The organism is Candidatus Nitrotoga sp. M5 (assembly GCF_927904885.1).
Classification (GTDB): domain Bacteria; phylum Pseudomonadota; class Gammaproteobacteria; order Burkholderiales; family Gallionellaceae; genus Nitrotoga.
This window is the reverse complement of sequence record NZ_CAKMNW010000064.1, coordinates 1-56606: the sequence shown is the minus strand read 5'-3', so window position 1 is coordinate 56606 and position 56606 is coordinate 1. Positions and strand designations below refer to the sequence as shown.

56 protein-coding genes and 1 pseudogene are annotated in these 56606 nt (G+C 46.4%); 34 read left to right on the top strand and 23 right to left on the bottom strand.

The genetic code is table 11. The annotated features are described in order from the left end of the window. Window positions 1–114: 114 nt before the first annotated feature. The 4 genes from MJ770_RS11895 to MJ770_RS11880 form a co-directional block, all read right to left on the bottom strand. Window positions 115–1038 carry an ion transporter gene (locus MJ770_RS11895; protein WP_239254474.1) on the bottom strand — a complete coding sequence of 308 codons (924 nt, stop codon included), beginning with the start codon at window positions 1036–1038 and terminating at the stop codon, window positions 115–117. A gap of 269 nt (window positions 1039–1307) precedes the next feature. Then, on the bottom strand, window positions 1308–1640 hold the full coding sequence (locus tag MJ770_RS11890; protein WP_239254473.1) for a rhodanese-like domain-containing protein: 333 nt from the start codon (window positions 1638–1640) through the stop codon (window positions 1308–1310). 152 nt (window positions 1641–1792) lie between these two features. Next, window positions 1793–2953: an A/G-specific adenine glycosylase gene (gene mutY / locus MJ770_RS11885; RefSeq protein ID WP_320412231.1), complete on the bottom strand. Its 1161-nt coding sequence runs from the start codon at window positions 2951–2953 to the stop codon at window positions 1793–1795. A gap of 4 nt (window positions 2954–2957) precedes the next feature. Then, on the bottom strand, window positions 2958–5186 hold the full coding sequence (locus tag MJ770_RS11880; RefSeq protein ID WP_239254472.1) for an AsmA family protein: 2229 nt from the start codon (window positions 5184–5186) through the stop codon (window positions 2958–2960). Window positions 5187–5611: 425 nt separating this feature from the next. Between MJ770_RS11880 and MJ770_RS11875 the strand changes: the two genes are divergently transcribed. The 3 genes from MJ770_RS11875 (at window position 5612) to MJ770_RS11865 (ending at window position 7525) form a co-directional block, all read left to right on the top strand. Then, window positions 5612–6250 carry a DUF4439 domain-containing protein gene (locus MJ770_RS11875; RefSeq protein ID WP_239254471.1) on the top strand — a complete coding sequence of 213 codons (639 nt, stop codon included), beginning with the start codon at window positions 5612–5614 and terminating at the stop codon, window positions 6248–6250. A gap of 17 nt (window positions 6251–6267) precedes the next feature. Next, on the top strand, window positions 6268–6633 hold the full coding sequence (locus tag MJ770_RS11870; RefSeq protein ID WP_239254470.1) for a plastocyanin/azurin family copper-binding protein: 366 nt from the start codon (window positions 6268–6270) through the stop codon (window positions 6631–6633). Window positions 6634–6886: 253 nt separating this feature from the next. After that, on the top strand, window positions 6887–7525 hold the full coding sequence (locus tag MJ770_RS11865) for a helix-turn-helix transcriptional regulator (RefSeq protein WP_239254469.1): 639 nt from the start codon (window positions 6887–6889) through the stop codon (window positions 7523–7525). A 154-nt stretch (window positions 7526–7679) separates the two neighbouring features. Here MJ770_RS11865 and MJ770_RS11860 read toward each other — a convergent pair whose 3' ends face one another. The 7 genes from MJ770_RS11860 to rpsT all read right to left on the bottom strand — a co-directional run bounded on the left by MJ770_RS11860 (window position 7680) and on the right by rpsT (window position 13767). Beyond that, entirely contained in the window at window positions 7680–8168 is a 489-nt protein-coding gene (locus MJ770_RS11860) for a YajQ family cyclic di-GMP-binding protein (RefSeq protein WP_239254468.1), read from the bottom strand. A gap of 275 nt (window positions 8169–8443) precedes the next feature. After that, complete coding sequence (ppnP, locus tag MJ770_RS11855; protein WP_239254467.1) at window positions 8444–8758, bottom strand: pyrimidine/purine nucleoside phosphorylase; 315 nt, start codon at window positions 8756–8758, stop codon at window positions 8444–8446. 74 nt (window positions 8759–8832) lie between these two features. Beyond that, on the bottom strand, window positions 8833–10053 hold the full coding sequence (locus MJ770_RS11850) for an argininosuccinate synthase (protein ID WP_239254465.1): 1221 nt from the start codon (window positions 10051–10053) through the stop codon (window positions 8833–8835). 69 nt (window positions 10054–10122) lie between these two features. Continuing rightward, on the bottom strand, window positions 10123–11043 hold the full coding sequence (argF, locus tag MJ770_RS11845) for an ornithine carbamoyltransferase (RefSeq protein ID WP_239254463.1): 921 nt from the start codon (window positions 11041–11043) through the stop codon (window positions 10123–10125). Window position 11044: 1 nt separating this feature from the next. Beyond that, the gene (locus MJ770_RS11840) at window positions 11045–12223 is read right to left on the bottom strand and encodes an aspartate aminotransferase family protein (protein ID WP_239254454.1); all 1179 of its coding nucleotides are present in this window, start codon (window positions 12221–12223) and stop codon (window positions 11045–11047) included. 409 nt (window positions 12224–12632) lie between these two features. After that, window positions 12633–13142 carry a DUF1993 domain-containing protein gene (locus tag MJ770_RS11835; RefSeq protein WP_239254452.1) on the bottom strand — a complete coding sequence of 170 codons (510 nt, stop codon included), beginning with the start codon at window positions 13140–13142 and terminating at the stop codon, window positions 12633–12635. Between the two features lie 361 nt (window positions 13143–13503). After that, window positions 13504–13767: a 30S ribosomal protein S20 gene (gene rpsT / locus MJ770_RS11830; RefSeq protein ID WP_239254450.1), complete on the bottom strand. Its 264-nt coding sequence runs from the start codon at window positions 13765–13767 to the stop codon at window positions 13504–13506. Between the two features lie 232 nt (window positions 13768–13999). Here rpsT and hisC point away from each other — a divergent pair, with 232 nt between their 5' ends. From hisC to tatC, 11 genes are all read left to right on the top strand, one after another. After that, window positions 14000–15094, top strand: a complete 1095-nt coding sequence (hisC, locus tag MJ770_RS11825; RefSeq protein ID WP_239254448.1) for a histidinol-phosphate transaminase — start codon at window positions 14000–14002, stop codon at window positions 15092–15094. Between the two features lie 20 nt (window positions 15095–15114). Further along, window positions 15115–15702: an imidazoleglycerol-phosphate dehydratase HisB gene (gene hisB / locus MJ770_RS11820; RefSeq protein WP_239254446.1), complete on the top strand. Its 588-nt coding sequence runs from the start codon at window positions 15115–15117 to the stop codon at window positions 15700–15702. A 108-nt stretch (window positions 15703–15810) separates the two neighbouring features. Next, window positions 15811–16446 carry an imidazole glycerol phosphate synthase subunit HisH gene (hisH, locus tag MJ770_RS11815; RefSeq protein ID WP_239254444.1) on the top strand — a complete coding sequence of 212 codons (636 nt, stop codon included), beginning with the start codon at window positions 15811–15813 and terminating at the stop codon, window positions 16444–16446. 34 nt (window positions 16447–16480) lie between these two features. Then, window positions 16481–17239 (top strand): 1-(5-phosphoribosyl)-5-[(5-phosphoribosylamino)methylideneamino]imidazole-4-carboxamide isomerase, encoded by a 759-nt coding sequence (gene hisA, locus MJ770_RS11810; protein WP_239254442.1) that lies wholly within the window; start codon window positions 16481–16483, stop codon window positions 17237–17239. A 41-nt stretch (window positions 17240–17280) separates the two neighbouring features. Then, a complete protein-coding gene (hisF, locus tag MJ770_RS11805; RefSeq protein WP_239254440.1) occupies window positions 17281–18039 on the top strand; it encodes an imidazole glycerol phosphate synthase subunit HisF in 759 nt (252 codons plus the stop codon). Continuing rightward, window positions 18036–18431: a phosphoribosyl-AMP cyclohydrolase gene (gene hisI / locus MJ770_RS11800; RefSeq protein ID WP_239254432.1), complete on the top strand. Its 396-nt coding sequence runs from the start codon at window positions 18036–18038 to the stop codon at window positions 18429–18431. Before hisF ends, hisI begins: the two co-directional genes overlap by 4 nt. A gap of 3 nt (window positions 18432–18434) precedes the next feature. Then, complete coding sequence (locus MJ770_RS11795; protein WP_239254425.1) at window positions 18435–18764, top strand: phosphoribosyl-ATP diphosphatase; 330 nt, start codon at window positions 18435–18437, stop codon at window positions 18762–18764. Window positions 18765–18863: 99 nt separating this feature from the next. Next, window positions 18864–19208: a histidine triad nucleotide-binding protein gene (locus MJ770_RS11790; RefSeq protein ID WP_239254423.1), complete on the top strand. Its 345-nt coding sequence runs from the start codon at window positions 18864–18866 to the stop codon at window positions 19206–19208. Between the two features lie 29 nt (window positions 19209–19237). Then, complete coding sequence (tatA, locus tag MJ770_RS11785; RefSeq protein WP_239254421.1) at window positions 19238–19471, top strand: Sec-independent protein translocase subunit TatA; 234 nt, start codon at window positions 19238–19240, stop codon at window positions 19469–19471. Between the two features lie 15 nt (window positions 19472–19486). Next, window positions 19487–20554, top strand: a complete 1068-nt coding sequence (gene tatB / locus MJ770_RS11780) for a Sec-independent protein translocase protein TatB (protein WP_239254419.1) — start codon at window positions 19487–19489, stop codon at window positions 20552–20554. After that, window positions 20554–21294, top strand: a complete 741-nt coding sequence (gene tatC / locus MJ770_RS11775; protein WP_239254416.1) for a twin-arginine translocase subunit TatC — start codon at window positions 20554–20556, stop codon at window positions 21292–21294. The genes tatB and tatC overlap by 1 nt, the downstream gene beginning before the upstream one ends. A 94-nt stretch (window positions 21295–21388) precedes the next feature. Here the strand turns inward: tatC and tnpA are convergent. Then, window positions 21389–21761 (bottom strand): annotated as a pseudogene (gene tnpA / locus MJ770_RS11770) (IS200/IS605 family transposase). Between the two features lie 393 nt (window positions 21762–22154). Then, a complete protein-coding gene (locus MJ770_RS11765; RefSeq protein ID WP_239254413.1) occupies window positions 22155–23315 on the bottom strand; it encodes a trypsin-like peptidase domain-containing protein in 1161 nt (386 codons plus the stop codon). 360 nt (window positions 23316–23675) lie between these two features. Here MJ770_RS11765 and MJ770_RS11760 point away from each other — a divergent pair, with 360 nt between their 5' ends. Beyond that, on the top strand, window positions 23676–24422 hold the full coding sequence (locus MJ770_RS11760) for a Nif3-like dinuclear metal center hexameric protein (RefSeq protein WP_239254411.1): 747 nt from the start codon (window positions 23676–23678) through the stop codon (window positions 24420–24422). Between the two features lie 9 nt (window positions 24423–24431). Here the strand turns inward: MJ770_RS11760 and MJ770_RS11755 are convergent, their stop codons facing one another. Next, entirely contained in the window at window positions 24432–25064 is a 633-nt protein-coding gene (locus MJ770_RS11755; RefSeq protein ID WP_239254407.1) for a hypothetical protein, read from the bottom strand. A gap of 451 nt (window positions 25065–25515) precedes the next feature. On the opposite strand from MJ770_RS11755, the gene MJ770_RS11750 reads away from it, so the two are divergent. Further along, window positions 25516–27636 carry a RelA/SpoT family protein gene (locus MJ770_RS11750; protein WP_239254406.1) on the top strand — a complete coding sequence of 707 codons (2121 nt, stop codon included), beginning with the start codon at window positions 25516–25518 and terminating at the stop codon, window positions 27634–27636. Between the two features lie 507 nt (window positions 27637–28143). Here the strand turns inward: MJ770_RS11750 and queA are convergent. The 3 genes from queA to MJ770_RS11735 all read right to left on the bottom strand — a co-directional run bounded on the left by queA (window position 28144) and on the right by MJ770_RS11735 (window position 30872). Further along, a complete protein-coding gene (gene queA / locus MJ770_RS11745) occupies window positions 28144–29160 on the bottom strand; it encodes a tRNA preQ1(34) S-adenosylmethionine ribosyltransferase-isomerase QueA (RefSeq protein WP_239254405.1) in 1017 nt (338 codons plus the stop codon). 19 nt (window positions 29161–29179) lie between these two features. After that, window positions 29180–29911, bottom strand: a complete 732-nt coding sequence (locus tag MJ770_RS11740; RefSeq protein ID WP_239254404.1) for a pseudouridine synthase — start codon at window positions 29909–29911, stop codon at window positions 29180–29182. 250 nt (window positions 29912–30161) lie between these two features. Further along, window positions 30162–30872 (bottom strand): HAD-IA family hydrolase, encoded by a 711-nt coding sequence (locus tag MJ770_RS11735; RefSeq protein ID WP_239254402.1) that lies wholly within the window; start codon window positions 30870–30872, stop codon window positions 30162–30164. Window positions 30873–31015: 143 nt separating this feature from the next. Here MJ770_RS11735 and lnt point away from each other — a divergent pair, with 143 nt between their 5' ends. The 16 genes from lnt to fur all read left to right on the top strand — a co-directional run bounded on the left by lnt (window position 31016) and on the right by fur (window position 47480). Continuing rightward, the gene (gene lnt, locus MJ770_RS11730; RefSeq protein ID WP_239254400.1) at window positions 31016–32548 is read left to right on the top strand and encodes an apolipoprotein N-acyltransferase; all 1533 of its coding nucleotides are present in this window, start codon (window positions 31016–31018) and stop codon (window positions 32546–32548) included. 2 nt (window positions 32549–32550) lie between these two features. Continuing rightward, entirely contained in the window at window positions 32551–32823 is a 273-nt protein-coding gene (locus tag MJ770_RS11725; RefSeq protein WP_239254398.1) for a GIY-YIG nuclease family protein, read from the top strand. A 125-nt stretch (window positions 32824–32948) separates the two neighbouring features. Then, window positions 32949–33473, top strand: a complete 525-nt coding sequence (locus MJ770_RS11720; RefSeq protein ID WP_239254396.1) for a YceD family protein — start codon at window positions 32949–32951, stop codon at window positions 33471–33473. A 33-nt stretch (window positions 33474–33506) separates the two neighbouring features. Continuing rightward, entirely contained in the window at window positions 33507–33686 is a 180-nt protein-coding gene (rpmF, locus tag MJ770_RS11715) for a 50S ribosomal protein L32 (RefSeq protein ID WP_239237455.1), read from the top strand. Window positions 33687–33782: 96 nt separating this feature from the next. Then, window positions 33783–34820 carry a phosphate acyltransferase PlsX gene (plsX, locus tag MJ770_RS11710; protein ID WP_239254394.1) on the top strand — a complete coding sequence of 346 codons (1038 nt, stop codon included), beginning with the start codon at window positions 33783–33785 and terminating at the stop codon, window positions 34818–34820. Next, window positions 34778–35776 carry a beta-ketoacyl-ACP synthase III gene (locus tag MJ770_RS11705; RefSeq protein WP_305855814.1) on the top strand — a complete coding sequence of 333 codons (999 nt, stop codon included), beginning with the start codon at window positions 34778–34780 and terminating at the stop codon, window positions 35774–35776. The genes plsX and MJ770_RS11705 overlap by 43 nt, the downstream gene beginning before the upstream one ends. Window positions 35777–35944: 168 nt before the next feature. Then, window positions 35945–36901 (top strand): ACP S-malonyltransferase, encoded by a 957-nt coding sequence (gene fabD, locus MJ770_RS11700; protein ID WP_256448830.1) that lies wholly within the window; start codon window positions 35945–35947, stop codon window positions 36899–36901. Further along, a complete protein-coding gene (fabG, locus tag MJ770_RS11695) occupies window positions 36898–37641 on the top strand; it encodes a 3-oxoacyl-ACP reductase FabG (protein WP_239254385.1) in 744 nt (247 codons plus the stop codon). Before fabD ends, fabG begins: the two co-directional genes overlap by 4 nt. Before the next feature lie 284 nt (window positions 37642–37925). Beyond that, the gene (locus MJ770_RS11690; protein WP_239254384.1) at window positions 37926–38567 is read left to right on the top strand and encodes a CerR family C-terminal domain-containing protein; all 642 of its coding nucleotides are present in this window, start codon (window positions 37926–37928) and stop codon (window positions 38565–38567) included. 106 nt (window positions 38568–38673) lie between these two features. Beyond that, on the top strand, window positions 38674–39831 hold the full coding sequence (locus MJ770_RS11685) for an efflux RND transporter periplasmic adaptor subunit (RefSeq protein WP_239254383.1): 1158 nt from the start codon (window positions 38674–38676) through the stop codon (window positions 39829–39831). 1 nt (window position 39832) lies between these two features. Further along, window positions 39833–42958, top strand: coding sequence for an efflux RND transporter permease subunit (locus MJ770_RS11680; RefSeq protein ID WP_239254382.1), 3126 nt, complete (start codon window positions 39833–39835; stop codon window positions 42956–42958). Between the two features lie 27 nt (window positions 42959–42985). Further along, complete coding sequence (locus MJ770_RS11675) at window positions 42986–44467, top strand: efflux transporter outer membrane subunit (RefSeq protein WP_239254381.1); 1482 nt, start codon at window positions 42986–42988, stop codon at window positions 44465–44467. Between the two features lie 399 nt (window positions 44468–44866). Beyond that, window positions 44867–45658: an energy transducer TonB gene (locus tag MJ770_RS11670; protein WP_239254380.1), complete on the top strand. Its 792-nt coding sequence runs from the start codon at window positions 44867–44869 to the stop codon at window positions 45656–45658. 13 nt (window positions 45659–45671) lie between these two features. Then, a complete protein-coding gene (locus tag MJ770_RS11665; protein WP_239254379.1) occupies window positions 45672–46400 on the top strand; it encodes a MotA/TolQ/ExbB proton channel family protein in 729 nt (242 codons plus the stop codon). Further along, a complete protein-coding gene (locus tag MJ770_RS11660) occupies window positions 46400–46816 on the top strand; it encodes an ExbD/TolR family protein (protein ID WP_239254377.1) in 417 nt (138 codons plus the stop codon). Before MJ770_RS11665 ends, MJ770_RS11660 begins: the two co-directional genes overlap by 1 nt. A gap of 238 nt (window positions 46817–47054) precedes the next feature. Next, window positions 47055–47480: a ferric iron uptake transcriptional regulator gene (gene fur, locus MJ770_RS11655; protein WP_239254375.1), complete on the top strand. Its 426-nt coding sequence runs from the start codon at window positions 47055–47057 to the stop codon at window positions 47478–47480. Between the two features lie 286 nt (window positions 47481–47766). On the opposite strand, the gene MJ770_RS11650 is transcribed toward fur, so the two are convergent. From MJ770_RS11650 to MJ770_RS11635, 4 genes are all read right to left on the bottom strand, one after another. Further along, on the bottom strand, window positions 47767–48849 hold the full coding sequence (locus MJ770_RS11650) for an ABC transporter ATP-binding protein (RefSeq protein WP_239254365.1): 1083 nt from the start codon (window positions 48847–48849) through the stop codon (window positions 47767–47769). A 161-nt stretch (window positions 48850–49010) separates the two neighbouring features. Then, window positions 49011–50657: an ABC transporter permease gene (locus MJ770_RS11645; protein WP_445083157.1), complete on the bottom strand. Its 1647-nt coding sequence runs from the start codon at window positions 50655–50657 to the stop codon at window positions 49011–49013. 8 nt (window positions 50658–50665) lie between these two features. Continuing rightward, the gene (locus tag MJ770_RS11640) at window positions 50666–51637 is read right to left on the bottom strand and encodes an extracellular solute-binding protein (RefSeq protein WP_239254475.1); all 972 of its coding nucleotides are present in this window, start codon (window positions 51635–51637) and stop codon (window positions 50666–50668) included. Window positions 51638–51897: 260 nt separating this feature from the next. Further along, window positions 51898–52137, bottom strand: a complete 240-nt coding sequence (locus tag MJ770_RS11635) for a hypothetical protein (protein ID WP_239254363.1) — start codon at window positions 52135–52137, stop codon at window positions 51898–51900. A gap of 312 nt (window positions 52138–52449) precedes the next feature. Between MJ770_RS11635 and MJ770_RS11630 the strand changes: the two genes are divergently transcribed. After that, window positions 52450–53217: a class I SAM-dependent methyltransferase gene (locus MJ770_RS11630; RefSeq protein ID WP_239254361.1), complete on the top strand. Its 768-nt coding sequence runs from the start codon at window positions 52450–52452 to the stop codon at window positions 53215–53217. A 21-nt stretch (window positions 53218–53238) separates the two neighbouring features. Continuing rightward, window positions 53239–54021 carry a class I SAM-dependent methyltransferase gene (locus MJ770_RS11625; RefSeq protein WP_239254359.1) on the top strand — a complete coding sequence of 261 codons (783 nt, stop codon included), beginning with the start codon at window positions 53239–53241 and terminating at the stop codon, window positions 54019–54021. A gap of 454 nt (window positions 54022–54475) precedes the next feature. On the opposite strand, the gene MJ770_RS11620 is transcribed toward MJ770_RS11625, so the two are convergent. Further along, window positions 54476–54922, bottom strand: a complete 447-nt coding sequence (locus tag MJ770_RS11620) for an RrF2 family transcriptional regulator (RefSeq protein WP_239254357.1) — start codon at window positions 54920–54922, stop codon at window positions 54476–54478. 900 nt (window positions 54923–55822) lie between these two features. Then, window positions 55823–56278 (bottom strand): tetratricopeptide repeat protein, encoded by a 456-nt coding sequence (locus MJ770_RS11615; protein ID WP_239254355.1) that lies wholly within the window; start codon window positions 56276–56278, stop codon window positions 55823–55825. Window positions 56279–56606: the final 328 nt, after the last annotated feature.

Sequence of the window (56606 nt, the reverse complement as noted above, 5' to 3'; positions counted from 1 at the left end):
TCATAAAGTTTGGGCCGGAAAGTTTGAAAGCTATGGTTTTTAGAGGTGCCCTAAGGTTAGTCCGCTTGAACTGAATTGCATTTTGGGCATTGCCGTATGTTGCTTATTGGATACTTATGTTTGGCGCTTGGTTAATTCTTGGCGAACCTTATCCATCATCTTTTCTTTTTCCTCTGTAGAAAGATTGAATGCTCTACCAAGCTGGTCTAGGATTTGATCTTCTTGAGGAGAAATTATTCCGTCGGCAAAAGCCTTGCGAAGCTCCGTTTCAAAAATAACTCTACGCCTTGCCATCTGGTTTGCAAATGCCGAAGCCACGATACCGGTCAGTATGGCAACAGTGCATACGCCAAGAAATGCGGTAAAAAGTGATATGACACGGCCAATCCATGTCACTGGCGTGAAATCACCATAACCAACCGTGGTCAGCGTGATTACCGCCCAGTAAATCGCGTCAGGAATGGAAGCAAAAATCTCAGGTTGTGCTTTATGTTCAGCAAAATACATTAATGAAGAGGTAATTAAAACAGTAATCAGCAACAGATATAAAGTTGCGGCAAATGAACGCCGCTCTTCATAGATAGCCTGCACTAGATCTTCTATGGCGGTGCTGTAATGTGAGATCTTGAACACACGAAGCAGTCGAACCGCACGGATAACACGCAGATCCAGACCGGGCATGAGCATTTGCAAAAAGTACGGTGCCAAAGCTACTAGATCGATCAAACCATAAAAGCTCAGAATATAGGCTTTGCGGCCACGCCACGTATTACCTTGGCCCGACGGAAGGCTGGCTCCGTTCGCCCAGATTCGTAGAAGGTACTCTATAGAAAACAAGATAATGCTGAACAACTCGAACAAATCGAAATAAATACCCCACTTTTGATATAGGGTGTTTACGGATTCAAGCACGACAGCAACGATGTTAAGTAAGACTACCGTGGAAATCAGGACGGTGCAAAACTTCGCGGTGCGATCGTGCTTAACCTCGCTTTCGAGTATTTGATACAGTCGGACTTGTATGGGGCGAAGGTTCATTTATGACTTTCTCATTAGCCCGGTTGGGCTGAATGGAATGAATCCCAACCTCTCACTCACGCGGCAGGTATGAAGGTGGTTGTCTTTTTAGTCGCTGCGTGAACCTGGCCTCATGTGATCCGCCACATCGACACATCGGTAACGCATCAATTCACCCATTCTTATGTAATGTTGGGCTTCATTTCATTCAGCCCAACCTACCAGCATATCAAGCTGCAATGAGCTTAATGCGTTTGCTTATTCACCCCTAACTGAAGACACTTTTCCATTTATTTAGTAATCGCCCTTAGCTTGCGAGCATCATTAATGCCGCCCACATTCTGTACATTGGTATAGCCAGCATTCTGTAAAGCAGACATTGCTTTACCCGCCCTTCCACCACTACGACAATATAATCGAATATCTGTATCTTTATCAGGATAGATCTTGCTTACTCCTTCCACTATATCTGAATGTGAAATTCGGATATCACCTTCAATATTATCAATTTTATTTTCCAGCACACTCCGAACGTCAATCCAAACCGGGTCTGCATAGGACATTGAGCTAAATAGTATTCCTACAGTTAATGCAACCGCACGTATTATTGCTTGCATGTTCATAACTTAATCCTCCAGAAAAAAAATATTCATACTGCCCACCATTGCCCAACGAAACATCAGGAAATATTTTAAAAAGCAGTATTGAAGTTGTAGTCTACAGTACAGCTCGACCTTAGTGAATATCAATGCATGTCAGCGATTACCAACGCTATTTACCCCACCCTGTGCCCCGCTTGTATCTGCCGCAAAAGTTTGCGCACTGGCGTAGGAATTGCAGCTTGCAACGCATCAGTCACATCCAACCAAATCCTGCCTGGTTCTTGAATTTGTTTGGGGTTGTTAATTACCTGCAATAACAGGGGGGTAATATGCAACTTAAAATGAGTGAACGTATGCGTGAATGTTGATAGTGTAAGTGGGTATGTTGTTTCCATGCAGAATTGTTGAAGACAGTAGGCACCCGCGTCCTCAATCTCAATTAAAATTTGCGAATCTATTTGCGGCAGACACCATAAGCCACCCCAGATGCCGCTTCCCGGGCGCTTTTCCAGCAGGATATCGGGGCCATTGAGTAGCAAAAGGAAGGTGCTGTGTTTTTCCGGTAGTACTTTACGTGGTCGTGGCGTGGGTAGTTGAGCGACCCGTTCGGTCTGATATGCCTTGCAATCTTTTTGCAGCGGACAGATGGGGCATTGTGGTTTGCTGCGCGTGCAGATCAGTGCGCCCAGATCCATCAAGCCTTGCGTATAGATCGCCACATCACTCTGTGGCAGCAATGCTTCGGCTTGTTGCCACAGTTGAGCTTCAATCTTTTTTTCGCCAGTATAGCCTTCAACAGCATGGTAGCGTGCCAGTAAACGCTTGACGTTGCCATCGAGAATCGCGCGCCGTTCATGAAATGCGAATGCGCTGATGGCTGCGGCGGTGGAGCGGCCGATGCCGGGTAGAGCAAGGATGTCTTCAAAGTGCTTTGGAAACTTTCCCTCATGCTGCTGCATGATGAGTTGCGCTGTGCGGTGCAGGTTGCGCGCACGTGAGTAATAGCCCAGGCCGCTCCAATGCTCCAATACTGCCTCTTCGCTGTCGGCAGCGAGCGCTGCAATAGTGGGAAAGCTTGCCACGAAACGAAGGTAATAGGGGATTACGGTGATGACCTGGGTCTGTTGCAACATTATTTCGGACAGCCATATGTGATAAACATCCTCGCCTTGCCATGGCAAGCCGTGCCGACCATGTCGTTGCTGCCAGTCTATGATGCGATGAGCGAATAATTCAGGTTGCGGTTTACTTTGATTCTTGATCAAGGTATCAACCCTCTCTTCCATCGCAGAAGGAAGAGGATATGAAGGAACCGTTGTGCAGGCAATGAGCATGGCATCAATTGAAGAGTCCTTTTAGCTTGTCTTGAAGCTGATCCTGCAACTTGGTTTTGATTTTTTCCTTTTTGGCTTCGATTTTTTTCTTGACGACATTTGACACCATCGCGCCAAAGTCCAACGTGTATTTCAAGTTGCTAAACGGCCCACTTAAACGCACCGGCACAGTGATGCCGCCAACGATGTCTTTTCCGCCTTGGCCTTTCAGCGTTTTCGCTAGTGTGGCTTTAGCCAGATATTTGATGGAGTCGTTGCCAATGTTGATATCTCCATTGCCTGATAGTCGTATCAGCGGGGATTTTAACAAGAGGTCATTGTTGTGTGCCACCCCGTTGCTAACTTTGAAGCTGGCTTTCAGTTCGCTGAAGTCCGTCTTTTCGGCCTTGTTAACGGATAGGGTTTGTGCGGTCGCACCTTTCATGTTCAGCATGCCCTGCGCGTCGCGCAAGGTTTTGGCAATGTTAATGCCTTTGATCGCACCATTCTCCAAGTTGAGTGACATGCTGCCATTGAGCGCTTTCTTAAACGCACTGATGGAGCTGCCTTGGGTAGTTAGATTAAGCGTGACATTGCCCTTACCTTCCAGGGTGTCGAAGTTGGCGGCGTCCTTGAGCAATGGCGCAATCGTGATGCCACTCAGATTCTGGTTTATAGAGATATAAGGTGTAGTCTGCGCATTTAATTTCACGCTGCCTTTCATGCTACCTTGATACAGGTTGGATGATAGTGGGCTGAATGTGATCAAGCCGTTATGCGCTTTTACGTCGACGCGTACTTTCGAAAGTTTTACATTGGCGATTTTGAGCTCTCCAATGCGTAATCCGCCTTCAAGATTAAGATTTTTCAGCGCGGCCAAATCAAGTGGCTGCTCGGCCGACGCCGGTTTATTGGCAACATTTTCTGCCTCCTTTGGCAGAAATAAATCAGCATCAAACTGGTCTATATCTATGTCGAAGCGTATGGCTGGATCTTCAAAGTCATTGACTGCCACCTTGGCTTTAATCTGGCTTTGCAGCAGCCCACCTGCAAAGTTGGCCTGAACGCTCTGGCGGCTACCATCTATTTGCATGCTCCCCTTCATTTCGCTGCTGACTGATTTATTCGGTAGCTTGTCACCCGATACATTTAATGCGAGGGTCAGGTTGGAAAGATCGAGCTGCTGCTGTTCAATGTTGCCAGATACGGGCGCGTCGAGCTTTATTTTAAATGCCTGTTCGGGTTGTTTCATATCCAGCTCTAACGTCAGCGCGCTGCTCTTGAACGATTGAGGATTGCCGGTCAAATCCGACAGGGCAAGACTGGCCACGATGTTGCCTGATGCATTATCCAACTTAGCGTTTAATGTTAGTTTGTCGCCTGTGTAATTATTTTGAACCAGGTTTAACGTAGGCGCATCCAGTTTGGCATCGAAGCTATTTTCCCCTTGCGCGCCAGTAGCCGTAACCACTAACTTTTTGGTAGAAAACTCTTGCGTATCCAAATTCGCGCTGACATCACCGTTAGCCAGAACTGCCAAACTGCTGATGTCGAGCGCTGTGCCCTTGGCCTGCAGCTCCAATCCTTCTATTTGAAATAACAGCTTGTCCAGGTCGAAAGTGAGAGTGGCTTTCATTTGTGCAGCTATATCCAGCTTAGGTTTATTAGATTGCATTGCTGCAGCAAAATCAATTGTGCTCGGCACACCGTTGGCAATACGTCCGGTATTAAGGTTTAAGCCTTTCAGTAAATATTGCGCACCCGTGGTTTCATCAAGGTAGGTCAGCTCTGAGTCTTCCACATGTACTGAGGCTATGTCGAACGTCAGCGGCGTTTTTTCTTCGTCAGGGTCTTCTTTGCTTATCAGGTCGTCAATGTTGGTTTTGCCGTTCTTGAACTTCACCAAAGTCGCCTTCAGGCCATTGATCGAAACTTCGTCCACAACAGCTTGCCTGGATAGTAGCGGCAATAGCGCCAGCGAGACGCGCACACTGTCAATGTATATAAATTCATCGTCGCTCTGAAATTCCGACATAGACACCTTGCCAAGGTCGGCGCCTATGCTGGGGAAGAAAACCAGTTTGATATCGCCATTCAGCTTGAGCGTACGTTGCTGCTTATCTTTCACCAGCTTGATGATCTGGGCCTTGTAATCATTGGGGTTAAATGTGGCAGTAATATAGATTATTCCGGCTATCGCAATGGCGATCACCACAGCTACTGACCATAGACTATATTTCAGAAATTTTTTCATATTGCCCCCTGGCTGAAGCATTGGTAGCAATTATAGTCTTATGTGTACAACAGTCGACCACCTTCACACCATTCGACCCAGAAAGATACGTGCATTTGTTAGTTATATCATGCATATGCACACTCATATCAGGCATGCCTTGATATAAATTAATCCTTTATCCCTGTATGAGAATTTTGGTTAGCAGGGATGTCACAGACTGGCGGCAATTCGCAAAAACGCACTTACCAGCATGGAATGAGCAAGACTTTATTAATTAATCCTAAAAATTAATCAGTTATCTCGTTAAAATTTTTCCAGCTTAATATATTTAACATGTTATAACATATTTATATGTTTAATATAATTAATTGTTCGGGTAGGATGCACTTGGTTCACTAACACACGAACCAAACATAACTGGCCACTAAACTTAGGAGATAACAATGAAAAAAAATATCAACGCACCTGAAAACTCTCGCCGCACTGCACTAAAAGCAGGACTTGCCGCAAGCGCACTTGCTGCGCTTAGTTTGACGACGCTCAATAGCGCAAATGCGAGTACAAAAAGTGATACAAAGCACGACATGGCTATTTTAAACGCGGCCTTGGATCTTGAAAATCAAGCAATTTGGGCATATGGCGTGGCAGCGGGAAAGCTGAGCGACAGCAAGGTAGGAAATGTCATAAAGTCTTTGGCATTGCGTAATCAGGTTGATCACATCAAACATCGAGATATCTTCATATCCACGATTCAAAGCTTGGGTGGTACACCGACTAATACCAGGGAGGCGTATGATCTTTCTGCTTATATCAAGGCAGGGGAAGGTAATCTTGATAGTGATGCCAATATCGCTAAACTAGCACTGGCGCTAGAAGTGGATGCGGTGCTTGCCTACGCCAGTGCCGTCAGCAAACTGCGTACGCCCGCGTTGGTCGCTGCCGGATTAACTATCTTGCCTGATGAGTCAGCGCATGCAGCTGCCATTCGCGCGGTGTTTGGTACGCTCGATTCGACGATCCATGCCGTTCCGGCTGCGCAACTTAGTAAAGAAACTCGCAGCCAGTGGATTTTATCTGTCTAACCAGCATGATGCGCACTATGAAAACATCCATCATGTTACTTGCGTGGGCTTATTTAGGGCTGGCAACTATATCAATGACTGTATCAGCCACTCCCAATGATTTAAGTAGAGAGCGGCAAGCTACCAAGAAACCCATTACGGTCACGATTGATGCCTTCCAATTTCAACCCGATAAGATAGTGATAAAACGTGGGCAGAGTGTAATCTTTATTAACACGGATGAAGTACCGCATACTGTGACACCAGATAAGAATGGACACTTTGTTCCTTCTGGCATCATAAAAGGCGGTGAACAATACGAAGTATCATTTGAATCAATAGGCGTGCAGGATTATTCGTGTGATTTTCATCCCAGTATGCATGGGAGAGTGATTGTAAAATAGCATTTTACGAGTAGTCATTGGTTAGCGTTAGTTAGTTCGCATCCGGAAACGCCCCAATATTTTACTAATCATCGCTTAAAATGTTCGGTTTTGGACTGGATCAGCGTACCAAGCTACCCAGTCCAAATTATTTAATGGTCAATTGTGGACGGCTTATTCCATTTAAGGCAAATCTAATTGGCCCTAAATATGCTCAGGAGTAGAATATAAAAAGTCTCCTTTGACGGGGACGAGAGTACCAAAGGAGTACTGAATGCTTGAATTATTAGGAAATCGTCAGCAAGAGCTTTTAAAACTGCTGCTAAAACATAAGGGCGGTTTAACTTTAGAAGAACTATCAGAATATCTAAAAATCACCCGGAATGCCGTTCGCCAGCACATAGCCGCATTGGAGAATAGCGGGATAGTCACCCAAGGGGTGAGCCGCCCTTCTGGGGGGCGTCCGGAACAGCTTTATGTACTTACCGATGAAGGTAAGGAATTCTTCCCGCGTAATTATTCCTGGTTTGCTCAGCTAATGGTTGAATCAATCGCCCAAGAATCTGGGGTAGAAGGATTGAGGGAAAAATTGAATTCCATGGGAGTAAGAGTTGCTCAACAGTTACTCAACCAAAACTCAATGCTCGAAACGCGCGAGCAAAAGGTGGAAAAGCTTTCTGAGGTGATGGAGGAGCTTGGTTATAACACGAGAAGCTTTAGTATTAATGGCGACGCGACCACAATTGAAGCGGATAACTGTATTTTTCACAACCTCGCCATGAAGAATCCGGAAATTTGCCAGTTTGATCTGGCATTGTTATCAACCTTTACAGATAGTACAGTTAATCACGAGGAGTGTATGGCTAAAAGCGGTAACGTTTGTCGCTTCAAATTTAAGGCTAAAGGTGAATAAGTTCTTTTTTGTACTTGTGGGCGCCTCTAAAATTCAAGCTTTTACTCGTATCGCCGCATTGTGACGAATACTCGGATTTTAGAGGTGCCCTAGTCTGTTAAGGAAATACCTGGCAAAAACATGAATCAAGGTCTGATTTCACAAGAGTATCTTTTCAATCACGAAAGTTTTGATATTGCAGCGGAAAGTCAGTGATGGAAGCGCGTATCAACTGAATGGCTGCTTGCAGATCGTCACGCTTACCGCCAGTTATGCGCACCGTGTCGCCTTGTATGCTGGCCTGTACTTTCATTTTACTGTCCTTGACGAATCTGACGATTTTTTTCGCTAGCTCAATTTCCACTCCCACCTTTACGGTGCAGGAACGTTTAATCTTGTTACCGCTGACCTTTTCAATTTTATCGCTAATCTCCAGGCATTTAATGTCCACACCTCTCTTGGCAAGTTTGGCGTTAAGAATATCTTGCACCTGATTTAGCTGAAACTCATTATCAGCATGCACGGTGAGCACTAGCTCTGTCTGTTCCACGCGTGCGCCTGAACCTTTGAAATCAAAACGCGTGCTAACTTCTTTGTTGGTCTGCTCGACTGCATTTTTAACTTCCGTATTCTCCACTTCAGATACGATGTCGAATGATGGCATGGCAGCTCTCCTTAAATTTTATCTTCATTAAATCGGCATTTTCAAACGGAGTAATTGCTTAGTGAGGGGGGCGCTACGAGTGGATGGCACCTCTAAAAATCCAATTTTGTGAGCAGCTGCTTTGCGGCTTGCCTGCTTACCCCGTTTCGTCACAACACTGCGTTACTCCAAAAATTTAATCGCTTACATATTAAATATATGCCGGCCTAAATTTTTTCTCGCGCCTTGTGTTACATAGAAAATTGAATTCTTAGAGGCGCCCTGGATTCAATTCGTTAACCAAAACTGCATACGTAATTTACTACTTCTTGTGTATGTATTTCAAAGCTGCTATCAGCAGCCACGTTGAACTGCATACCTGCAGTGTAGGTTTTAGCAGCGGCTTCGCCTGCTACTTTAACTTGACAGGTACCGCTGGTAATTTCCATTACTTCCGATGTTTTGACGTTAAAAGTGAGCTGGCTTCCCGGCATTATCACGCCGAGGCTCTTGCGTGAGCCATCAGGAAATAGGACGGAGTGTGACACGCACTTACCGTCGAAGAACACATTGGCTTGTTTTACAACGCTAACGTTATCGAATTGGGACATAAATGCTCCTGATGTTTAATGATTAATTTATTCAAATTATTACCTAAGCACAAAGCATTTCGAATAGTTATCAACTACTGACCCTGCTTTGCTGCAATACGCATTCTAAGAGCGTTCAGCTTGATAAAACCGGCGGCGTCCTTCTGGTCGTAAGCGCCTTTGTCGTCTTCGAAAGTAGCAATGTTCGGATCGAACAGAGAGTCGGTTTCGGAATCTCTTCCCACCACGATGACATTACCCTTGTATAACTTGATGCGCACCCAGCCGTTAACTTTTTGCTGTGTGTGATCTATTAGTGTTTGCAGTGAATGGCGTTCTGGGCTCCACCAATAACCGTTGTAAATCATACTGGCGTAGCGCGGCATCAAATCATCTTTCAGGTGCGCTATTTCGCGGTCCAGCGTGATCGATTCTATTGCGCGATGTGCCTTAAGCATGATGGTTCCACCGGGAGTTTCATAACAGCCGCGTGACTTCATACCGACATAGCGGTTCTCTACCAGATCAAGACGGCCAATTCCGTGCTTGCCACCCAATTTATTGAGCATTGAGAGTATCTGGGCCGGGCTCATGTGTGACCCGTTGAGACCGACTATGTCGCCGCGCTCGAATTCAATATCAAGGTATTCAGGCTCATCTGGCGCTTGCTCCGGTGAAACTGTCCAGCGCCACATGCTTTCCTCTGCTTCGGCGGCCGGATTTTCCAGATGGCGGCCTTCAAAACTGATGTGCAGCAGGTTTGCATCCATTGAATAAGGTGATCCGCCCTGCTTGTGCTTCATATCTACTGGGATACTATGTTTTTCAGCATATGCCATTAGTTTTTCGCGCGAGAGTAAATCCCACTCGCGCCACGGCGCAATTACTTTGATGTTCGGGTTAAGTGCGTAATAACCTAGCTCGAAACGCACTTGATCGTTACCTTTACCGGTGGCACCGTGCGACACCGCTTCAGCACCAGTTTGTCTGGCGATCTCAATTTGGCGCTTGGCGATTAAAGGACGTGCGATAGATGTGCCGAGCAGATACTCCCCCTCATACACGGTGTTGGCGCGGAACATCGGGAATACAAAGTCGCGTACGAACTCGTCGCGCAAATCATCAATGAAGATATTCTCCGGCTTGATGCCGAACTGCAAAGCTTTTTTTCGTGCGGGTTCGACTTCTTCACCTTGACCAATGTCGGCAGTGAAGGTTACTACCTCGCACTGATAGGTATCCTGCAACCACTTCAATATTACTGAGGTATCCAGCCCGCCAGAGTAGGCGAGGACAACTTTTTTGATTTCACTCATTTTGTTCTTCTCTGTTGAATAATCCACTAATGAAAATAGAGTGCACAATCGCACCCTGCATTGTTGCTTTTAGTTATTCACCTTACCTAATAGCAGATACTCCATCAGTGCTTTTTGTACATGTAACCTATTCTCTGCTTCATCCCATACCACACTTTGCGGACCGTCAATTACGGCAGCGTCCACTTCCTCACCTCTATGTGCCGGCAGGCAGTGCATGAACAGCGCGTCCGGTTTAGCAACGGACATCATTTCTGCATCCACAATCCAGTCGGCAAACGCTTTGCGGCGTTCATCATTTTCGCGTTCAAAGCCCATGCTGATCCAGACATCGGTGGTAACCAGGTCGGCATTGCGTGCAGCGGCCATCGGGTCAGCAAATTCCTCATAGTGATCTGCGCCGAATAATCCAGCACGTTCTGGCTCAACTTCATAGCCAGGAGGAGTTGAAACATGGACGTTGAAATCGAACACCTCTGCCGCTTGTAACCAGGTATTACATACATTGTTGGAATCGCCTATCCACGCTACAGTTTTGCCCTGAATAGAGCCACGCTGCTCAATATACGTGTAGATGTCAGCCAATATTTGACAAGGATGGTATTCATTGGTCAGGCCGTTAATCACCGGTACTCTCGAGTTTGCGGCAAAGCGTTCGATAATTTCCTGTTCGAAAGTACGGATCATTACCAGATCACTCATACGAGAGATCACTTGTGCCGCATCTTCTACAGGCTCACCGCGCCCCAGTTGCGAATCGCGCGTATTGAGGTAAATGGCATTACCGCCAAGTTGTTGAATCCCTGCCTCAAACGAAAGGCGTGTACGCGTGGAGCTTTTCTCAAAAATCATCACTAAAGTGCGATCCACCAGCGGATGATGAGGATGGTAGGCTTTGAAGCGCTGCTTGATGATGCGTGCACGAGCGAACATGTGCTCGAACTCTGCTCGGGTAAAGTCTTTAAACTGTAAAAAATGTTTAATGAACACGTTATGCGCCTTCCGTCAGGAAATTGATAATCAGCGGGCATAGTTTGTCCAGCAATTGCTGTGCTTCTGCGGAAGTGAACACCATTGAGGGTAACAGCCTGATAACATTGACATCGGTGACGTTTATTAACAGTCCTTGCGCCAATGCTTGTTTAACCAACTCCCCGCAGCTTTTGTCCAGCTCGATACCAATAATCAGTCCCTGCCCCCGAATCTCCACCACACCAGCTACTGTAGCCAGACGTGCGCGTAAACTCTGCTTAATAAATTCACCTACCTCAGCAGCATGCGCCACTAGCTGGTCTTCTTCCATTATCGCCAGCGTGTTTAGCACAGCGACACATGCCAATGGATTGCCGCCAAAAGTTGAACCATGATTTCCCGGCTTGAATGTGCCTGCTGCCTTGCCAGCGGCCAGGCAGGCACCGACAGGTATGCCCGATCCAATACCTTTGGCGAGTGTCATTACGTCCGGCAGGATACCAGTATGTTGATGGGCAAACCATTTGCCGGTACGGCCTATACCGCATTGCACTTCATCCAGCATCAACAGCCAGTTATGTTGGTCACAGACTTTGCGCAATTGCTCGAGATAATGAATATCCAAGGTGCGGATTCCGCCTTCACCTTGAATGGGTTCGATCAGCACCGCTACAACATCAAGATTGAGTTCGGCAACCTGGCCTATGGCATCCAAGTCATTATAAGGAACGCGTACAAAGCCCTTTACCAGCGGCTCGAATCCCGCCTGTACTTTACGATTACCGGTAGCGGACAATGTAGCCAAAGTGCGGCCATGAAACGCTTTTTCCATTACGATAATGACTGGATTATCAATGCCTTGATTATGGCCGTATAGACGCGCCAATTTAATAGCAGCCTCATTAGCTTCACAGCCAGAATTGCACAAGAACACCTCTTGCATGCCGGTCAGCGCTGTCAACTTGTCAGCTACAGCCTCCTGCTCGCTTATCTTATACACGTTGGAAACGTGTATCAATTTGCTGACCTGCTCCTTAAGCGCCGCAGTTAAGCGTGGATGAGCATGTCCCAGTGTGTTGACCGCTATGCCGGACAGCGCATCAAGGTAGCGTTTGCCATTGCTGTCCCACAGCCAAACGCCTTCCCCATGCGTGAAGGTGACTGGCAGCCGAGTATAGGTATTCATCAAGTGTGACATAGTATAGATAGAATGACTTACGGCGGCATGGCCGCCGTATTGAGTTAGGGAAAACGCGTATATTGATCTAAATTGCCTAGATTGCGCAAGGGGTAATTAATATCACACCTTGTTAATAAATCGCAAGTTAGACATTCAGCATCAAAAGTACGGCACTCAGCGGATGGTAAAGCCGCAATTTCGGACGTCAAAATATTCATCTAGATAGTCAGATATTACTTGGGGATGAGTAGATCGTGCGGTATGGTGCTCGTTCAGCAATATGGCTAAATAAAATCAGTTTAAAAGTACGCATGCTGTTGGCGAGCAAAACCGAATCAAGTGCCGAAAAAATATTACTGAAGTACGATTTTGTATTCCTTCGGCCTAATTTGCCCTGTCGTTCTGGTGACGCAAAGTTGAGAAAATCTTAGTAGGCACCCATAAAATCACCTTTACCAATTTCAAGACCATTGTGCCGTAAAATCGCATATGCTGAGGTTACATGGAAAAAAAATTGCGGCAAACCGTAGTTGGATAGGTAGTTGTGGCCAACCATTTTTTTCTCTTTTGGTGTGCCAGGCCTTAAAATAATTTCTCGCGTTTCGCTGCCTTCGAATTGTGCAGGCGTCAGACTTTCGATAAACGACAATGCATTGCTAATTCGTGCCTGCAACTCGGCAAAAGTTTGTTCGTTATCGTCATACGCTGGCACCTCAACACCTGCCAACCGCGCTGATACGCTCTTGGCGAAATCAGTAGCGATTTGAACTTGGCGGCTCAAAGGGAACATATCAGGGAATAACCGTGCATCCAACAATACTGTCGGTTTAAATTTTTTCTCGGTAGCAAATGCTTCAGCCTTAGTCAAAATAGCGCTGAGACTTGTCAATAGTTGCTTGAAAACGGGTACGGACGTGGTGTACATATAAGTGGCCATAGATTTTCTCGATATAATTAATAACGGTTTAGGTAATAATTTTTATGAATAACACGGCATTGTGACAAAGGTTGGATTTTAGAGGTGCCCTTTTGTTTGTCATTGTGTTGGCGTACAGTACGTGCAGACTAAGTGAGTAAAATGTAAGGAGCAGGATCAACGACTTTACGAATCGCTTGTGAGAGACGTTATCCTTTCAGCGTCGCGAGACTTCCAACTTGCGTTGCAAGGATGCGTGTGCAGGTTCAGTCTGGATGTGTGCCAAGAGTGATCTATGTTGTTCTTGGTTTAGGCGAACTAAAACATAAAGCTGACAGTATATACAGTCAGCCTTATTGGGAATGCATGCAGCTAGTTATGATTAAGCCATTGCCTTAATGGCAGCTGACAGACGGCTCTTATGGCGCGCAGCCTTGTTTTTGTGGATAATTTTTTTGTCGGCGATTGTATCTACAATACTGGTGGATTCGATAAAAACGGCTTGTGCAGCAGCCTTGTCACCAACTTCAATGGCTTTCGCCACTTTTTTGATTGCAGTACGAAGTTCAGAGCGCAAGCTCGTGTTATGTTCGCGCTGTTTGTCCGCTTGTCTCGCGCGTTTTCTAGCTTGTGCAGTGTTTGCCATGGCAACTCCTTGATAATTTCTCTTGCAATAAAAGGCGGATTATACGAAGGCTTGTCAACTTTAGCAATTGTTTGTTTTTCTATGTGGTGAGTAAATATACTGCTTGGACTTATAGCGTATAACTGACCTACATATCTCAGAGCCTGCAGAAATGTCAACCTCAAAGGAAATTTGACCAGAAAGTTGTGCGATTTAGGATAAGATGCTGCCATCAATCTGCATCATATAATTCATGTCTTCTACCAATCGTGTCGTAACACCTGAAAGTTTACTCCGTCAAGAAGTGCTCGATCTGCAAGCATACCCTGTGCCCGAAAGTGCTGGCATGGTCAAGCTGGATGCGATGGAAAACCCTTATTTATTGCCGCAATCATTACGTGAGGAGATAGCACGGTTGGTGGCGGATGCCGCCATCAACCGTTACCCTGATGCCGATGCTCAGCAACTAAAAGCCTGCATCCGCGCCGTGATTGGCTTACCACAGAATGTGGATATTCTGCTCGGAAATGGTTCGGATGAGATCATTCAGTTGTTAGCACTTGCAGTCGCTAAACCAGGTGCTACATTATTGAGCGTCGAGCCATCTTTTATGATGTACAAAATGATCGCGACTTTCACAGGATTACAGTATGTCGGCGTGCCGTTGACAGAAAATTTTTCACTGGATTTACCTGCCATTCTGGCGGCCATGCAACATCATCGGCCTGCGCTAGTATTTTTATCCCATCCAAACAATCCCACTGGAAATTTGTTTGATGCGGAAGCCATCGCTCAAATTATTGATGCTGCCCCCGGTTTGGTAGTAGTGGATGAAGCATATTATGCTTTTGCAAATGCTAGTTTAATACCAATGCTGACGCGCCACCCTAACCTGCTGGTAATGCGTACATTCTCCAAGCTTGGCATGGCTGGTTTGCGTCTGGGATTTTTGGTAGGTAGCAAGGCATGGATAGCGCAGTTAGAGAAGCTTCGCTTACCGTATAATGTCAACATTCTGACGCAACTAGTGGCGGAAAAATTGTTGCAACATCACGACTTGTTGTTGCGGCAGGCTGAGCAGATCAAACAGGATCGTACTTGGTTATATGAGCGCCTGGCTGTGATAGCGGATGTACAGCCTTATGTAAGCGATGCCAATTTCATCTTGTTCCGTGTGATACATGCTGATAAAATTTTTAAGGAATTGAAAAAGCGGGGCGTGCTAATCAAAAATTCGAGCAGCTCTCACCCACTGTTGCTTGATTGCTTGCGTGTTACGGTGGGCACTCCACAGGAGAACGAGCAGTTCATCAGGGCATTGCAGGAAAGTATTCATCAAGTTGTATAGGCTATCCATTAGGGAATATTATGCGTAGTGCACAGGTTACCCGTAACACCCTGGAAACCCAGATCACCATCAAGTTGGATTTAGATGGTAGTGGCAAGGTTAAATTCGATACTGGCCTGCCTTTCCTCGAGCATATGCTTGATCAAATTGCACGTCACGGCATGATTGATTTGGACATTGTTGCCAAGGGAGACCTGCACATTGACGCGCATCACACTGTCGAGGATATAGGCATCACTCTAGGTCAAGCGTTCAACCAAGCGGTAGAAGACAAAAAGGGATTACGCCGTTACGGCCATGCTTATGTGCCGTTAGATGAGGCTCTGTCGCGCGTGGTACTGGACATTTCCGGCCGTCCCGGCTTGGTGTTCAATGTGAATTTTACTCGTTCCAATATAGGTGAGTTTGATGTGGACTTGGTTCATGAGTTTTTCCAGGGCTTTGTTAATCATGCACTGGTTACTTTGCATATCGACAATTTGGTTGGTAAAAATGCTCACCATCAGGCGGAAACTGTGTTCAAGGCTTTCGGTCGAGCGTTGCGAATGGCGCTGGAGCTCGACCCGCGTATGGCAGGCATAATGCCCTCCACAAAAGGTGCACTGTAAAAATTCTCAAGGCGCTTCAATCAATAAAGTAGTTCATAAGATAATGTGCTCGGTACAATTAAGTGTTGCATGCTACGGATTTAGATTTATAAAAACCCGTGTAAAATTATGACAGACATCGCAATAATTGATTACGGCATGGGCAATCTGCGTTCGGTGCATCAAGCATTGCACACCGTTGCGCCCACTGCATCTATCGTGGTAACCGACGACCCGCAAGAAGTTGCACAGGCGACGCGCGTGGTCTTCCCCGGCCAAGGTGCAATGCCAGACTGCATTCGCGAACTGGATGCGCGTGGGTTGCGTGCAGCAGTGCTGCATGCTGCGCAAACCAAGCCTTTTCTCGGGATATGTATCGGCTTGCAAATGCTATTTGATCACAGTGAGGAAGGTGAAATTTCAGGATTAGCCATCATGCCTGGAAAGGTGGTGCGCTTCGCCAGCAATTTATACGATACACAGGATAACAAGCTGAAAGTACCGCATATGGGGTGGAATCAAGTGCAGCATAGCAGTCACCCATTATGGAAAGGTATAGATCAAAACGCGCGCTTTTATTTTGTGCACAGTTACTATGTGTGCCCACAGGATATGCAGTTTGTGCAGGCCACGAGTTGCTATCCACAACCGTTTGTTTGTGCCGTGGCACGCGATAATTTATTTGCCGTGCAGTTTCATCCAGAGAAGAGCCAAGATGCCGGATTGATGCTGCTGAAAAATTTTGTAAATTGGGTGCCGGTTTAATGTTTAATTTTGTTCATAACTGTACTGTACTGCCATGTTGATTATTCCAGCGATTGATTTAAAAGATGGACATTGTGTACGCCTGCGCCAAGGGGTGATGGAAGACGCCACGGTGTTTTCTGAAGACCCTGCCGCGATGGCACTGCATTGGTTAAACCAAGGCGCACGTCGTTTGCACTTGGTTGATTTGAATGGCGCTTTCGCCGGTAAACCCAAGAACGGAAAGGCTGTTCGCAGCATCGTGGAAGCGGTTGGGCTGGATGTGCCAATCCAGTTGGGTGGTGGCATTCGCGACCTGGAAACAATAGAACTCTACCTCGATATTGGAGTGACTTATATCATTATAGGTACCGCAGCGATTAAAACCCCTGGCTTTCTGCATGAAGCCTGCGATGCTTTTCCAGGTCATATAATGGTAGGGCTCGATGCCAACGCTGGGAAGGTGGCGGTGAACGGCTGGTCCAAGGTAACCGGGCATGACGTGCTTGATCTGGCTAAGCGTTTTGAAGGGTATGGTATTGAAGCCATCATTTACACTGACATCGGGCGTGATGGCATGTTATCAGGTGTAAATATTCCTGCCACTGTGGAACTTGCGCGTGAACTTACTGTGCCAGTCATTGCCAGCGGCGGCATCACCAATCTCGACGATGTGCATGCGCTTTGTGCGGTACAAGACAATGGTATCACTGGTGCGATAACTGGCCGAGCCATCTATGAAGAGACCTTGAACTTTGCCGCAGCACAAAAGTTGGCGGATTCATTAACTAAAAATAGAATCGAGAAGAGCTAAGTGTCGAGGTTTCCATTTTTCGTTCACACATTTAAATAAATATGCTGGCCAAACGTATCATTCCTTGCCTGGACGTCACCGCTGGTCGCGTAGTAAAAGGCGTCAATTTTGTTGAGTTACGCGACGCAGGCGACCCAGTAGAAATCGCACGCAGATACGACGAACAAGGAGCAGATGAATTAACTTTTCTTGACATAACCGCGAGTTCCGATGACCGTGATATTCTGTTTCGCATCATTGAGCAAGTGGCTAAGCAGGTTTTTATTCCTCTCACTGTGGGTGGCGGTGTGCGCCAAGTGGACGATGTACGCAACTTGCTTAACGCGGGAGCCGACAAGGTCAGCATTAACACGTCTGCTGTGTTAAATCCGCAATTGGTGGCGGACGCAGCAGGGCGTTACGGCTCACAGTGTATTGTGGTGGCAATTGATGCCAAACAGGTTCAGTCTGGCCGTTGGGAGGTATACACTCATGGCGGACGCAAAGCTACCGGCCTGGATGTTGTGGAATGGGCTCAAAAGATGCAGGCACTCGGCGCCGGAGAAATTCTGCTTACCAGTATGGATCGTGATGGCAGAAAAATTGGTTACGACCTACAGCTCACTCGCACGGTAACGGATGCGCTGGAAATCCCTCTTATCGCCAGCGGCGGCACGGGCACGCTACAGCACTTGGTAGACGGCGTGAAGCTTGGCGGCGCGGATGCCGTGCTAGCAGCCAGTATTTTTCACTATGGAGAATACACGATACTACAAGCCAAGCAATATATGGCGCAACAAGGTATTGAGGTGCGGCTATGAGCGACAACTGGCTGGAGAAAGTAAACTGGGCAGCAGATGGCTTGGTGGCAGCCATTGCACAGGATGCAGGCACAGGTAGTGTGCTAATGATGGCGTGGATGAACCGCGAAGCTTTTAAGCTTACCGTTCAGACGGGTGAGGCGACATATTGGTCGCGCTCGCGTAAAAGACTGTGGCACAAAGGCGAAGAATCAGGCAATATTCAGCGGGTTCAGGAAGTCCGCCTTGATTGCGATGGCGATGTTGTCTTATTGAAAGTGGAGCAGGATGGCGGAATAGCCTGTCATACTGGGCGGGCTAGTTGCTTCTTTAGTCGCTTAGAGCAGGACAAATGGGTTGAAATCGACCCAGTATTGAAAGCGCCTGACGAAATTTATCAGAAGAAAATATAAGCAATGAGAAACGACACTCTTCAGAAACTGATGGAAACAATAGTGGAGCGCAAAGGTGCAGCAGTTGAAAGCTCATATGTGGCCAAGCTATTTAACAAGGGCGAAGATGCTATCCTAAAAAAAATCGGAGAAGAAGCTACTGAAGTGCTGCTGGCCGCTAAAAGCGGCGATAAACAACATTTGGTATACGAAACGGCTGATCTGTGGTTTCATTGTATGGTATTGCTGGCGCAGCATGATTTGAGTGCAAGCGATGTACTGAAGGAGTTAGCGCAACGGGCAGGGGTTTCCGGGCTGGATGAGAAGGCTGGTCGTAAGGATAATACCGCTTAGTCTATTTTCTTGCGAAGCACCAATTTACCGGTATGGCATATGCCTACTGACTTCCTCCATCAGATTATGATGAGTTGGAGTGAGTACGAGGAGGGAAAAGTGAATAACTGCATTTTTTGCAAGATAGTTCGCCGTGAAATGCCTAGTCAAAAGGTGTATGATGACGACGATTTACTTGCCTTTCACGATATTAACCCAGTCGCACAGGTGCACATCATACTGATCCCCAAGTTGCACTTGGTATCGCTGATGGAAACCAATGACAGCCATACTGCGCTCCTGGGGAAAATGTTGTTACTGGCGCCTAAACTGGCAAAAGAACAGGGGTTGAATAACGGCTTTCGCACCATCATAAACACTGGCAAGGGTGGCGGGCAAGAAGTGTTTCATCTGCATATTCATATTATTGGCGGAAATATTCCACCTATGGTACGGCGAGATTAAAGCCACTTAAACTTTTAGGAGAAATAAAAATGGGTTCATTCAGTATTTGGCACTGGTTAGTTGTATTGTTAGTTGTTATTCTGATATTTGGTACTAAGAAACTGCGCAATATGGGTAGTGATCTGGGAGGCGCCATGAAGGGCTTTAAAGAAGGTATGCGCTCGGACACGGAAGTATCTATAGATGACACTAATAAACAAGTGGAGCAGTCTAGCAAGACCATTGAAGGCGAAGTTAAAGACAAAAGTCATACTAACGCATAGATAGACTGAGCAGCCATGTTTGACGTTGATTTTTCCGAAATAATGGTGATTACGGCGGTCGCGTTCATCGTAATCGGGCCAGAGCGACTGCCAAAGGTAGCGCGCACCCTTGGTCATTTGTTGGGTCGTGGACAGCGCTATATCAGCGCTGTCAAGTCTGACATCGTACGGGATATTGGAATTGAGGAGATGCGTCAGTTACAAGAAAAGGTACAAAGTGAGTACAAGATCGCTGCAGATGCAGTAAATGAAGTCACTCAATCTCTCAATCAGCATGCCCAAGAAGTCACTCAATCTCTTAATCAGCAAGTGGAACAGGCTAAAGAAAGCGTCAACCAAGAATTCCAATTGAATTCCGAGGTGCAATCCACCGTGAAGCCGGTCACTTTAGAGAAGCAAAGTACCTCCAAGCCTAGCGAAAATGATAAGAGTGCGCCACAATTAAGCAAACAGAATATTGGTAAAATCGAAGGCTCGGTTCCTGCGAGCAGCGAGAGCTCTACAGAAGAAGATGAATTTAAAACGGTTGCATCAGCTTACCAAGAGGCGACACGTAATTTATATGCTCAACAAGAGGCAGCACGCAAATTGCATATTCAGGAGGAAAAACAACGTCAGCAGAAGCAAAACGAAGATCAGCAAGTCAGCAACAACAATCAGACGGTGCCGCTGGATAAATTAGACAAGCAAAATACCTCAAAGCCTACCGAAAGTGATAAGGGTGCACCACAATTGAGCAAGCAGAACATTGGCAATATCGAAGGCTCGGCGCTTGCGAGTAGTGGCAGCTCTACAAAAGAAGATGAATTTAAAACAATTTCATCAGCTTATCAAGAGGCAACACGTAATTTATATGCTCAGCAAGAGGCAGCACGCAATTCGCATATCCAGAAAGAAAAACTACGTCAGCAGGAAAAAATTAAAAATCAGCAAGTCAGCAATAACGATCAGACGGTCCCACAGGATCAGTTAGTGCAGCAACCTAATAGTGGCAAAATTCCACCTAAACAAGCCGGTGTGCAGCATGATGCACAACCCGAGTTGCAGATCACTCCCGAGCAAACAAGATTCCCTATTGATTAATGAGTACTAACGAAACCTTCGTTTCCCACCTGCTCGAATTGCGCACACGCCTTGTATGGGCTTTTGGAGGGCTGCTGCTGGTATTTATATGCCTTGTTCCGTGGGCAAGTGATCTTTATGCGTTGCTCGCAGAGCCGATGATTGCTAAGTTACCAGCGGGCGGGCAGATGATCGCTATTGATGTTATCACTCCATTTTTTGTACCACTCAAAGTGGCGATGATGACTGCATTCCTTATTTCATTACCTTATATTTTGTACCAAGCATGGCTTTTCGTCGCGCCCGGAATGCATTCACATGAAAGGCGCCTGATGTTCCCACTCATTACGGCCAGTGTGATATTGTTTTTTTGCGGCATGGCATTTGCGTATTTCTTGGTGTTTCCCGTGGTCTTCGGTTTTTTCAGTAGTGCAGCGCCAGTGGGCGTCGCGGTGATGACAGATATTGACAAATATCTGAGTTTTGTAATGGGAATGTTTCTTGCCTTTGGTATTACCTTCGAAGTACCGGTGGCAGTGGTAGTATTAGTTAAGATGGATATGGTAAACATCGCTAAGCTTAAAGAAATCCGGCCTTACGTTATTGTTGGGGCGTTTATTTTAGCTGCTCTTTTCACTCCACCGGACGTGGTGTCGCAGTTCATGCTCGCCATACCATTGTGGTTATTATATGAAGTGGGCATTATGGTGTCATGGTTAATGACAAAAAGTCCGAAAGCGGTTGAAACGAAAAACGGATAACCATCTTTCTTACTTATTTAAGCTTGATGAACTTAACGCGTATTGACTAAAAGTCCATACGTTACTTGAAGCCTGAGAGCGTCCAAACATATACTCAAGAACAATGTTTCCTGTTTCCGTATTTGATGGATCTTCTATGGTGCTCTAAATATCCTTGAACCATCTCATCTGTTATATTCCCCGTTGACCAACCTCTATACCCAATGGCCCAAAAAATGCCGACCCCAGTCACGTTTTAACAGGTTCGAAAACTCATTTTTAAGCCGCCTGAAGATCCGACCTTTCAATCATTTCACTAGATCATTTATCGATAACCTAGAGAGATGCTCAAAATGAATATGGATGTGATCTCTACTGATCACACTTTTCAATATCCGCAAATTCTCTGTATCACATATCTGGATACTCAACTCACGACACCGTTTCTAAATATCACCTCTAAAAACTGGATGGCGATATTTCGTCACTCAGACAAAACGCACCATTAATCTACTTACCGTATGCCCGCTTGGCCTCTGGGCTTAAATGTCAGCTAACTGAGCAGAGAGAATGTTGCGAAGTAATCGGGGTCAAGGCCGAAAATCGCCCGAAGGCCACTAAAATTAGTGGTTATAAAACTATAATTTAGAGGGATAAAGTTAAGAAAATTTAATTATTTTGCAGGGTATTAGTTGTTCAATTGCCCCAAATATTCGGCGAAATATACACCGCTCAGTTCAATTGGTAGCCGACTTCCTTTAATTCCGAAAGACTACTAGCATACTTGTGTCGCGGCTAAAGCCTGCACTAAAGTTCATAGCATTAACTAGCGGCAAGAGAAAATAAATTATGTATATCCAGCTAGCTTGTATTCTAGAATTTTATTCCAATTCTTTCGGCCTGGGGCGCTTACCAAGCTTGACTTGCACCACTACCTCACGCTGATTACGCAGCAGCTTGAATAAAACAACCTTGCCGGGCGGCAAATTTGAAATAGTTTCCAGCATAGCGCTGGCGCCTGTTAGTAAAGGTTTGTTGTCTATCATGGTAAGAATGTCGCTAGCATTCACCCCGGCTTTGTCCGCTGGACTGCCTGCCACAACTTCCGTAATTAATACTCCCTGTATATTGCCGAGCTTGAGTGATTCCGCTAATTCTGGTGTGAGCTCCTGTATTGCAACACCGACCCAGCCGCGAGTGACGGAGCCGCTCTGGATAATCTGCTCCATAACATTTTTGGCCGTGCTGACAGGAATAGCGAAACCTATACCCAGTGAACCACCGTTTGGCGAATAAATCGCGCTGTTAATACCTATCAGGTTACCATTTACATTTACCAGCGCACCACCTGAGTTGCCTGGGTTAATCGCTGCATCGGTCTGGATGAAGTTTTCGAATGTGTTGAGTCCGAGGTGATTGCGTTTCACTGCACTGACAATGCCCATTGTTACTGTCTGCCCCACTCCGAACGGGTTACCGATGGCCAATACGATATCACCTACTTGTGCTTGATCTGGGCGGCCAAAGGTGATGGCCGGGACAGTGCCAGGCAAGTCAATCTTAATGACGGCAAGATCGGTTTCTGGGTCAGAACCAATAATGCGTCCTTTAGACCTGCGCCCATTGGCCAGAGCCACTTCTATCTGGTCGGCTGCTTCAACAACATGATGGTTGGTAAGGATGTAACCGTCATGACTGACGATAACTCCAGAGCCTAAGCTAGAGCCGCGCTGTGGAAGATTATTGAACTCTTTACCAAAAAAAAAGCGAAAGCGTGGGTCATCCATTAATGGATGCATGGGTTTCTTTGTTTCAGTGCTGGTAAAAATATTAACCACTGTGGGCATCACTTTGCGTGCTGCAGCGCTGTAGCCTGCTGCAGGAACTTGGGTGGCGCTGGTGTTCACGCTTTCTTCTTGCACTGTGACAATGCCATTACGCGTAGAAGAGGGCAGTAGACTGGGCTTCAGGGTGTTAATGATAAATAGTATAGCTAGCCCGACAGTTGTAGCTTGTGCAAATAAAAGCCAGAATTTACGCATGATGTAATATTTTTTATGTCGTTAAAAGTACTATTTATCTAACCCGAATGCTTCAAAAATTCTCGTGAAGATCTGTTGAAGTTTATGAGACTGGTTAAATACGTTGCATCCCGTAAGCCGCACGAGTGCTTTGGGCAATCATTGAGTGATCGGCGCAGTTATACGGACATCTTATGGAGGCTACATTTTGTGTGGCAAATAATAAAAGTGATGTGCACGCAAGTCAATGAAAAAAATTGAATTTTACTTCAACCATTAAGACCGTTGTATAACTGATCTCAGTATTAAAAAAAGAGGAAATTGAGTTTCAGCGAGGCTAATTTAAAGTAAAATGAAATAATTAATTTTGAAGATAACGTCATGTTGCTGAATGATTTACGCGATTATATCGCAAGCCTGTTAGAACTCGATCGTTTTCGTGACTATTGTCCAAATGGCGTGCAGGTGGAAGGCAGAGCGGAAATTCGCCGCATCGCCAGTGGTGTAACGGCCTCGCAACTTCTGTTGGAATCAGCCACTGCATGGAATGCAGACGCTATTCTGGTACACCATGGTTATTTCTGGCGAAATGAAGACGCTGCTGTGACTGGGATTAAGAAACGGCGTATTGCGCATTTACTTCATCATAATGTGAGTCTGCTGGCTTATCATCTACCGCTGGATGCACATACTGAACTTGGCAACAACGCGCAACTCGGTCAGCGCTTGGGGTTTATGGAGCATGGCCGCTTCGGCGAACAAGGCATTGCTTGTTATGGGGAGTTGACGCAAGCACAAACGTTGGCACAATTAACCCAAAGAATTGCACATAGTTTGCAGCGTGCGCCGTTAGTAATAGGTAAAGGCGACCCCACAATACGCAGGATTGCTTGGTGTACTGGTGCTGCGCAGGGTTATTTCGAAGCAGCGATAGCGTTGGGCGTGGATGCCTTTCTTACCGGCGAAATTTCCGAACAGAATGTTCATGAAGCGCAAGAAACGGGCGTGGTATTCATTGCGGCCGGTCACCATGCCACTGAGCGCTATGGTGTGCAGGCTTTAGGTACGCACCTCGCCGAGCATTGCGGTATAGAGCATCGCTACTTCGAGCTAGAAAACCCAGTTTAATCGCATAATTTAACGCTTTAGGTTTACGCGCAACTTGTCGACTGATATCACTGAGATTTTAGCGGTTTGCGAAGACTCACGTAGTGTAGTGTTGGCTACGTGTAAAGCATCGCGATGAGTCACCAACAAATTTTGTATTAGGCTGGCGGCTTCATGTAGCAGCGCATCCTCAGCGCTAGAAAATCGCAGAAGAAAATCCATGTTGCGAGGGTAATAAGGCGTCCATTGCCAAGCTAAGAAACACTCATTGCTCTTAAACCCTGCCTCCTGGAAAGTGTTGATTAGCGTGTTAATAATGCTCAACTGTTTTTGCTCGAGCGTAGGCGTAGCACTCCACATCAACCCATAACAAATACGCTGAGTGTCACCTATATATTGCTGTTCCAACAGGGGGCACAGGTAGAGCGTCTGATCGATTTCAGGTCGCAGGTGCAGTCCAACCAAGCACTCAGCTACATTTCGGTTTTCAGTGGTTGTTATCCGCCAGCCTGGCACATGCGCTACTAAATATTCGCTTAAAGCTAACCAGAAGTCGTTGTTTAATTTTTGACGTGTTAGGTCCACTTGGTTTGCCACACTAAGTGCCAAGGGCAAGTTTTCTTTTTGTGCGAAAAAATTCAGCACAGCTTGTTCTTCGTTCATCTACTATCCTTACAAGTTAGACATCAAATTATACGGATTAGTCTTTATCTTAAGTAGTTATAATTGGTCTTCCTTTTTATGTAATGCTTCAGTTACCGATTTTATAAAGTACACAACTTATATACTGCATATCCGTTCTATTGACTATTTATATTCGGAACCTGATCGCGTTTCAGTATATTACTGATACCTCAGAAAATTTTAACGCGACATATGCTTGACATGTAGGTAATAATATTTCGAGTGCAGCAGTATTGCGTCAATAATTGAGTTTTTAGAGGTGCCCTATATTTAATTAACAATTGTTGACAAGGCTAATAGATAATCATTTGGCTATTGTGATAACAGATTTAATAAATTTTTTCTAAACCAAGTATGCAGCTTGGTTGAATACTTTAGTAGACAATCAGCACAACAGATGCTGGCAAATCTAATTTTTGGAGGTGTATGTATGTCCGACGCCGAGATTCTCTTACAGGAGGTATCAACCTACCTGAAATCTAAGGATGTTGAGCATATCCGGCAGGCGCTTCAATTTAGTGGCCAAGCCCACGAAGGTCAGCTACGCAAGTCTGGTGAGCCCTATATTTCGCATCCCATCGCGGTTGCTCGAATTCTCACCCCACTGCATCTTGATGCGCAAGCCATCATGGCGGCATTGTTACACGACGTGGTGGAAGATACTCATATTAGCAATGAAGAAGTGGCCAATATATTCGGCAAATCGGTAGCCGAACTGGTCGATGGCTTGAGTAAGCTTGATAAGATTGAGTTTCAGACAAAGGAAGATGCTCAGGCGGAAAATTTCCGCAAAATGCTATTGGCGATGGCACGTGACGTTCGCGTCATCCTGATCAAACTGGCCGATCGCCTGCACAATATGCGCACCTTAAAATCGATGTCTCGCGAAAAATGCGAACGTATAGCACGCGAGACCATGGAAATTTATGCACCTATTGCCAACCGTTTGGGTCTCAATGCCATTTTTCACGAATTGGAAGACTTGAGTTTCAAACATCTGTACCCCATGCGCTATGAAGTTCTGTACAAGGCTCTCAAAGTCGCTCGCGGCAATCGTCGTGAGGTTGTAGGGAAAATACAGGATGCCATTCGACAACGCCTGGATGAACATCACATCCCTGCTCAAATACAAGGACGAGAAAAGCATCTGTATGGTATCTACCTGAAAATGCAGGTAAAATCGTTGGCTTTCTCGCAAGTACAGGATATTTATGGCTTCCGCGTAATGGTGGATGACGCACCTTCATGTTACTTAGCGCTAGGCTTGCTACATGCTCTATATAAACCTATTCCAGGAAAATTTAAAGATTATATTGCCATCCCCAAGGCAAACGATTATCAGTCGCTGCATACTACCCTGTTTGGGCCATATGGCACCCCGATCGAAGTGCAGATTCGTACTAAGGAAATGCACAGAGTCGCAGAGGATGGGGTCGCCTCGCACTGGTTATACAAGACCACGCAGACATCATTCAATGATCTGCACAAGCAAACCCATCAGTGGCTGCAAAGTTTATTGGAAAGTTTAAGCCAGAGCGGTGATTCGGTAGAGTTTCTTGAACACCTGAAGGTAGATCTATTCCCGGATGAGGTTTACGTATTCACGCCTAAAGGCAAAATTCTCGCGCTGCCACGTGGCGCAACAGCTGTGGATTTTGCTTATAGCGTGCATACGGACATTGGTAATCGTTGTGTGGCTGTCAAAATAAATTTTGAGCTGGCACCATTACGCACTGAGATGAGAAATGGCGACCGTGTGGAAATCATTACCGCGACGCATGCTCACCCCAATCCCGCATGGCTAAGCTATGTAGTCACCAGCAAGGCGCGCAGCAACATTCGACATGCACTTAAAACAATGCACTTTGACGAATCTTCCGCACTGGGAGAGCGCCTGCTGAACCAAGCCCTATCTTCACTTGGACTTAATCAAAATGATATTGACAGCAGCCAGTGGGAAAAGCTCCTGAAAGATACCGGTGTACAATCACTTGAAGAAATCTTCGCTGACATAGCTCTGGGACGCCGCCACGACATAGTTATTGCTCGCCAGCTTGCACGTATCGGAGAGGCCGGCACACAAGAGCATCCCGCATTCAGCGGCGTAATCACCATCCTTGGGACGGAAGGTATGGCAGTACAGTTCGCTAAATGCTGTCGCCCAATTCCAGGAGATCCTATCATCGGCATTATCAAGAAAGGCCAAGGATTAGTAGTTCATACACATGATTGTCCTTCGCTACGCAAGGGGCGCGGCGGCATGGACAAATGGTTGGACGTGGTGTGGGACAAGCACATTAACAGGCTCTTTGAGGTGAGCGTTAAATTAATCGTGGCCAATCACCGCGGCGTTCTGGCCAAGGTAGCAGCAGTAATCGCCGGTGCAGAATCTAACATCGAAAACGTTCACTTCTCCAACGAAGGAAATTACACAGCTTTGTACTTCACCTGGCAGGTAAACAACCGTATTCACTTGGCCAATGTGATGCGCGGCCTACGTGGAATTCCGGAGGTTATACGCATTACTAGAATTAAGAGCGGGCTTACCTAACCAACTAGCTGTCAAGCTCTACCTGTCTATAAACACGTTTAACAATTGAGCCTGGCTTTTCTGTGTACAATTTCTTCAATGACTGTATGCCGTTTCGACACTCTATTTAACAGTCAACTGCGACAATTCCTTTGAAATCTCTACAGCCTGAATTGTGCCATCGTTCGGGTAACGCAAGAATGAATTGGATGTCTAAAGGGCGCCTCTACAAAACTTCAATTTTCCATGTCGGACAAGACGCGAATCAAAAATTTGAGCACGGCATATATTTGATATGTAAGCTATAAATTTTTCGAGTAACGCAGTATTGTGGCGAAACGGGGTAAGCAGGCAAACCGCAAAGCAGCTGCTCGCAAAATTGCGATTTTTAGAGATGCCTTAAAGTTAAGTCCACATCATTGCCGCTGGTGATCTGGTGGCTCTGACGCCCCTCTCCTATTGACAGTCACCACGCAAAGAAATTATTGAATTTCGAAAAATCTTGAACATGTATCTCATTCAAACATTTTACCGCTCAATCAGCATGGCATCACCATAACTGAAAAACCGATATTGCCGTTCTACCGCATGACTATAAGCGGCGAGCATTGCGTCCATTCCTCCAAAAGCGCACACCAACATCAGCAGGGTAGACTTGGGCAAGTGGAAATTTGTTAATAGTACATCCACCACTTTGAAATGGTAACCTGGAGTAATGAAAATGCTTGTTTCACCCTCCCCGGCACGTAATTTGTCTTGTTGTACCGCGCTTTCCAACGCTCGCAAACTGGTGGTACCCACCGAAATAATCCTTCCACCCCGCGCTCGGGCCTGAGAAATGGCATCCACCGTTGCTTGCGGAATAACATAACGTTCGCTGTGCATAACATGATCATGGACATTATTCACACGCACTGGTTGAAAAGTGCCGGCACCGACATGTAGCGTCAGATAGGCCAGTTGAACACCTTGATCACGTAAGACGGCGAGCATTGCATCGTCGAAATGCAGCCCAGCAGTGGGCGCGGCTACAGAACCAGGTTGACATGCATATACCGTCTGATACCGTTCTTCGTCTTCGACATTAGCTGTATGAGTGATATAGGGAGGTAGCGGTAACTGCCCGTATTGTTCCAGTAATGCCGACACATTGTCTGTGCTGTCAAAGCGTAAGCAGAAAAACTCACGCTCGCGTCCCAGCACCGTAACAGAGAGACTATCTGCCAACAACAACCGGCTGCCTGACTTGGGCGCATGACTGGCACGCATTTGTGCAAGCGCATGATGTTCATCGAGGATACGCTCGATCAACACCTCAATTTTGCCGCCACTTTCCTTTACTCCGAAAAGGCGCGCTTTAAGTACGCGCGCATCGTTTAATACCAGCAAATCGTGTTCACGCACCAGTGAAGGCAAATGGGTAAACACGGCGTCTTTTCTAGACTCCCCGCGTATGCACAGCAAGCGGCTGTCATAACGCCGCTCGGGCGGGTGTTGCGCAATCAAGTGCTCGGGAAGTGCGAAATTAAATTCGTCGGTGAACATCAAAAAATTTTTGAACAGATTAGAATGCTTCGTCTTCGCGCAGATAGCGCCATTTCCCAATGGGCAAATCGCCCAATTTAATTTTACCGATACGCACGCGCTTTAGTCCGGTAACTTTCAGCCCAACCAGTTCACACATGCGACGAATTTGGCGTTTTTTTCCTTCCCGCAAAATGAACCGCAATTGATCGTCATTCAACCAACTCACTCTGGCAGGCTTAAGCATCTCACCGTCCAGTTTGAGGCCGTGATTCAACATGGATAGGCCGTTGGCTGAAATTTTGCCCTGCACGCGCACCAGATATTCCTTGTCGAGGGAAGAATCTTCGCCGACAAGTTGTTTGGCGATGCGGCCATCCTGAGTAAATATCAGCAAACCCTGCGAATCGATATCCAACCGGCCTGCGGGCGCGATGCCTTTCAAATGCATGGGATGAAAAGAGAGCGGTGATTGATCGCTGGTAAAGCGCGATGAAGCATTAACCAAGGTAACTGCGGGCTTATGATTATCCTCCGCCTGCCCAGAAACAAAGCCGACAGGCTTGTTCAGCAGGATAGTTACGCGTGTTTGCTGCTGTTTCTGGGCAGCGCGGTTCAGCGTGATGCGTTGGGCAGGATCTATTTTCGTACCTAGCTCAGTTACTGACTTACCATCCACTAGCACCCACCCACGCTCAATATAACTGTCTGCCTCACGGCGGGAGCATAATCCCTGTTCGGACATCAGTTTGGAGAGACGTATTTTTTCCATATTTTTTAATCAAACCTAATGCAGTAGCAGCACTAAGTACTGTACGACTATTCTAGAGATAATGCTGGAGCGCTATGCTACACGATTGCGACGCGTGTAGCGCTATGCTTATATCACTCACTACGATGGTGATTTAGATAAAGCAAGTGGAAGTTATTAAATTCACGTTGACTCTTCCGCAAGCAGAGGATTTTATCTATCAGGCGAGCACATCAAAAATATTGACTGCAATACTTTAAATAGATATCAACTATTTGGAAAAATCTAGACAAGCAATCTGACAAAAACCTTCCAAGTCGCTTAAATCCTCTAACACCGCTGACGCGCCAGAAAAATCTTGCTTGCTCGTGTAGTGATTAGTTGTAATGAACGTTTTCAATCCGGCAGCCAAGCTAGAACGCAGACCATTCTCAGAGTCTTCCAGTGCGATACAATCAGCAGCGTCGAGACCTAACCTCTCCAACACCCAAAAATAAATGTCTGGTGAAGGTTTCTTGTGCTGAACGATATCACCATAACCAATGACATCAAACAAAGACTCGCTATCTGCGCCCAACCCCTGCTGTAACAGCGTAACAACGTTATCCAGCGAAGTGGTAGTGGCAATGGCAAGCCTCAATCCTGCTTGTTTCGCTTCGGTAATCAGACGTTTTATATTCGGGCGCAATGGGATACCACCTTCGCGTAACATCGCGGTGTAATGCGCCGTTTTGACCAAATGGAGGTGTTTCACAAAACCCTCATAATCAACCGGCTTCTGGAAATCGGGCACATAGTTAGTAACGAAATGATTGATTCGTTCTTTGCCACCGGTCACTTTAAGTAACTTGTCATACAGGGCAACGTCCCAACTCCAGTCGAGATGGTTTTCTGCGAAAGCTTTATTGAACGAAAGGCGATGCGCCTCTTCGGTATCTGCTAACGTGCCATCCACATCAAAAATTATAGCTTTAGTTTTCATCCCAAACTCTCCATTAGCAATTTAGCAATCCTCATAAAAAATTGTGCCGTGCATTTTAATCGAACTCCGAGTCTCCAGAGGCAATTTTAAATAATAATGAAGAAGCACTATAATCGACAGGATAAATTCGGCGGTAATTTTTAGTGAAATTAATTTTTACGTATAGATACCTTATAGCTTTTTGCCTTGGTCTGCTTACTGTTCTTGGCTTTGCACCCTTTTCACTGTTCTTCCTCGCTATTTTTTCACTAGCTGCACTCTTCTGGCAGTGGCAGCAGGCAAATGATAGGCGTGCGGCAGCACTGTTGGGGTTTTTCTTCGGTTTTGGTTTGTTCGGTGCTGGCATAGGGTGGCTATACATTGCACAACATGATTATGGCGACATGCCGTTCTTACTGGCACTCCTCACTACCGCCCTATTCGCTGCATTTTTGGCGTTATTCCCTGCGTTAATTGGCTATACACAAGCACGGTTGCGGGCGCCTTCCTGGGCGCGATTGACACTTGTAATGCCTGCGTTGTGGGTACTTCTGGAATGGATACGCGGGCTGCTTTTCACTGGCTTCCCTTGGCTGACATTGGCTTATTCACAAGCATCTGCTAGTCCCTTGGTGGGATATGCGCCAATATTCGGCGTTTATGGCGTATCACTAGCGGTAACGATAAGTGCAGGATTGCTAGTGCTATTGTGGAAAATGCGTTGGAATACTCAAGGACAAGCGGCACTGGTGGCGCTGCTGGTGCTATGGAGCAGTGCTGCGGCACTGCGTAACGTAGACTGGACAAAACCTGAAGGTGAGCCATTCAAAGTTGCTTTATTGCAGGGCAATATTTCGCAAGATCTCAAATTCCACAAAGAGAAGCTTGTCGACACGCTAGAAACCTATCGTCGACTTGTACTGCAGACCGATGCGCGTTTGATCATTTTACCGGAAACCGCACTGCCACTGCTACGCCACGACTTGCCGGAAAATTACATGAATATTTTTCGCAAGCATGCAAGGCAAAACGACGGCGATATTCTTATTGGTGCATTTGAAAGTGATAACGAGCTGCACTACAACAGTGTATTCACGCTTGGTACAGCGAATAGCCAAAATTACCGTAAAAATCATCTGGTACCATTCGGCGAATTCATCCCATTGCGTCCAGTATTGGGCTGGATCGTCAACGAAGTATTGCAAATCCCCATGTCTGATTTAGCGCGCGGCGGGGAACGGCAACCGGTATTGCGCATAGCGGGTCAACGCGTTGCCGTACAGATTTGCTACGAAGATGTTTTCGGTGAAGAAGTCATCCGATACTTGCCGGAGGCAAGCTTGCTGGTAAATGTCAGCAACGATGCTTGGTATGGTAAATCGCACGCAGCAATACAGCATAATCAGATCGCACAAATGCGCGCATTGGAGACAGGACGCATGATGCTGCGCGCAACGAACACGGGGGTAACCTCAATTATCAGGCGCGATGGCAGCATTCAGCAGATGTTGCCACAACATGAGGAAGGGGTGCTCACTGGACAGGTGCAGGGCTATATCGGCAGCACACCGTATGTACGTTGGGGCAACGCGGCAATGCTGATTGTTTTGCTAATAATGCTAGTCTTAGCCAAACTGGCGCAGCACAGGCCACACCCTTACTCACCTTTCACACGGTCTACCCGTGTAAAAGAATAAAAATGACGGAACGTATTGGAAAACCAACAATGAACTGGGTTTGCTACCTCATTTGTTGTGCGGATGACACCCTGTATTGCGGCATCACCAATCATCTGGAAAAACGTCTGGCAGCGCACAATGCTGGTGAAGCGGCGAAATATACTCGTGGCCGCCGCCCAGTACAGTTAATGCATGTCGAGTTATGCGCCGATAAATCCTCGGCCTTAAAGCGCGAGTTACAGATCAAAGCGTTACCGCGAGGCGAAAAACAGGCATTGTGCGGAACAATATGAGAGCAGTTATGGATATCCGATAGCGAGCTTCCTGTCATCAAGCAGGATAAATCCATATGGAGCCATTTGCGATTAATAAAGGCTTCTTTGACAGAAACAGGTGAAAAATATATGATGCGCGACTTATGTTAGAACGGCAATTGATAGATAGTCTGGACTTTGCCAATAACAACCGAGAGTTACACGGTGAAATAGCATTGGCTGAAATGCCACGGCTGCAAGATAAACTATCTGTTCTTGATGTTAATTTTGAACACGGTCGCGAAGGGAAAATTAGCTACACCCTGCGCGGTTCTCGTGACAGGAATGACAAACCGATGCTGGAAGTAAAGCTGGACGGACTTTGCCAGCTGCAGTGTCAGCGATGTTTGCAGGGCTTAATCTATCCATTAAAACTGATTTCGCAGTTGCATCTGGTGAACAGTTGGGATGACTCTTCTGACGAAGAAGATGAAATAGAGTCCATCTTGGTTGATAATCACTTGGACGTGCTTGCCTTGTTCGAGGAAGAGATTTTGCTGAGCTTGCCATTTGCACCGAGACATCCTGCAGGCGATTGTCGACCTGTAAAAGAAGGATATATAGTAGAAGAGATAGATCAGGTAGTTAAAAACCCGTTTGCGGATCTATCCAAATTGAAATACAAGTGATTTTTTTATTATTGGTTTTGTAAGGAGTTAAATATGGCCGTTCAACAGAATAAAAAATCCCCATCCAAGCGTGGTATGCACCGCTCACACGATTTTCTAGTTAGTCCAGCATTGGCGGTTGAGCCTTCCACTGGCGAGCAACATCTGCGTCACCATATAAGCCCAACTGGCTATTATCGTGGCAAAAGAGTTGTCAAAATAAAAGGTGACTGATCACATCTTGCAGTAAGCGGATACACACCAAATAAAAAAGGTGCATCTATAGTATCCCCATATTCAAGCTTGTACATAGCGTAAGAGGATCGCCGGGTGGATGTCACAATAGCCATTGATGCCATGGGAGGCGACCACGGAACGCGTGTTACCATTCCCGCCGCGGTGAGATATCTGCAACAACATCCAAACGACACTATCGTATTGGTGGGGCTGCCCGACGCCATCGAGGCAGAATTGCGTAGCACCAAAACTCCTGTTGGATCACGTCTGCGTATTCACGCAGCCAGTGAAGTAGTCGGCATGGATGAATCCCCACAATTGGCTTTACGTAGCAAAAAAGATTCCTCCATGCGTGTCGCCATTAACCTTGTGAAAAATGGCGAGGTGTCTGCTTGCGTAAGTGCTGGAAATACTGGCGCATTAATGGCGATAGCGCGTTATGTGCTGAAAATGCTGCCGGGTATAGATCGCCCCGCGATTGCTTCATTCCTGCCCACTTACAAGAGGCAAGTCTGTATGCTCGATCTTGGCGCGAACGTGGATTGTAACGCTGAACATTTATTGCAATTCGCCCTGATGGGTACCGCTCTGGTCTATGCTATTGAACACAAAAAGAATCCTACTGTCGGACTGCTCAATATTGGCAGCGAAAATATCAAGGGCAATGAAATTGTCAAGCAGGCGAGTGAACTGCTGCGGCAAAGTGATTTAAATTTTTACGGCAACGTTGAAGGCAACGATATTTTCAAAGGGATAACAGACATAGTAGTTTGCGATGGATTTGTCGGAAATGTTGCACTAAAAACAACAGAGGGGCTGGCGCAGATGCTGGGTGGTTTCCTGCGTGATGAATTTAACCGTAACTTGTTTACCAAATTGACTGGACTGATTGCCACTTCGGTACTCAAGGCCTTCAAACGCCGTGTTGATCCCCGTCGTTACAACGGTGCCAGCCTATTAGGGTTGAAAGGTATTGTGCTGAAAAGCCACGGTTCCGCAGACGAATTTGCATTTTTTTGCGCCATTGAACGTGCCGCTGAAGAAGCCCGCGGCGGCATGTTGCAGCACATCAGCGAGCACATAGAAAAATGGCACGATACAAGCCAACAAAAGACAAGGGAGGCTTCCTGATACATTCGAAAATTATCGGCACCGGCAGCTACCTACCTACCAAGGTTTTGACTAACTTCGATCTTGAGAAGCTAGTCGAAACTTCGCATGACTGGATTGTCACCCGCAGTGGCATTGTCGAGCGGCATTTTGCCGCTGAAGATGAGGAGGCCAGTGATATGGCAGTGCACGCCAGCCGTCGCGCGCTTGAGGCGGCTGGCGTCGGCGTGGATGAAATTGATCTGGTCATTGTCGCTACGACCACGCCGGATAATATCCTGCCCAGCACTGCGTGCATCCTGCAAGACAAGCTGGGCATTAAGAATGGCGCGGCCTTCGACGTGCAAGCCGTATGCAGCGGCTTTATCTATGCATTAAATACTGCTGATCTGTATATTCGAGGTGGTCAGGCACGCAATGTCTTAGTAGTAGGCACCGAAGTGTTATCACGAATACTTAATTGGGAAGATCGCACTACCTGTGTCTTGTTTGGTGATGGCGCAGGTGCGGTGGTATTACAGCATAGCGATGTGCCGGGCATTCTGTCCGCCAAATTGCATGCTGACGGTAGCCACCGTAACATGCTAAGCGCCAATGGCGGCATACGTGACGGCTCTATATTCGGTGATCCTTACATTAAAATGGACGGCCGAGCGGTATTTAAATTCGCTGTCAAAGTACTCAGTGAAGCAGTAGAAGAGGTTTTAGCCGAGAACAAAATGAAATGTTCCGACATCGACTGGCTAGTCCCCCACCAAGCCAATATTCGCATAATGGAAGCTACAGCTAAGAAACTTGGGCTAGGAATGGACAAAGTGGTGGTAACCGTTGCCCATCACGGCAATACATCTGCGGCATCCATACCATTAGCGCTCGACACCGCAGTACGCGATGGTCGCATTCAAGCCGGTCAGCATGTGCTAATGGAGGCAGTCGGCGGTGGTTTCACCTGGGGTGCAGTGCTACTGCGCTGGTAACATCATCATGGACGCCTCTGAAAATTCCATTTTGCTAGCAGCCACTTTGCGGCTTGACTGCATACACCGCTTCGTCACAATACGGCGTTACTCGAAAAAATTTTCGCTTGCATATAAAGCATATGCCACGCTTAAATTTTTAGAGGCGCCCTTATAAATATTCTCATAGTGCATACAACTAAATTCGCTTTCGTTTTTCCAGGGCAAGGCTCGCAATCACGCGGCATGATGAATCATTACGCCGACTTTCCTATAGTGCGTGAAACCTATGCCGAAGCTTCCGATATATTGCAACAAGACTTGTGGCAATTGGTTGCGGAAGGCAGTGACGCAGAACTCAACGACACTGTGAATACGCAGCCTCTCATGCTTACTACCGGAGTGGCGGTATATCGCGCTTGGCGAAGTTTGAATGCTCCAACACCGGCATTACTGGCTGGTCACAGCCTCGGCGAATACACCGCGCTAGTGGCCAGTGGTGCGCTTCAATTTACTGATGCTTTGCCACTTGTACGATATCGAGCTGTATGCATGCAAGAAGCCGTGCCAAAAGGTGTAGGAGGCATCGCTGCGATTCTTGGATTGGATGACGAGAGCGTGCTTAAAGTGTGCATTGAAGCTGCTCAAGACGAAGTGTTGGAAGCCGTTAATTTCAACACGCCCGGACAAGTGGTGATTGCCGGCAACCGTGCGGCTGTGGAACGTGGTATGGAGTTAGCCAAGGCCATGGGAGCTAAACGCGCGCTGATGCTACCGATGAGCGTGCCATCTCACTGCAGCCTATTGCGCAATGCAGCCGAATTGTTACGTATCAGATTAAATGACGTAACGATGCAAGCCCCCTCCATCCCAGTATTGCACAATGCAGATGTAAAAAGCTACATGGATCCGCCCTCTATTAAAGACGCGCTCGTGCGACAACTATATTCTCCGGTACGATGGGTGGAAACTGTGCAACGTTTCGGACAACAACTAATCACACATAACGTCGAATGCTCACCCGGCAAAGTACTGATGGCTTTGAACAAACGCATTGACACAAACCAACAGTCATTGGCACTGAACGATGGCATAGCCTTGAAAGCAGCATATACAGCACTGGCAATACAACCGGAGGATAAATGAGTTTGCAAGGACAGATCGCATTAGTAACCGGCGCCAGTCGTGGCATCGGACAGGGTATTATGTTGGAATTAGGTAAACAAGGTGCAATCGTGGTCGGCACTGCAACCACAAAAAATGGGGCACTGGCAATTAGTGAATATTTGGCAGTAGCTGGCGTCAAGGGCTGTGGAATAGCGCTTGACGTCAATGATGTTGCACAAATTGATCAGGCTATCAGCGACACTCGAAAGCAATATGGAGAAATTTCAATTTTAGTAAATAATGCGGGCATTACCCGCGACAACCTACTGGCTCGCATGACTGATGAGGAATGGGACGACATCATTGCAACCAACCTGAAATCAGTGTTCCGCATGAGTCGCGCCGTGCTACGAGCTATGATGAAGGCACGTCATGGCCGTATTATCAACATTTCTTCGGTGATAGGCAGCATAGGTAACGCGGGACAAGCTAATTACGCCGCTTCCAAGGCTGGAATCAACGGTTTCAGCAAGTCGCTAGCTCGCGAAATTGGTAGTCGAAACATCACCGTTAATTGCATCGCACCCGGTTTTATCGCTACCGACATGACCGAGGCATTATCTCAGTCACAGCGCGACAAACTGGTCGAGCATGTGCCATTAAAACGCTTGGGGCAAGTAGCCGACGTTGCTGCCGCCGTAGCTTTCCTTGCTGGCTCTAGCGCATCATACATAACCGGCGCGACCTTGCATGTAAATGGTGGATTACACATGGAATAAGGTAGGTTATTTCATTTGCAGCAATACTGATTTTAAACGCCATTAGTGTAAAAATGATTTTCGTTGTTCATAGTGATCACCCTACTTTGCATAATTATCGATCACGCCCACCTGTGCAAATTCAAACACCATTAGGCAACGCTCCCCGTTTACTTTAAAACAAACGTTTGATACACTCGTTTGCTTCTTATCTAAAAAGATGGATGGCCCACGGCCGCAGTAGCACACGAGTGAGAGCCTACCCTGCCCCGGCCTCAAGCGTTAATCACTGAGCATATATCCACATGACTACTGAAGCAAAAATTAGTTTAAGTGAACAAACACGCGAACGCTTGCTTGCGACTGCACGCACAGTTTTTTCTGAAAACGGCTTTAAAAAAAGTACAGTGCGCGAAATTTGCCGCCGTGCAGAAGTAAATATTGCAGCAGTAAATTACTATTTCAGCAGCAAAGAAGCCTTGTTCACTGCCACCTTGGATTTTGAACGGCTACTGACATTGTGCAATGAAACCAACCAAGGTTCAATTTGTGCCCAAGACCGGTTACTTGGTTTCATCCACGATTTTTTGATGAGGCTGCTGGATGAAAAGGAATTCTCTGTGCAGTGTCAGCTCATGGCGCGCGAACTGGCGGAGCCAACGCCAGTACTAAGCAAGATCGTACAGGAAGCTATTGCACCGATACATCTGTTTGTCGCTAAGCTGGTGTGCGAAATCGTGGATAAAAAAATTAGTGAAGCAGACGCGCGCCGCTGTGTGTTCAGTATCATAGGCCAGTGCGTATATTACAGTCACGCGCAACCAGTCATTCAACAACTGCATCCAAAATTGCGCTATAACCGCATAGAAATCAAAGCCATCGCGAAACATATAGGGGAGTTTTCACTTGCTGGTTTAAAACAGATTTCTCAAAACCAATGTCCGTAATTACCTGCGTTTAACCAATTAGAAACTATTTTTAATATGTTTCGCAAAATGGTAGTTTTTCGCATGACATAGCCAAGTTGTGACAAATGATTTACTGGAGATATAGATGAAACAAGACGCTTTCTTGTCAGTTTGCAAAGCAGCTTGCGCAGCCATCATTTTACCAATACTACTTTCGGGTTGCGGTTCTGGTGACAGTCAAAAAAAACCGGCGATAGATACACCCCCTCCACCTCCCGAAGTCGACGTAATCACCGTTACTCCAAGCTCAGTTGTACTCACTCAAGACTTGCCTGGTCGTCTTCAGGCATATCGTACAGCTCAAGTACGGGCCAGAGTAGAAGGTGTGGTTGAAAAACGGAAATTCATTGAAGGTAGTAACGTTAAAGAGGGAGATTCGCTGTATCAAATTTTTTCTCGCAACTACCAGACAGCTTACGATGCTTCCAAAGCAGACGTGGCTGTAGCTCGTCAAACACTAGCGCGCAATAAATATCTTTTAGACGCAAAAGCAGTTAGTCGGCAAGAATATGAATTGGCAGAAGCGAAGCTCAAACAGGCCGAAGCGATCTTATCAAAAGCAAGGGAAGATTTGGACAATACTCGCGTACCCGCGCCTATTTCGGGTCGCATAGGACGTTCTCAAATTACCGAAGGGGCGCTTGTGGGCCGTAATGACGCTACACTGCTTGCGACTATCGAGCAGGTCCACCCTCTTTATGTAAACTTCACACAATCGGGTGCCGACACTCTCCGTCTTCAACGGGCCATTAAGGCTGGAGAATTAACGCGAGCTGAGACAGCTGCAATTGAGCTGGTGCTTGAAGACGGAAGTATTTACCCTCAGTCGGGCAAATTTCTTTTCTCAGATTTGGCCGTTGATCCCAGTACAAATAGCGTTTCCCTCCGAGCAGCGTTTCCAAATCCTAAACAAGAGCTGCTACCCGGGATGTTTGTTCGCATTCGATTCCCCGAGGCAAATATAGACAACGCAATCAGAATACCTCAACGTGCGCTGCTATCGGATACACAAGGGCAGTTTGTGATGATTGTAGATTCACAGAGCAAGGTGGGAATCCAACGAGTTACGACTGGCAGTATGGCGAATGGGGATTTCATCATCACCGAGGGATTAGAAGGTGGCGAACAGGTAATTGTCAATGGCTTGCAAAAAGTGAAGCCGGGCAAAGTTGTGAAGCCCGTCCCCTTAAATCAAGCTGAAAATACACCAGTGGCAATAACCCACGGAAAGAATAGAGGCTAACGTGTTAGCTAATTTTTTTATAGACCGTCCAATCTTTGCCTGGGTCATCGCCTTAGTAATCTTCCTTTGCGGAGGGCTCGCGCTAAGCAATTTGCCAGTCACCTCTTATCCGGCTGTAGCGCCCCCCGCTCTGGCTATTACGCTTAGTTACCCTGGTGCCTCCGCCCAAGTAGTTGAGGAAACTGCCGTTACCTTGATTGAGCAGGAGATGAACGGCATCGAACACTTACTCTACATGAGTTCGTCGTCCGAACTTGGCCGCGGCACCATCACACTAACCTTTGAAGCTGGCTCTAATCTGGACATTGCGTCGGTCGAAACCCAAAACCGCATCAAGCGTGCCGAAGCGCGTTTACCAGAAGACGTGCGCCGCTTGGGGGTAACTGTGGCGAAATCAGCACGGAATTACTTGATGATCGTCTCACTTATTTCGCCGGACAAAAGCCGCGATAACATTGCGCTTGGCAGTTATATAGCTGCTAACCTACTAGAAAGCATCCGTCGTGTGCCTGGGGTAGGCGAAGGAATACTTTTTGGCACCGAATATTCAATGCGAATATGGCTTCAGCCAGAGCGACTTCATGCATTCAATTTAACCCCAGGCGATGTGTCAAGCGCTGTACGAGCACAGAACGTTCAACTTGCTATGGGTGAGCTTGGGCAAATGCCAGCAATGGACGGCCAGCAATTGAATGCAGTCATCGTTACCCAAGGCAGACTGTCAACCCCTGATGAGTTTGGCGACATCATTGTGCGCGCCAACCCGGATGGCTCCACAGTACGCATTAAAGACATTGCATCGGTAGAATTAGGCGCACAAGATTACTCCGTGTCCGCTCGCCTTGATGGCCAACCATCTTCAGCTATAGCTATTCGCTTATCTCCTGGTGCCAATGCCCTGGATACGGCTAAAGCTGTCAAAGCCAAGATGGCTGAGCTAGCTAAATTTTTTCCTGAAGGAATCGATTGGGTTGTGCCTTATGACACCTCTCCTTTTGTTGAAATATCCATCCAGGAAGTTCTGAAAACGTTGGCAGAAGCGATGGTACTTGTTTTTTTGGTTATGTACCTGTTCCTGGGAAGCCTTCGCGCCACTATCATTCCCACTATCGTTGTACCAATTGCTCTCATCGGAGCCACCGTAGGGCTATACATTCTAGGTTACTCAATCAACACTTTAACGTTATTTGCCATGGTATTGGCCATCGGTATGGTGGTGGATGATGCCATTGTAGTAGTGGAAAATGTCGAGCGCATCATGACTGAAGAAGGACTGCAGCCACGCGAAGCCACGCGCAAGGCGATGGGACAGATTATTAATGCCGTTATTGCCATCACTTTGGTGCTAATTGCAGTATTTATTCCTATGGCTTTTTTTAGTGGTTCTGTCGGTGCCATCTACCGTCAATTCTCAGTCACGCTAATTCTGACTATTGCCTTTTCACTCTTAATGGCGTTAACGTTAACACCAGCACTGTGCGCCACGTTGCTGAAACACACACCGGCGCATGAAAAAAAGCCTCGCAAGGGATTTTTTGGCTGGTTTAATCGTTTTTTTAGCAATACGACTCAACGCTACAAATCTGGTGTGGGACACGTATTGAAAAAAACTGGGTTCTATCTGATTATCTATGCGGTCATTCTGGTTACAGTGGGGGCACTGTTTTCACGTTTGCCAACCAGCTTCCTGCCTGAGGAAGATCAAGGTTATTTTGTAAGTGTAATCCAGTTGCCGTCAGGTGCAACTCGTGAACGCACGCTCGAGGTTCTAACTAAAGTAGAGCAGTTTTATCTTAAACAGCCCGAAATTGAGCATGTTATCGGCGTGGCTGGCTTTTCATACTTTGGACGCGGCCAAAATGCTGCTATAGCTTTCGTTCGGCTTAAAAGCTGGGATGCGCGTCCTACACCGGAAAACTCTGCTTCGTCATTAGTCCAACGCGCCAATAAGACATTATTTCGCATCAAACAAGCCATGATTTTTTCCATTAATGTACCTCCCATTCCAGAGTTAGCCGCTGTGGGCGGTTTCGATTTTCGCTTGCAGGATCGTTCAGGTCAAGGACGCGAAAAACTACTTGAAGCGCGCAATATAGCTTTGGACATAGCCAGTCAAAATCCAGCAATAGTCGGTATAAGACCAGAGGGACAAGAAGCAGGGCCGCAATTGCGACTGGATATTGACCGATTAAAAGCACGTGCTTTAGGTATCGATTTGGCTGACTTGAATGAAACGCTGCAATCGGCATTAGGCGTTGCCTATATTAACGATTTTGTGCGTGAAGGACGCATTCTGCGAGTACAGATGCAAGCAGAGCCGAGCTTCGGCTCAACACCAGAAAAAATATTGCGATTGCCAGTACGCAATGCGCAGGGCGCAATGGTGCCCTTGTCCGAGTTTACCTCGCCACGCTGGGATGTCGGGTCACCGAAGTTGGATCGTTACAACGGTCTGCCATCAATGAAAATTTCTGGTGGCCCCGCTCCTGGTCGGAGCAGCGGCGATGCAATAGCAGCGATGGAGGAAATGGCTAGCCAATTACCATCAGGTTTTGGTTTTGAATGGTCTGGCACCTCTTATGAAGAACGGCTATCTGGTAATCAATCCATATTATTATTTGCTCTTTCGTTAATTGCCGTATTTTTGTGCTTGGCCGCGCTTTATGAGAGCTGGTCAATTCCAGTAGCGGTTCTGCTGGTAGTTCCCATCGGCATCCTTGGTGCATTGCTAGCTATAACGTTGCGAGGCATGCCAAATGATGTTTATTTCAAGGTAGGTCTGATAGTTATCATTGGCCTTTCGGCCAAAAATGCAATCTTGATTATTGAGTTTGCGCGTGACCTGCAGGAACGTGGCTTTGGTCTGTTTGATGCTACGCTGGAAGCTTGCCGGTTAAGATTCCGTCCCATCTTAATGACATCAATCGCATTTATTTTAGGCGTACTGCCCTTGGCTATTTCTTCAGGCGCAGGGGCAAATGGTCGCCAAGCCATTGGCACTAGTGTCATGGGAGGAATGATAGCGGCAACAGTTTTGGCAGTATTTTTGGTACCAGTATTTTTTGTGGTCATACGTCGCATTTTTCCCGGTCATCCACGCCGGTATTTGAAGAACAATCAAGCGTAAACCTAAGAATAGCGCAAGCCTATTGATATGAAACATTGCATAATCAACTATTTTTTAAAAGCCAGAACATCACTTGTGCTTCTGTTTAGCAGTACGTTATTAGTGGCTTGCGCCGCTGGCCCAAACTACCAGCGTCCAGAAATTGATTTACCAGATCATTGGAAAACCAAGCCAAGCGTTATTAATCCTGCTACAGAAAAATCGGTCAATGCTGCTGGGGAACGTTGGTGGAGCATATATGCCGATCCAATTCTTGATAAAATTGAAGATGAGGCACTTGCTCATAATGTGGATGCCCAAGTTGCCACCGCACGCATATTAGAAGCTCGTGCCCAACTTGGAATAGCCGAATCAGATCAATATCCGCAACTCAACTTCAATGGCGCTCAATCACGCACCAAAAGAAGTATTAACCCCGGATTTTTCATACCTCCAGTACGTATCCAAAACCTCACGACTCTCACTCTGGACGCCAGCTACGAGCTGGACCTATGGGGCAAATTTCGCCGCGTCAGCGAGGCGTCACGCGCTGATCTGTTTGCGACACAATCTAACAGAGACGCCGTACGCTTATCACTAACGGCACAAGTGGCACAGCAATATTTTTCTTTGTTATCAACTGACGCCCAAGTGTTAGCTATTCGCCAGCTGTTAGCCGGGCGTCAAGAAAGGTTAGCACTAGATAAAAAACGGCTTCAGGTCGGGGTCATTTCTGAATATGAGCTACACCAATCTGAGGCCGATGTTGACGCCGCACAATCGCAACTCATTTCCATCACTCAAGTTCTTGACCAGCAAGAAACGAGTCTTGCACTCTTGCTAGGCCGCTCACCGCGCGACGTAATGAATGGCAAGCTGGAGCGTGGCAGTCCCACCCTTACTAAAATTTGGGTGCCCGATGGGTTACCGGCTGAATTGTTACTGCGTAGACCAGATGTACAAGAAGCAGAACAAAAATTAATAGCAATGAATGCACGTATCGGCGCAGCGCGCGCGCAGTTCTTCCCTTCAATTAGTTTAACCTCCAATCTCGGGAGTCAAAGCATTTCACTCTCTAATTTATTTTCGGGGCCAGCGGGTATTTTTCAGTTTGCCGCAAATATTGGTCAGCCCATTTTCAATGCTGGGCGCATTAAATTTGGCGTAAAGGTAGCGGAATCTCGTCGTGATCAGGCGCTAGCTCAATATAAGCAGGCAGTCGCCAACGCTTTTGCCGATGTGCGCAACGCTTTATTCGCACAGGAATCAGCACGCCAAATACTAACTGCCGAAACCTCCCGAAGCAGGGCGCTGTCGAAAGTTTATAAACAATCGGAATTGCGATACCAAATAGGTATGTCCAGCCGTTTGGAATTATTGGATATCGAACGAAATTACCTACAAGCAGAGCTGACTCGTATCGATGCAGAGCGTGCCCAGCGTTCAGCAGTTGCTGACTTGTTTAAGGCATTGGCTGGAGGGTGGCAGCAACCCTCCGTCAAACCGACACAGCAACCGACATCATCCTGAAATTAATTCAGGTTACCTGAGCTTGAATTTTGCATTTCATTACTCGCAAAACTGCAATGCAATATTTGCAATTTCTTTTAATAAAGATGACAATTACTAATAATTATTCGCATCCCATGAGATTTCGATGCTGACGCGCCACATCCAGCTGATAACGCCTACTGGCAGATGACGCACCGAGCGTTGGTCACTGGCAGGCGAATGTAGTCAACGGGCTTCGTATAACTTTGGCATTTCGCCGTTAGGTTGATGAATCTATGTATATTTTTCTGATCGAAAAACGAATACCGCTAAACCAACTTCTTAGCTTGTCAATACTCATTTATAATGCTTTATTATTTAACATCGGCAATGGTTTTTCAATTCTGCGCAATGGCAATTGCAGCATAAAAACAATACATGAGCGTAATACCATTATTTTCGACACCGAATCTTCCTATGAAGACATGGCCGCAAGTCCAGCGCCTAATATTATTAGTTTTAATAATCTTTCTGCACATTGGTTTTATCTATGCATTGCTAAACGGCTTGCTCTACCAAATTAAGCGAGAATTACCAAAAACAGAACAAGAATTAGTAAAAGAAATATTTGTCAGCTTAATCACAGTTGACGATCCGCCTGAATCACCCCCGCCTGAATCACCCCCGCCTGAATCACCTCCGCCTGAGCCGCCCCCACCGCCTCCTCCTGAGCCGCCTCCTCCTGAGCCGCCTCCTCCTGAGCCGCCTCCTCCTGAGCCGCCTCCGCCTGAGCCGCCTCCGCCGGTAGTTCCGGTTATTGACAAAATTCCGTCAGATCAGGCTATTGAAACGCCACCCGTTTCTCCACAGCCACCTGTTCCACCTAAGCCGGTCGCACCGCCTGCGCCTGCGCCTGCGCCTGCGCCTGCGCCTGCGCCCTCTCGACCCAAGACTATTTCAACTGGCGTGGAATATCTCCAGGCGCCTAGACCGGAATATCCGCCCTTTAGCATACGCAGGGGCGAAGAAGGACGTGTTACGCTGCGCGTGTTAGTGGATGAAAAAGGCCATCCGAAGCAAGTCGAGGTACAAAAAACATCGGGCTCGCCTCGACTCGACGAAGCCGCAAGGAAAGCGGTTCTTCGTGTAATGTTCAAGCCACATATCGAAGGTGGCAGGGCAATCAGCGTTTATGCAATCGTGCCCATTGACTTTAATTTGAATCAATAAAGAAGGAATCATCATGCAAGCAAATCCTTATGGATTAGAAAGTTTATGGATTGAAGGCGATTTAATCACCAAAGGCGTCGCTGTATTGCTTATCGTCATGTCGATCGCATCATGGTATGTAATTGTCACTAAAGCGTTCCAATTACTAAATTATCGTCGGGCGTCACATGCTGCCGGTACCGACTTCTGGGATACGACCAACTTGGCTGATGGTGTACTTACGCTTGGCACCAACAATCCATTTTCCGATATCGCACATGCAGGTGCGGCTGCTATGCGCCATCATGCTGCGCACAAAGGTCATTTACACGACCAGCTATTACTCAGCGATTGGGTTACCCTGTCATTACGGCAAGCGATAGATGAAACTTCCGGCAAGCTGCAATCCGGTATGGCGATATTGGCGTCGGTAGGTTCAACCGCACCATTTGTCGGCTTGCTCGGTACTGTGTGGGGCATTTACCACGCTCTGGTTTCGATTGGCACTACAGGACAAGCAAGTATTGACAAGGTTGCTGGACCAGTAGGAGAAGCATTGATCATGACTGCGCTTGGCTTGGCAGTAGCGATCCCGGCCACCTTTGGCTACAACGCTTTAGTCCGTAGTAATAAATCTACTATTGCAAAACTGAATAAATTCGGATTTGATTTACACGCGCTGTTCATCACCGGTGCTCGTTCCTGCATAGTCACCGCTGCCGACGATCAGGGTGGCAAAATTGTCGCCGCTAGGAGTGCATAATGGCAATGGGCTCCCTGTCCGACTCGGACGACGATTTTAATCCAGAGATTAACACCACACCATTAGTCGATGTAATGCTGGTACTGTTAATCATTTTTATCATCACAATTCCGGTGATAAACCATAGCGTAAAAATAGATTTGCCACGTGCGACCAATCAACGCGATGAAGTCAAACCGGATAACATCAATCTGTCAATTGATGCGCAAGGCCTAATGTATTGGAATACCGAACTCATTGATGCAACACAAATGAAAGCCCGTATCGCTGAGGCTTCGAAAAAAATTCCGCTCCCTGCACTGCATATACGTGCGGAACGGTCAACGCAATACGAAAAAATTGTAGAAGTTATGGCTGCCGCACAGACCGGCGGCTTGAGTAAAATCGGATTCATAACTGATCCGAAAAACAAATAACCTGTCGTTAACAAACCACCATATCAGGAGCGAACATACTGCGCTAATACCTAGGCCCGCATAACGTTATAATTGCCTGCCCAAAACCAAACAGGAAAAATTTATTGAACTCAGGCCATCAATAAACAACGACTAAGCGGCCATTTCTGGCATGATGTAGCTATCAATGGCAAAATGCTAATATAACTCTCGACTTTAAAGAACGTAACGCCATCAATAAATTTTAAAGGATAACCTAGTGAGTGCGCCAAACAACCTCAAAACTGTCGGCCTTAAGACCACGCTGCCGCGCGTAAAAATTCTCAATCTGTTCGAAAATGCCGAAGTACGGCACTTAAGCGCCGAAGATGTTTATAAAATGCTTATCGGAGAGGGGCTCGATGTCGGTCTAGCAACAGTATATCGTGTACTTACTCAATTCGAGCAAGCGGGACTACTTATCCGCCATCACTTCGAAACTGGCAAATCGGTATTCGAGCTTAATAAAGGTGGACACCATGACCATTTAATATGCCTACAATGTGGTCGAGTTGAAGAATTCCACGACCCCGCAATCGAAAAACGCCAAATAAAAATTGCCGATGAACTTGGTTTCACGATCCGTGATCATGCGCTTTATCTTTATGCTGACTGCTCTAAAGTCAATTGTCCACACAAAACATAAACGCAACTTAGGATCGAAGGAGATATTTGTTGGCTTAAAAGAAGCATTGAATTAAGGGCACCTCTAAAATTTAAATTTTGCGAGCAGCCGCTTTGCAGTTTGCCTGCTTACCCCGTATCGTCACAATTAGGCGTTACTCGAACAGGTTATCGCTTAAATATAAACTAAATGCCGCTTTCAAATTTTTTACGCGTACATAAATTTTGCTTAGAAAATTGAATTATTAGAGGTGTCCTTAAAGTGTGACTTAACTCGGTACTCACCTAAATGCAAAATTTAGCCCGCTTCATGACCCAGCACTTTTGATAAGTGGAAAAGCCACAACATGGTCCACCTCCAAACGAATTCCGATCCACTCACCGATGGCATGGTTGTGGTGACTTGGCACTAAGGAAAGCACGCGGTTACCGCTTGGCAGGCGCAAAGTATAAAGAATATCCGCACCGCGAAACGCCTTATGCTCAACTTGGGCAAGCAGAGGACTCGCATCGTCATGGATAATATCGTCAGGGCGTAACAACACCTCCACCTCGCCCCCATTATTGCTGACTTCATTAAGGCCTTCTGAAGAGCAAGCACCCGAAACCTCACCATGCAGTGTACCCAGCTCGATTTCGACTTGGTCCGCGTTAAGCATTTTTCCCGGCAGCAAAACGCCTTGACCAACAAAATCGGCAACGAAGCGGCTCTCAGGCAGATGGTACAAATTGTATGCTTTGTCCCACTGCTGGATCTCGCCATCATGCATTACCCCTATCATGTCGCTCATGGCAAATGCTTCATGCTGATCGTGAGTGACGATAATAGCGGTAGCACCCTGCTGCTTCAGTATATCCCGCACCTCTAGCGAAAGTCGTTCGCGCAGCTCAACATCCAGATTGGAAAATGGCTCGTCCATCAACAATAGGTTCGGACAAGGCGCTAACGCTCGAGCCAATGCCACACGCTGCTGCTGACCACCGGAAAGTTCATGCGGATAAGCTTGACCACTCCCCTCCAAACCAACTGTTTGTAACAACTCTTCGACACGCTTATTGCGTTCAACACTGGATAACCCATGCAAGCCAAAGCCTACGTTGGCGGCTACATTTAAATGCGGGAACAGAGCATAGTCCTGAAACACCATGCCGATACGACGCTTTTCAGCAGGCACAATAAAACCAGGTGCACTCACTCGCTCGCCGTTTAGCACGATCTCACCACCGGTAATAGGTTCAAATCCAGCGATAGCGCGGAGCACGGTGGTCTTGCCGCAGCCTGAAGGTCCAAGCAGACAACCAATGTCGCCAGTGTTCAGCGCAAAGGAGAGGTCGCAAAGCACTTTGCGTGCAGCGTAGGACTGGCTGACATGTTTAAGTTCAAGTAACATAATTAGTAAATTTCAGTTTCGCTTTGTATTCATTCAACCAGATAGTCGTAAATTCAGAGACCTCTCTCAGAGATCCGAAATAGTAAAAGTTTCTTTAACATTTGTTAAAAAATGGTTGCCCTACCCTGACTTCGTTCAAATTTCACTCTGACACGCTAGAGCTATTTTGAACGATATTTAGTCAATAAAAGTACTGGCACCAATCCAGCTAGTACCAGCGCTACAGCGGGCAATGCAGCGCGGTTCCACTCGCCAGCAGCGGTCATCTCGAACACTCTTACTGCCAGAGTATCCCATCCAAACGGTCGCGTCATCAGAGTGATCGGCATTTCCTTCATCACGTCTACAAATACCAGCGCCGCAGCCGTTAAAAGGCTGCCGCTCAGCATCGGAATATGCACTCGGGCGATCAAGTTGATACCAGACACACCCAAGCTGCGCGCAGCTTCATCAACGCTACGAGTAATGCGTTGCATTTGACTTTCTATCGGACTGTGAGCTACCGCCAAAAAGCGGATTAGATATGCCAGAAGCATTACCACCAAAGAGCCTTGCAACAGTGGCGACTGCACCCAACCCACAGCCACTAATCGATTATCCAGCCAGGCTATCGGAATAAAAATGCCCACCGCCAGCACCGCGCCCGGCAGTGCGTAACCAATAGTGGCGATACGTGCTGTTATGCGTAACAGAAAACCAGGATGCTGGCGAGCACTATAGCTCAACAATAATGCAACTGCTCCTACCAGTAGCGCAGCAATAGCGGCTAGCGCCAACGAATGCCAGAAAAAGTCCAGGTAGCGCGCATCTAAATCTTGCTCCACTACTTCTGACGCCCAAAGCAGTAACTGAGTGACAGGTATGATAAATCCGAGCGCCAGCACAATCAGGCAAAAACCGGAAGCCAGCCAAGCCCGAGCTCCAGTGAGCTGGATGCGAGCCTGGACGCTGTGCTTGCCTGTCTGGGTATAGTGCATGCGTTTGCGCGTTTGTTGCTCTGCCAGCAATACCACCAACACGAACACAATCAGCAGTGACGCTAATTGCGAAGCAGCTTGGAGCGAAAACAGCGAGAACCACGCCTTATAGATAGCGGTGGTGAAAGTGTCGTAGTTGAAGACCGCCACGGTACCAAAGTCCGCCAAAGTTTCCATCAAGGCCAGCATAACGCCGCCCACGATCCAAGGACGCGCCATTGGCAGGGCTACCCGAAAAAATCCGACAGTGGGCGATAGTCCAAGTGACTGCGCCACCTCCAGCGCATGCTTACCTTGGGTAAGAAACGCGTTTCGGGCAATCAGATAAACATAAGGATAGAGCGCCAATGTCATCACCGCAATGACGCCACCTCTCGATCGAATCGACGGAAATTCAATCGGCCCCCACCATTCTCGCGCCAGAGTTTGTACCGGCCCAGTAAAATCAAGCAAACCGATAGCGACAAATGCCGTTACATAGGCGGGAATCGCCAATGGCAATAATAATGCCCAAGAAAATTGTTTGCGTCCTGGAAACTCACATACTGCCGTGAGCCACGCCAGGGGAACTCCAATTATAGCCACACCCAATCCCACCCCTAATACCAACCAGAAAGTATTAGTTAGCAATTGTGGCAGTTGATATTCCACCAGATGCGCCCAGATTTCCCGTTCCGGCGTTAGCAATGAACTAAGCACTACAACGACGGGAACCAAGGTAAGCATAGCGATCAGAAGTGCTGCTAAAACCCAAGCACTGGGCAAACGGAATTTAAAAGTAAAAGCGCCCGTTCTGGGCGCTTTTGCACTATATACAGGCAATCGTTGCATTTAGCGTCTTACTTATATCTGACACGATCCATTAATTTAACCGCAGTGGCTTGTAATTCACCTGCCTTAACCACGTTAATGGGGTTCTGCTTGAATTCGCCCCATGCCGCAACCTCGGCATCAGTCTTCACTTTTGGATTAACCGGATATTCCATGTTTGCATCTGCTAACAGATTCTGAGCTTTTTCTGAGGACATCCATTCAAGAAATTTAACCGCATCTGCTCGGTGTTTAGCATGACGAGTGACGCCTGCGCCGGAAATATTTACGTGCACCCCACTATCTTTCGTATTCTGATTTGGCCAGAATATCGCAAGCGGGAGCTTGGGTTTCTTCTTCATCAGAGCACCATAGTAATAAGTGTTTACCACCGTCATATCGCACTGGCCAGCGGCTACTGCCTCCATTGCGCGAGTATCGTTGGATAAAGGAGAGGTAGCGAGATTAGCCACCCAAGACTTCACAATCTTCTCAGTTTTAGGCTCTCCATACTCATTAATCATCATTGCCACCAGCGACTGGTTATACACTGCCTTCGAAGTGCGCAAACATAAGCGATCTTTCCACTTGGGATTACCCAAATCTTCATAGGTAGAAAGAGCCGCTGGCTTCACTTTATCCTTGTTGTAAATAATAGTGCGGGCACGCACTGACAAACCGAACCACTGGTTAGCTGGGTCACGCAGATGAGCGGGAACATTATCTAGCAACGTTTTGGATTTTACTGGCTGTAATAACCCCAGATTGCTCGCTTGCCACAGGTTGCCAGCATCTACCGTAATCAGTATATCAGCGGGCGTATTGGCACCCTCAGCTTTCAGTTTTTGTAGCAAGGGACCTTCCTTGTCAGTGAGAAACTTGATAGTGGTGCCGGTTTCCTTGGTATAGGCGTCAAATAGCGGCTTGATAAGCTGCTCGTTACGGGCCGAATAAACTACAATTTCACTGGTAGCGAAAGCAGTCATTGCCACCGACAGCATCGCAGTAGCTGCAAAAATTCCGGAAAGACGACGTAATAACGACTGGTGTTTGTCCATTTTTATAAACTCCAAAGTGTCAGTTAGATGAATTCAATAAAGAGATAGCTATCTAAGTGCTAGTTAACCACAAGTGATAACTATTATCAAATGCGATATACATATATTTCGTTGTTATTTGTCATTCAGGAAAAGCCTTAACTGCCATCCTGTGCTTTAGATTAAAGGATGCACAGCGCACCATTAAAGCGTTTCGTCCACTATCACACGCCCATGTCGGAGACCATCACACTCTTGAATTTTCTGCAGGATGCGTAGATAAATCGGTTTGCACTCAGATAGATGTCGACGTGCCGTATGAAACCGCTGTAAATCATCCCAGTATCGAAAGACTGCCCACCTATTTTGTAACTCATACCAATCAAACTCATCGTGTTGCGTAATAATTCAGCGCGCAAACCCTGCGTTGTCAGTGGAGAAGGCAGGCGCATCATTTTTGACAACTTTATCCACCCAAGCTGTATGTAACGTGACAAGTAGCCAATTAACAAATAATATATTTATTAAGCGCATGCGAACAAAATAGAAGTAGTGGTACTAATTCAAAATACACTTAAGTGCATCGTACGTTAACTTGAAGAAGAATACCTCAAATGCTGTCAAAGAGGTATAAAAGCATTTTTTCTGTCCCCAATAGCATTAAGAAGACGCTAGGGCAATTGAGACTTCTTCATAAATACAATGAACCCGACAATTTAAGTGCCGACTTTTCTAGTTTAAAAAATCAAGTAAGCAATTATAAATAAGGAGCCTTAATGTTAACATCAAAATACTGCATTACGAGAGGCTGGCTTCCGACGATAATCTTCAGCTTAAGTTTGGCGTGGAGCATTAACGGACATGCCTCGCCTCAACGGAATAATTTGCAAGCTGTAACAGAGATTTACCAACAGGCAGTTAACAGCCCAATCCGGACCAATGCAGACAAGCGTACTGATGCAACACGCAAACCAGTTGAATTCCTGCAGTTCGCCCAAGTGCGGCCAGGTATGCAGGTTCTGGATATTGCAGCTGGCAGGGGAAACACTTCACAATTACTCGCACTGGTTGTTGGAAGCAAGGGAACCGTATGGGCACAAGTGGAAAAACAACGGCCAGCACTCGTCAAACGACTGACCGATCATCCCCAGTCGAACATCGTTACGGTAACAAGCTCTTTTGAAGACCCTGTACCCAGTGATATACCCAAGCTAGACTTGATTACCATCATCTTGAACTACCACGATATCGTCTATAAACCTGTTGACCGTTCCAAACTAAATCAGCGACTGTTTGATGCATTGAAATCTGGTGGACACCTCGTTGTAATCGATCACTCAGCAAAACCGAGAAGTGGAATTTCAGCAGCAAAATCGCTACACCGTATTGATGAAAGGGTCGTTGGTGAAGAACTACTGAAAGCAGGTTTCCAACTTGAACAAGAAAGCAAATATCTACACAATCGGTCCGACCCTCGCGATCAAGCATTCTTCAATATGGATATTCCAACAGACAAATTTGCCTTGCGCTTCGTCAAACCTTGATACTTTCAAAATGATTATTTCATGCTTACACAATACTATTTGACTGGCCTATGGGTGCTGCTGCTTACCGCTATCTTTAGCTTGGTATGGGGAGAGTTAGCATGGGGGATAAACGGATACGCCGCGCCAGGATTAAGCAACTCGCAAATTTTATCCGAATTGTACAAACAGGCGGCTACCAGCCCCATTCGAACTAATGAAGATAAGCGTGCTGATGCGACTCGCAAACCAGTTGAGTTCCTACAGTTCGCCCAAGTGCGACCAGGAATGCGGGTACTAGATCTCGCAACGGGCCATGGATACACCACACAACTGCTTGCACTGGTTGTTGGAAGCTCCGGAACGGTATGGGCGCAAGGAGAGCGCCAACGGCCAGCATTCACCAAACGATTGGCCGATCATCCTCAATCGAACATCGTGCCGGTGACACGCCCTTTAGAAGACCCCATACCCGATTATGTACCCAAACTGGATTTGATTACCAACGTCATGAATTATCACAATAGTACCTACCTGTCAGTGGCTCGTCGCTCCAGTATAAACCAGCGCTTATTTAAGGCTTTGAAGTCTGGCGGACACCTCATCGTGATCGACCACTCCGCCAAAAAGGGTGCTGATCTTAAAACGACAAAGTCGCTCCGTCGCATTGACCAAGCTATCGTTTTGGAGGAGCTTCAAAAAACCGGTTTCCGACTTGAACAAGAAAGCAACTTTCTTCGCAATTCGTCTGACCCTCGCAATCGAGCTTATTTCAATATGGACATACCGACCGATAAATTCGCATATCGCTTCGTCAAGCCTTGATGGGTAGGTAAGCGTTTATTGACTTGGATGGCGTGATGATGCACTTTGCACTCAGTATAGTCGAGAGTTAGTTCACGCTGGATGTCAGTTGCGATGTCACGACTTTACCAATTTAATTGTGCGCCCCCGCTGCATCTACAGCGTGACCAACGCTTCTGTTCTTCAACTGCCTGAGATGTTGGGCTATCTTAACAAAGCCTGCTCAGTTGGTTTAACTGAGCCAGAGGCGTAAGGTCATGGCAGCTGACTAACAATGGATGATGAAATTTCATGGCGGTGCACCGCAGGATCTCGCGAGATATCTAAGAAGGCAAAAATGATTAATCGTCACAACCAAAGCATGACGCCAACTGTTTACTGGTCAAAATAGTGGAAGAGCAAGATAGTTACAACAGATAATTGCATCATAGCCTTAAACATAGAATGCTTATGACGGGCGGAATAAAAACTTCGTTTAATGTGCGTTTCTTTTAAGTTCAAGCTGTTTTCTCAAAGTTGATTGATTGATCAATAAATCTTCCAAAGTGTAGCGGTCCAAAGTGTCAAAGAAATTTTTACGCGCCTCTGTCAGCACTGATTTCAGGATGCATGCGGGTAGCAAGGGACAACTTTGATTTTTTGAATTGAAGCATTCTACCAAATCGATATTGTCTTCCATATCGCGCACTACATCTCCGATGTTGATTAACTGCGGTAAGCGCGCCAAGCGCATTCCTCCACCCTTGCCGCGCGTAGTTTGAATATAGCCGCGGTTGGCCAGTTGGTGCACAACTTTCGTTAAATGATTTTGCGCTATACCATAGCTTTCAGCAACATCGCTGATCGTAACCAGCATGCTTTGCTGTGCACCCAAATAAATTAAGGTGCGCAATGAATAATCGGTAAATTGAGTAAATTTCATTAGTAATTATGCTGTAAATATTACACTATAAATTAATTGAATATCGTATTCTAATTAAATTGATGTGTAATACCTAGCAGACTAGTTGGGGTAGAGATTTACTCGCACATATAAAATTATGTGCCTGTAATGTTCGCCAATTTAGCTAGATAGAATTAATTGGATAGATGCTGCTTTGCCGCAAGGTTATTTGAATCCCGACATTTTAAGCAATTGATCAAGTTGCATTTTTTAAAATTCGCTCAAAATATCTAGCATTGCGAAATGCAGCATCATTGTATCAAGGGAACCTTTCAAAACTTATGGTGATGAGCAAAGAAGGCACGAAAAAAAATTTGTGTGCGAAATATAGTTAAGATGCAAGCGATATCTTTTTCGAGTTACACAGTATTGTGCTAAACCATGAGTTTTAGAAGAAACTGAAAGCCGGTTATTAAGAGGGCAACCAACACATCAAATATGACCCGAAGCTGCTGATGGAATCATTAGACAAAATGTGACCTGTCAGCTGCAATCACAAAGCTGAGCGACAATAAGCGCAGGCAACTCTCAGTTGCTTGTCAGAAGCAAGTATGCTTATTTGCTATACTCGTTTATCAACTGGCGGAACGAATCATTGTGAAAAAATCATTGAATAAGATTGATATTTAGCCATCATTTTAAGAGCATCTTCGAAATTTATTACTCCATATCGCTATCTACTAAATTTTTAGGCAATTTGGACAAATAAATTTGCATTCCATTTGAGTGAGTTCTTGTATATCGTTAACGGAAGTAGACCGTACACCCACCTAATAAGCTATTATCGTATAGTCCAACAAGCAACCATCATCTGCCAAACGTTTTACATTTCCATTAATTATGGCAAGTCAGCAATACATGCTAATAGGAGTACCAAGATTAGATTATTTGATTCGCTTTCAACCAAGCCTTTGATAGTCGTACTGCTTCCGCAATTTGACCCTCCGTCATTTGCTCTTCCACAACCTCAAGAAGCTCCCTTCCTTCCTCATCAACAGCAAGCTCTCCGCCCTCCTCATCAACCGCTCGGCCAGCTATACTTAGCCACTTATATGCTTCTATGAGGTTCTGCTCAACACCTTGCCCTTGAGAATACATAATTCCTAAATTAATTTGCGATGGAGTAAATCGTTGCTCTGCAGATTTTCGGAAGAAAGTTACGGCCTTCTGTTCGTTCTTTTTAACGCCGTAACCGTTATTGTGCATATCACCAAGACAGAACTGAGCCTCAGGATCCCCTAGCTTTGCTGCTTTAATAAAACACTTTTCAGCCTTGATATAGTCTTTGTTCAAGAAAAAATTCAGCCCCTCTTGGAAGTCGCTCGATTCACTCATATTTACATTCCCACACAGTTTTATTGTTAACCCGCTCTATTGTTCCTTGCGTGTTTCCATTACTTGATCAGGCACGCCAAATTTACATACAGCTTCTAAGGCAGAGTATTCATTTTAATTGGACCTTCGAAGCTTTTAGCCTGTGCTGATATTACTAATTTTATCGACTGAAATAAAACTTCAATTTTTTATTTCAGTAACATTGTCCAATTTTGTTTGCCCGCAATGTTTATAAAAATGTAAATGTCAATATAAACAAAGCTCTTAACTACTTTGAGCAGAATCGCCGCTACCAACCTGCTCTGGCTGAGCGCCCAGGAATTTGGCG

What these genes read in the sequence shown, in the direction of transcription:
- MJ770_RS11895 (WP_239254474.1), bottom strand. Translation starts at nt 1,038, where the DNA reads ATGAACCTTCGCCCCATACAAGTCCGACTGTATCAAATACTCGAAAGC.
- MJ770_RS11890 (WP_239254473.1), bottom strand. Translation starts at nt 1,640, where the DNA reads ATGAACATGCAAGCAATAATACGTGCGGTTGCATTAACTGTAGGAATA.
- mutY (WP_320412231.1), bottom strand. Translation starts at nt 2,953, where the DNA reads ATGCTCATTGCCTGCACAACGGTTCCTTCATATCCTCTTCCTTCTGCG.
- MJ770_RS11880 (WP_239254472.1), bottom strand. Translation starts at nt 5,186, where the DNA reads ATGAAAAAATTTCTGAAATATAGTCTATGGTCAGTAGCTGTGGTGATC.
- MJ770_RS11875 (WP_239254471.1), top strand. Translation starts at nt 5,612, where the DNA reads ATGAAAAAAAATATCAACGCACCTGAAAACTCTCGCCGCACTGCACTA.
- MJ770_RS11870 (WP_239254470.1), top strand. Translation starts at nt 6,268, where the DNA reads ATGAAAACATCCATCATGTTACTTGCGTGGGCTTATTTAGGGCTGGCA.
- MJ770_RS11865 (WP_239254469.1), top strand. Translation starts at nt 6,887, where the DNA reads ATGCTTGAATTATTAGGAAATCGTCAGCAAGAGCTTTTAAAACTGCTG.
- MJ770_RS11860 (WP_239254468.1), bottom strand. Translation starts at nt 8,168, where the DNA reads ATGCCATCATTCGACATCGTATCTGAAGTGGAGAATACGGAAGTTAAA.
- ppnP (WP_239254467.1), bottom strand. Translation starts at nt 8,758, where the DNA reads ATGTCCCAATTCGATAACGTTAGCGTTGTAAAACAAGCCAATGTGTTC.
- MJ770_RS11850 (WP_239254465.1), bottom strand. Translation starts at nt 10,053, where the DNA reads ATGAGTGAAATCAAAAAAGTTGTCCTCGCCTACTCTGGCGGGCTGGAT.
- MJ770_RS11840 (WP_239254454.1), bottom strand. Translation starts at nt 12,223, where the DNA reads ATGTCACACTTGATGAATACCTATACTCGGCTGCCAGTCACCTTCACG.
- MJ770_RS11835 (WP_239254452.1), bottom strand. Translation starts at nt 13,142, where the DNA reads ATGGCCACTTATATGTACACCACGTCCGTACCCGTTTTCAAGCAACTA.
- rpsT (WP_239254450.1), bottom strand. Translation starts at nt 13,767, where the DNA reads ATGGCAAACACTGCACAAGCTAGAAAACGCGCGAGACAAGCGGACAAA.
- hisC (WP_239254448.1), top strand. Translation starts at nt 14,000, where the DNA reads ATGTCTTCTACCAATCGTGTCGTAACACCTGAAAGTTTACTCCGTCAA.
- hisB (WP_239254446.1), top strand. Translation starts at nt 15,115, where the DNA reads ATGCGTAGTGCACAGGTTACCCGTAACACCCTGGAAACCCAGATCACC.
- hisH (WP_239254444.1), top strand. Translation starts at nt 15,811, where the DNA reads ATGACAGACATCGCAATAATTGATTACGGCATGGGCAATCTGCGTTCG.
- hisA (WP_239254442.1), top strand. Translation starts at nt 16,481, where the DNA reads ATGTTGATTATTCCAGCGATTGATTTAAAAGATGGACATTGTGTACGC.
- hisF (WP_239254440.1), top strand. Translation starts at nt 17,281, where the DNA reads ATGCTGGCCAAACGTATCATTCCTTGCCTGGACGTCACCGCTGGTCGC.
- hisI (WP_239254432.1), top strand. Translation starts at nt 18,036, where the DNA reads ATGAGCGACAACTGGCTGGAGAAAGTAAACTGGGCAGCAGATGGCTTG.
- MJ770_RS11795 (WP_239254425.1), top strand. Translation starts at nt 18,435, where the DNA reads ATGAGAAACGACACTCTTCAGAAACTGATGGAAACAATAGTGGAGCGC.
- tatA (WP_239254421.1), top strand. Translation starts at nt 19,238, where the DNA reads ATGGGTTCATTCAGTATTTGGCACTGGTTAGTTGTATTGTTAGTTGTT.
- tatB (WP_239254419.1), top strand. Translation starts at nt 19,487, where the DNA reads ATGTTTGACGTTGATTTTTCCGAAATAATGGTGATTACGGCGGTCGCG.
- tatC (WP_239254416.1), top strand. Translation starts at nt 20,554, where the DNA reads ATGAGTACTAACGAAACCTTCGTTTCCCACCTGCTCGAATTGCGCACA.
- MJ770_RS11765 (WP_239254413.1), bottom strand. Translation starts at nt 23,315, where the DNA reads ATGCGTAAATTCTGGCTTTTATTTGCACAAGCTACAACTGTCGGGCTA.
- MJ770_RS11760 (WP_239254411.1), top strand. Translation starts at nt 23,676, where the DNA reads ATGTTGCTGAATGATTTACGCGATTATATCGCAAGCCTGTTAGAACTC.
- MJ770_RS11755 (WP_239254407.1), bottom strand. Translation starts at nt 25,064, where the DNA reads ATGAACGAAGAACAAGCTGTGCTGAATTTTTTCGCACAAAAAGAAAAC.
- MJ770_RS11750 (WP_239254406.1), top strand. Translation starts at nt 25,516, where the DNA reads ATGTCCGACGCCGAGATTCTCTTACAGGAGGTATCAACCTACCTGAAA.
- queA (WP_239254405.1), bottom strand. Translation starts at nt 29,160, where the DNA reads ATGTTCACCGACGAATTTAATTTCGCACTTCCCGAGCACTTGATTGCG.
- MJ770_RS11740 (WP_239254404.1), bottom strand. Translation starts at nt 29,911, where the DNA reads ATGGAAAAAATACGTCTCTCCAAACTGATGTCCGAACAGGGATTATGC.
- MJ770_RS11735 (WP_239254402.1), bottom strand. Translation starts at nt 30,872, where the DNA reads ATGAAAACTAAAGCTATAATTTTTGATGTGGATGGCACGTTAGCAGAT.
- MJ770_RS11725 (WP_239254398.1), top strand. Translation starts at nt 32,551, where the DNA reads ATGACGGAACGTATTGGAAAACCAACAATGAACTGGGTTTGCTACCTC.
- MJ770_RS11720 (WP_239254396.1), top strand. Translation starts at nt 32,949, where the DNA reads ATGTTAGAACGGCAATTGATAGATAGTCTGGACTTTGCCAATAACAAC.
- rpmF (WP_239237455.1), top strand. Translation starts at nt 33,507, where the DNA reads ATGGCCGTTCAACAGAATAAAAAATCCCCATCCAAGCGTGGTATGCAC.
- MJ770_RS11705 (WP_305855814.1), top strand. Translation starts at nt 34,778, where the DNA reads ATGGCACGATACAAGCCAACAAAAGACAAGGGAGGCTTCCTGATACAT.
- fabG (WP_239254385.1), top strand. Translation starts at nt 36,898, where the DNA reads ATGAGTTTGCAAGGACAGATCGCATTAGTAACCGGCGCCAGTCGTGGC.
- MJ770_RS11690 (WP_239254384.1), top strand. Translation starts at nt 37,926, where the DNA reads ATGACTACTGAAGCAAAAATTAGTTTAAGTGAACAAACACGCGAACGC.
- MJ770_RS11685 (WP_239254383.1), top strand. Translation starts at nt 38,674, where the DNA reads ATGAAACAAGACGCTTTCTTGTCAGTTTGCAAAGCAGCTTGCGCAGCC.
- MJ770_RS11675 (WP_239254381.1), top strand. Translation starts at nt 42,986, where the DNA reads ATGAAACATTGCATAATCAACTATTTTTTAAAAGCCAGAACATCACTT.
- MJ770_RS11670 (WP_239254380.1), top strand. Translation starts at nt 44,867, where the DNA reads ATGAGCGTAATACCATTATTTTCGACACCGAATCTTCCTATGAAGACA.
- MJ770_RS11665 (WP_239254379.1), top strand. Translation starts at nt 45,672, where the DNA reads ATGCAAGCAAATCCTTATGGATTAGAAAGTTTATGGATTGAAGGCGAT.
- MJ770_RS11660 (WP_239254377.1), top strand. Translation starts at nt 46,400, where the DNA reads ATGGCAATGGGCTCCCTGTCCGACTCGGACGACGATTTTAATCCAGAG.
- MJ770_RS11650 (WP_239254365.1), bottom strand. Translation starts at nt 48,849, where the DNA reads ATGTTACTTGAACTTAAACATGTCAGCCAGTCCTACGCTGCACGCAAA.
- MJ770_RS11645 (WP_445083157.1), bottom strand. Translation starts at nt 50,657, where the DNA reads ATGCAACGATTGCCTGTATATAGTGCAAAAGCGCCCAGAACGGGCGCT.
- MJ770_RS11640 (WP_239254475.1), bottom strand. Translation starts at nt 51,637, where the DNA reads ATGCTGTCGGTGGCAATGACTGCTTTCGCTACCAGTGAAATTGTAGTT.
- MJ770_RS11630 (WP_239254361.1), top strand. Translation starts at nt 52,450, where the DNA reads ATGTTAACATCAAAATACTGCATTACGAGAGGCTGGCTTCCGACGATA.
- MJ770_RS11625 (WP_239254359.1), top strand. Translation starts at nt 53,239, where the DNA reads ATGCTTACACAATACTATTTGACTGGCCTATGGGTGCTGCTGCTTACC.
- MJ770_RS11620 (WP_239254357.1), bottom strand. Translation starts at nt 54,922, where the DNA reads ATGAAATTTACTCAATTTACCGATTATTCATTGCGCACCTTAATTTAT.
- MJ770_RS11615 (WP_239254355.1), bottom strand. Translation starts at nt 56,278, where the DNA reads ATGAGTGAATCGAGCGACTTCCAAGAGGGGCTGAATTTTTTCTTGAAC.